Origin of the sequence: Roseivirga spongicola (genome assembly GCF_001592965.1) — a bacterium.
In the GTDB taxonomy this organism is placed as follows: domain Bacteria; phylum Bacteroidota; class Bacteroidia; order Cytophagales; family Cyclobacteriaceae; genus Roseivirga; species Roseivirga spongicola.
In genome coordinates, this window is the sequence record NZ_LRPC01000012.1 from 632,785 (window position 1) to 675,902 (window position 43,118).

Sequence of the window (43,118 nt, forward strand, 5' to 3'; positions counted from 1 at the left end):
ATTCCACCTCATGGCTCGTTAGATCGTTGGGCAAAACAAGGGGTGCTTCTGTTGAATGCAACACTTACTGTTAGAGCACATCAAGCAGGTTCTCACCAGAAGAAAGGCTGGGAGACATTCACGGATGCAGTGGTGCAGGCCTTGGCTTCTCAGAAGAAGAATTTGGTCTATATGCTTTGGGGGAGCTATGCCCAAAAGAAAGCTGCCATAGTTGACCCTAAGGAGAATTTAGTGCTCAAATCACCACACCCGAGTCCGCTTTCTGCACATAGAGGCTTCTTTGGTAATGGTCATTTCAGCAAAGCCAACCAGTATTTGGCTGAGAAGGGGGTGGGAGAAATTGTTTGGTAGACTATCTAAGCGATTCTTTGAATTTGATTTTGAGCAAGACAGGGTTTTCAGAGTACAGTATTTCTCTAAGTTTAAAGCCGCCTCTTACTGTCCACTGGTCTTCATCTAAGTTTTCTATAAACTCTTCAAAGTCGTAGGCGGCCAGTGAAGCCGCCAAACGTTCTCCGTCCCGCTTAAGAAATTCTAATTCGAAGTTAGACTTGTCTTTTTTTCGCAAATCGAAACGAAAGAACTCGCTTGATTTTCTGTTGATGTATCCCTTTGAAAATTTTCCAATTCTATCTTCGTAGTGGATGTAGGTGAGAAATATATATTGTTCACTTATTGTTGAAAGAACCTCAATTACCTTTTCTGTATCGAGCATCAATTTGATTCCCTTGTTCAGGTTTTCAGTGCTATTAGGTTCGTTCCATACCCATTTATCTCCAAAATCAAATTTGAAGCGAGGGTAAAGCTTTTGACCAATAATTTGGTAGACTGTGTCTCTTAATGGTTTCCTGTAGAATATTTCTTCTCCCAAAGAGCTAAAGTTCCAGCCAAGATTAAAAGGGTTGGGGTTGATTTTTGACCTGGGTGCAGCCCATTTTTTGACTCCTAGATTTTTATCCATAAATGCCAATTCATGATAGAATGATTCTTTGCCTAATTGAGCAGAATTTCTTTGATGGAACAGATAACCATTTTGATATGGAGTCATTGATTTGCCAAAAACCTTTTCTTTGAACCGTTTTGTTTCTATGTATTGGCCTTGAGGAGTATATCTCTGAAGATTCCGAGAAAAACTGCTATAAAGCTCTATGACACCCTCATGAAACCATGCGTCAGTGATGTTTTTATATTCTTCCGGTCCTGGGCCTTCCTTTTCAATCACACCCAGATAGTTGCCTTTAGGATCAAATAGTGGGATGGAATTCGGTTTATTGATTTCTGCAATTGGAACAGCAATACCCAGAGGTGTTTCAAAGTACCACTCTATTTTTGGTAAAAGTGAGTGGTCGGTTTCTTCAAACCGAATAATTTCAACATGCTCAATGGCATCAAAAAAGCTGATTCTTGGAGCGTCAACATCAATTTTAAAGTGCTCAAATTTGGGTGGAGTTTGTCCTTTGAGACTAACTGAGAGAAGAAGGAATAAGAGTGTGTGTGCTAGCCTCATGTTATTTAAATTTGATTTTAAGTAAGACAGGGTTTTCAGAGTATTTAAAGTCACTCGGGGTCAGATTACCTCTAATGATGTATTGATTAGGATTGAGGTTAGATAATATGTTTTCAAGCTCCGATGTATGCATAGAGGCAACCAGACGATGGTTCTCCCATTTAATGAAATTCATCTCTAAAACTGACCTGTCACTCTTTCGTACCCTTAAATTGAAATATTCTTTTGTACTTCTGTCGAGAATTCCTTTGGTGGTAGTCCGGTTAGAGTGATAAAAAGTAAAGGTTATGAATGATTCTGAAAAGTTAGGAATTACTTCGAAAAACCCCTTCTCACCGAAAATGGCTTTTGATGCAACTTTAATAGAGCTAGTGTTCTTTGGGTTTTTCCAAATCCAGTCGTTTCCATAATCGAAATTAAGGTAGGGGGTTAAGTGGTTTAGGTCAACTAAGAATGCCCCTTCTGATAATACGCGCCTATAAATTAACTCACCGGTATTAAGTAAGGTGAAGCGTTTGCCCAAATTAAGAGGAAAGGGGTGTGGTGGTGATTTTAGACCTATATCGCCTATTTGATTTAGCTCTAAATCTGTGAACACGAGGGACAGCTCTGCTTTATTATTTGGGGATGGATCTAGTGGTTGAAATACATATCCATTTTCAAACGGATGCATCGAGCCGCCAATAATATTTTTTGAATATTTAGCTGTTATAGTTTCTTTCAATTCTCCATTTAGTGTGTATTTCTGGAGTTTTCGAGATAAGCCACTGAATAATTCAATATGACCATCTTTATACCAAGATGAACTTATGTTGGCGTATTCATTTGGACCATTGCCAGAATTATCAATTACCCGATGAAATTCGCCATTTTCATGAAACAGAAATATCTTTTTTGTTTGAGGAATAGCAAACCCAAGAGGGGTTTTAAAGTAGTTGTCCGCTAACTTAAGTAAAGAGTTTTCAGTTTCTTCTAGTGGAATGATTTCCACATGTTCAATAATATCGAACAAGTTGGTTCTTTCACCATGAATGTCTATTTGGTAGTGCTCAAAATCAGGGTCAGTTTGAGGCCAAAGTTGATGGCAGAACAGAAGAGCGAATAGAAAAAGGGAGACTTTCAAAGTGTGTCGTTTACCCTATACTACTCAGAAAATATTATATAATTAAATTAATTTTTCTTAAGGTAAAACTAAGAAAGGGAGAGGGTTGGTTAAGTAACTCCGTTGAGCTTAAAACCTACTCTCCAAAAAATCATCCATGGTTTTTACGCCTTTTTGGTTTTTGAGCCATTCGGCTACAGCGATGGCACCTTTGGCGAAGCCTTCACGGGAGTGCGCTGTGTGACAGATTTCAATAGTGTCGACAGGAGAGGAGTAAGTGATTTCGTGTGTTCCTGGTGCAGGATCAATTCTTTCGGAGATAATCTCTAGTTCTTCAGCATTGTCGGTTTTCTGATTTACCCAACTCTTTTTAGAGGTAACATGCTTTAAAATGCCTTCGGCTAAAGTGATGGAAGTGCCGCTTGGGGCATCCTTTTTAGATGTATGGTGAATTTCTTTGGTGGTTATAGAGTAGTCCTGATCGGCCATCATTTGAGCCAAATATTCATTCAGCTTAAAGAAGATGTTTACCCCAATACTAAAATTGGAGGCAAAAAGGTAGGTGCCGTTGTTCGCTTTACAGAAACTGTTGATTTCGGCTCTTTTGTCTAACCAACCTGTGGTGCCTACTGCAACCGGAATTTGTCTTTCCAAGCACCATTTAATATTCTCCACCGCAGCTTCTGGTTGAGAGAATTCAATGGCAGCATCTACATTAGATGAGTTGAATTGGTCAAGTTCATTTCGGTTGTCGATATTGATTTTACCAACAATCTCATGTCCTTTTGCTGTGGCCAGTTTATCAATAAGCTGGCCCATTTTGCCGTAGCCTAGTAGTAATATTTTCATTGCCCTATGGGTAAGGTTAGTTTGAAGCCAATAAATGGCGTTCCGTTAGAAATGACACCAAACTTGGGTTTTAGGTTCAATGCCAAATCTTCATCTACATTAAATCCTTTAAGGTGTGCATCTACTGTGGCATCAATAATCTGGAGACCGTAAATGCCAACCATGGTAAGTACCACCAAGTCTCTGTTATTTCGCCAGGTATCAGCTTTTCTGCTATAAGTCCTAATTAGATTTTCATTCCTGTCCTGCGGAGCTTTACTATTTTCTTGTGCCAGTAGAGTTTTGAACTCATGGAAGTACTGATCGTTCAGGAATACAAAGTAAACTGCCACACCAAAACCTCCATAGAGCACTGGTACTTTCCACCAACTGTCATTATAAATTTGTCCCCAACCAGGAATTATGGCAGATCTTCTGGCTGCTTTTCTAGGGTCGTAATACTTGCCAGTGTTTCTTTTTATTTTAACAGTATCGCCAAGAATTACATCGTCTTGAACTGCGATTACTCTGTTCTGAGCGTTAGCAGAAAAAACTAAAACAAGAAATAAAAAAGCAAAGAGCGCAGAACGCATTATAGGTCTATGATTTCTAAAATTCTATTCAGGTCTTCGGTAGAAACAAAAGGTATTTTTATTTCTCCTCTGAACTGGTTGTCAGCCTTTAGACTCACCCTTGTGCCAAAGTGCGAAGAAAGTTTTGTTTGAACCTGCTGCACTTCATAATTCTTATGTTGTGAGCTGCCTTTCTTCTCTGGTTTCGGATCGTCAACGCTTTTCGACATCAAATCACGTACCAGCTGTTCTACTTTTCTAACAGAAAGTCCTTCTTCTACAATCTTTTTAAACAGATAAAGCTGCTTAGCAACATCTTCTATGTTAATCAGCGCTCTGGCATGACCCATAGAAATTTGCTGGTCTCTAATTCCTGCTTGAATATCTGGCGGCAGGCGAAGCAAACGCAAGTAGTTGTTGACTGTAGTTCTGTTTTTGCCAACACGCTCTCCGAGCTGGTCTTGTTTAAGATCACACTCTTCTAATAGTCTTTGGTAGCTGAGGGCAATCTCTATGGCATTCAGGTTTTCGCGCTGAATATTTTCTATTAGGGCCATTTCCAGCATTTGCTGGTCATCAGCAGTTCTTACATAAGCTGGAACAGACTCTAGGCCGGCAATCTTAGAGGCCTGAAAACGCCTTTCACCCGAAATGAGCTGGTATTCATTTTCACTCAGTTTACGAACAGTAATAGGCTGAATGATTCCCTGAACCTTTATACTTTCAGCTAGCTCTTCAAGTGCTTCTCTATCAAAATGCGTTCTAGGCTGGTATGGGTTTACCTGAATTTGACTCAAAAGAATCTCATTCATATTGCCACCTGTGCTCTGAACATCTGATGAAATGTTATCTGAAGAATCCTCCAAAAGTGCTCCAAGCCCTCTTCCTAATGCATTCTTCCTTTTTGGAGATTTAGCTGCTGCCATTCTTATTTATTATATCTGTCTGCTATTTCCTTTGCTAGGCTTAAATAAGCCAAAGAGCCCTTACTTTCGGCATCGTGCACAATGGCAGGAACACCAAAGCTAGGCGACTCACTCAATTTTACATTTCTTGGAATGATGGTATCAAAAACCATATTCTTAAAATGTGTCTGAACTTCTTCTACTACCTGATTAGACAGCCTTAGCCTTACATCGTACATGGTGAGTAGAATACCTTCAATTTCTAATTTAGAATTCAAACGCTTTTGAATAATGGTAATTGTATTCAAGAGCTTACCAAGCCCTTCTAAGGCAAAGTATTCGCATTGAACCGGAATTACTATAGAGTTAGAAGCGGTTAGGGCATTTACGGTAATTAAACCTAGAGAAGGGGCGCAGTCTATCAGTATAAAATCATACTCATCTTGCACCTCCTTGAGTACCTCACGCATTTTTTCTTCGCGGTTACTCAAGTTTACCATCTCTACTTCTGCACCTACTAGGTTAATATGAGAGGGTACCAAGTGTAGAAATGATACTTCGCTTTCTATAATGCACTCACGAATGTCGGCTTTGCCCACCATGCATTCATAAATACTTTTTTCTATTTCTCTTGGATTATGCCCTAAACCCGATGTTGTGTTTGCCTGTGGATCGGCATCGATCACTAGCGTTTTATACTCCAACACAGCCATACTGGCTGCTAGGTTCATGGCTGTTGTAGTTTTGCCTACACCACCTTTTTGGTTTGCTATGGCTATAATCTTGCCCATGTAAAAATTTAGAGTGAAAGGATTTCTTCTATTTCGGGTAACGTTAAGTCAACGCCATTTTCTTTGGCTATTGCATATGCCTCTTCATGGTTAATGGCAACATATGGGAAAGTGTCGAAATGTACGCCTATTAGCTTATTACATTGCACCATTTTGCAGGCTTTCATGGCGTCTGCTACTCCCATAGTAAAGTTGTCTCCAACGGGCATAATTGAAAAATCGAGATCAAATTCTTCACCAATCAGTTCCATGTCTTTGGTTAAGGCCGTGTCGCCAGCAAAATAGAAGCAACCTTCTTCATTTTTAATGACAATTCCTGCTGGGTTACCGCCATAACTGCCATCGGGCATTGAGCTAGAGTGAACAGCATTGACCAGTTTTAATGTGCCAAAGTCGAAAGTATTGGCGCCTCCATGGTTCATAGGATGGTTTCTTTCTAAGCCCTTATTACCAAACCAGCCAACTACTTCAAAAGTAGAAATAAGCGTAGCGTTAGACTGATTATATATGGTTTCAACATCGGCTACATGGTCTCCATGGCCATGACTCAGAATAATGTAGTCTGGTTTAATTTTGCTGATATTCACTCCTTTAGCTAGCTCATTCGGAGAAATAAAAGGATCGAAAAGCAATTGCTTGCCCATGGTTTCGATCATAAATGCCGAGTGTCCGTAATAAGTAAATTTCATATTTCGCCTGACTTTTGATCTTCTAATTAGAGGCTACAAATATATAAGAATAGGTGAAAGATTAATCCAAAGGTTATTAACACAAAAAGAACCTTAATCGTTGATAACTTTATAAGGTATTGATAACCTTCAACTTAATGAGCTATAATAAAAAAGCCCTCGGTTGAGGGCTTTAATATTTACTTTTTCTTCTTGTTCTGTTTTTGTCGTTGAGCCTCTTGGCTGGCCTTCATGGCGTCTTCCAATCGTTGCTGGAATTTAGACTTGCCTTTAGTGCCAGCTTTCTTTTTGTTTTCCATCAGTTGCTCTCTGATTTTATCTTCATCAACAAACCTTCTAATCAATGTTTGCTGACCGAAAGTCACTAGGTTGGAAACAAAGTAGTAGAAACTTAAACCTGCTGAGTAGCTGTTCAACACAAACATGAAGATAACTGGCATGAAATAACCAATATTCTTCATTGGGCCTTGAACTGAGCTTACTTGGTTGTTAGACCAGGTAATAGCCAAAGTTGAAAGCGTCATCAATAGAGTGAAACCACTCACGTGAGAGCCATAGAATGGAATGGTGAATGGAAGGTTAATCAATACATCATAAGTTGATAGATCGTGAGCCCATAAGAAAGATTCTCCTCTTAACTCAATGCTATTCGGGAAGAAGAAGAACATGGCAAAAAGGAAAGGCATCTGAAGTAGGAGAGGTACACAACCACTGATAGGGTTAACGCCCATCTCTCTGTATAGCTTCATTTGCTCTTGTTGCTGAGCTTGCATGTCTCCACCAGTCTTTTCTTTTAAGGCATCTAACTCAGGCTTTAAAACCTTCATTTTCGCCATAGAGAGGTAAGACTTTCTAGAAAGCGGGAATAGCGCTAGCTTAATGATCAACACAATAATGATGATGATTACACCATAGTTGGCAATGTGCTGCTCCAAGAAGCTAAACAATGGAACAATAATGAGCTTATTTACCCAGCTCACTAGCTTGTAGCCCATGTATACGTTGTCCTCGTATCCGTCAGTAACTTTCTTAAGTACCTTGTAGCTGTTCGGTCCGAAGTAATAAGTAAAATCAGCGCCAGAATATAGGTCGCTCATCGGAACTATCAGTTCCATTTTACCAATTTCTACATGGCTGCTATCTGCAACAGGAATGGTGGCGAAAGTAGCACTGCTAAAGCCTTTATCAGCTATAATACCTGCGTTGAAGAACTTTTGAGAAAACGATGCCCATTTAACGCCTTCACCAACGGTTTCAGATTGCGGATCGTTGGCAATTTCCTTTAGGTTATCAGAGTCTTCTTCTAAAGTATAGTAACGAACAGTGGTCTTGTTTCTAGCATCTTCTAGGTTGTGCTCAAAGCGCTTCATATTGTCTTCCCATACAATAGTCATGTCATTGGTTAGCACCTTATTCTCTAGTCCGTTTAGCTTAATGCTGTAGTCTAGATCATACTTATCGTTAAAGATGGTGTAAGACTGTTCAACACTAGAGCCATCGGCTAATGTGGCCACAAAAGCTATGGTAGTAGAATCTCCTTCGCTAATGCTAAGGGTCCCTTTATTAGCTTTGTAGTTTAGTGAAGCTAAATCTACAATGCCATTGGTAGTACCAATCTGTAATTGTTGACTGTTGCTAGATTCATCGAAGAGAATTAGAGGCTCCTTTAAATGAGTTTTGTATTCCTTTAATTCTACTGATTTAATAGCTCCACCCTTAGTGCTGAAGTTATACTTAGCTTTCTCGGTTTCTACAGTAAAGGTCTCTTCGTTTCCAGACATTGCTGAAGCAAAAGCACCATACTTAGAGTTTAAAAGAGAGTCTTGATTGGCTGGTTGAGTGGTTTCTGCCTGAGTGTTATCAACCAATTGCTGATTCTCTTCAGGGGTAACTACAGCCGTAGTGTCAGCTCCTGAAACAATTGCTTCTTCAGGGCTTGGTGGCCTGAATACCAATGAATATACTATCAGTATTCCGGCAATTAAGACAAGGCCAATGGCCTGATTTCTGTCCATATTTCTAATTCAATTTATTTTTCTTCGATTTAACTACCGCATCTATAAAGCTTATGAATAGAGGATGCGGGGTCATAACTGTACTTTTTAACTCTGGGTGGAACTGAACACCTACAAAATAAGGGTGTTTCGGAATTTCCATTATTTCTACAAGTCCGGAGTCAGGGTTTGTACCAGCAGCCTTCATACCAGCAGCTTCGTAATCTTTCAGGTACTTGTTGTTGAACTCGTATCTATGGCGGTGTCTTTCTTTAATTTCTGTATCACCATAAGCCGAATAACTTCTAGAGTTCTTTTTCAACTTACAGTCATAAGCACCAAGTCGCATAGTACCGCCATAATCTTGAATGTTCTTCTGCTCTTCCATGAGGTCTATAACCGGATGAGCAGTTTCTTTATCCATCTCAGAAGAGGTGGCGCCTTCAAGACCCAATACATTTCTAGCAAACTCTACCACAGCACACTGCATTCCCAAACAAATGCCAAAGAAAGGTATATCGTTCTCTCTTACATAGCGAATGGCCTCAATTTTTCCTTCAAAGCCTCTTTCTCCAAAGCCTGGAGCCACTAAAACACCATCCATGTCTTTCAGTGTTCTATTTACGGTTTTAGAGGTGATAGTTTCTGAAGATATCCAGTGAACGTTCACTCTACATTCTAAATGGGCACCTGCATGGATGAAAGCCTCTGCAATTGATTTATAAGCATCTGGTAGCTCCACGTATTTACCCACAAGGCCAATATTTACCTCATTGGTTGGGTTTTTTACCTTGCTTAAGAATCTTCTCCACTCATCTATTTGAGGTTGTTCTTTGTGTGGAAGCCTGAACTTCGCTAGTACACGCTCATCGAGTTTTTCTTTTCTCATAAGCATTGGCACATCATAAATGGTGTCTGCGTCTAATGCTTCAATAACAGAATTGAGCTGCACGTTGCAGAAGAGTGCCAATTTCTTTCTAATGTCATTAGGAAGAGACTTCTCAGATCTACACACCAATATATCTGGCTGAATACCTGCTTCAAGGAGTTGCTTTACAGAGTGCTGTGTTGGCTTAGTTTTAAGCTCTTTGGCTGCACTTAGGTAAGGAATTAGAGTAAGGTGAATTACCATGCAGTTAGATTCGCCAACATCCCATCGGGCCTGTCTAACAGCCTCAATAAATGGAAGCGATTCAATGTCGCCTACACAACCACCAATTTCAGTAATAACAATATCGTAGTCGCCAGTTTCTCCAAGCTTGAAGAAGTTGCGCTTTATTTCGTCAGTAATATGAGGAATTACCTGAACAGTTTTCCCGAGGTAATCGCCTCTTCTTTCTTTGGTAATTACATTATAGTAGATTCTACCTGTAGTTACATTGTTGGCCTGAGAGGTCGGGGTATTCAAAAATCTCTCATAATGACCAAGGTCAAGGTCGGTCTCGGCACCATCATCCGTTACGTAGCACTCACCGTGCTCATAAGGGTTTAAGGTTCCAGGATCTACATTGAGATACGGGTCGAATTTTTGGATGGTCACACGGTAACCTCTGGCTTGCAATAAATTAGCCAGCGATGCCGCAATGATGCCTTTTCCTAAGGAAGATGTTACCCCACCGGTAACAAAGATGTATTTAGCTGATGCCATAAGTTTGGATAAACAGAAATTAACTTATGGGATACAAAGGTAAGACTTTTGTGCTTAAACCTGCCCGACAAATATATTCTTTCTAGGCATGCCCTAAATTACTTTTTGAATAGGCCTGAAGAAAGCCCTAACTTTGCAGCCTTTTGGCAGAAAGTACCATGAATTTATCTAAGCATTTAACGGAACCCGTATTTAAAACCGTAGGAAAGGTAGCCGACCAGCTTGACCTCGAAACCTATGTTGTTGGAGGTTTCGTGCGCGACATTCTGTTGGAAAGATCTAGCAAGGATATTGACTTTGTCTGTGTAGGCAGTGGAGTTGAGTTGGCTAAGGCGGTGCACAAAGAATTGGGAGGTAATTTACCTTTTAACGTCTTTAAGAACTTCGGTACTGCCAACATTAAGCAAGATGACTGGGAACTAGAATTTGTTGGCGCCAGAAAAGAGTCGTACCAAAGAAATTCAAGGAAGCCCATTGTAGAAGATGGCAGCCTTCAAGACGATCAGAATAGAAGGGACTTCACCATCAACGCTTTTGCTATTTGTTTGAATAAAGATCGCTTCGGGGAGTTGGTAGATCCATTCAATGGAATGGAAGACCTAAAGGAGAAAATCATTAAAACTCCATTGGCTCCTGAAGCTACTTTTTCGGACGATCCTCTTAGAATGATGCGTGCTATTCGTTTCGCCTCTCAGCTGAATTTTGATATTGATGGGGATACCTTTGAAGGTATTCAGCAGATGAAAGATCGAATTTCTATAGTTTCTGCCGAACGTATTATAGTAGAGCTGAATAAGATCATCATGTCTGAAAAACCCTCTTATGGGTTTAAGCTCCTTTACTATACAGGTCTTTTGAAGGAAATTTTCCCAGAAATGGTTGAGCTTCAAGGGGTGCAAACTATAGAAGATAAGTCACATAAGGATAACTTCTACCATACGCTTCAGGTGCTAGATAATATCAGTGAAAATACGGATGATTTATACCTGAGATGGGCTGCAATATTGCACGATATTGCCAAACCTGCCACTAAGCGTTTTAACAAAAAGGTAGGCTGGACATTCCATGGCCATGAAGACAAAGGAGCCAGAATGGTTCCGGGTATTTTCAGGAGAATGAAGCTACCAATGGGCGAGCCAATGCGCTATGTGAAAAAGCTAGTGCGACTTCATTTAAGACCAATAGCATTGGTTAAAGATGAAATTACTGATTCAGCTATTCGCAGACTGCTTTATGAGGCAGGCGATGATATTGATGATTTAATGATGCTTTGCAGGGCAGATATTACTTCCAAAAACAATCAAAAGGTTCAGCGTTTTTTGAACAACTTTGATAAGGTTGAAGAAAAAATGCGTGAAGTAGAGGAGAAGGATAAAATTCGTAACTTCCAGCCAGTTATCACCGGAGAAATCATCATGCAGACTTTCGGCTTGAAGCCAGGAAAAGAAGTTGGTGAATTAAAAGAGGCGTTGAAAGAGGCGGTATTAGAAGGTGAAATTCAAAACGAATATGAGAATGCCTTTAAATTCTTACTTAAGCTAGGTGAGGAGCGGGGCTTAATTGTTGAAGATACTAAGAATTAATAACCATAAAATGAAAAAGATAAAACTGTTGTTTCTGGCTTTGTTTCTAGGTTTTGTAGGTCAGGAAGCTATGGCTCAGGATAGTGCTTATGTAAATAATGAATATGCTAAGGCTATGGCCTTGTATAACCGAGCCCAACGTTACAACGATTTGACCGTTAGTAAGCAGGCCTTGTTAGAAATGACTTTGCTTAACCCTGGCGATACCTCTGTTTTAAAGTCTTTGGCTGAGATTTACTTCGGAAATGGTCAGTTCGTTTCTAGTGCCATGGTAGCCATGGATATGATCAACCTACATCCAAATAATCTATTTGCTTTAGAGGTTGCTGCGGTTAGTTATGAAAATTTAAGGCTTTACGATAAGGCCATTGAACAGTATGAGGCCATGTGGTTAGCTACTGATAATTCAACCATTTTATATCAGGTTTCTTACTTACAGTATTTACTAGATAGGTATGACCAGGCAAATTCTAACCTAGGTATTCTTACTGGAAAGGTGGCAGCAGATGAGGTTATCGGTTTGGCTAAAGAAGATGGTTCAACTCAGGAAGTAAAGTTTTCAGCAGCTGTAGAGAACCTTAAGGGCCTTATTGCTTTAGATCAAGGAAATAAAGAAAAGGCTAGGGGACACTTTACCAAAGCTTTGGAAATAAGCCCTGAATTTGAAGCTGCGCAAAATAGCCTTAACGGCCTCAAGTAGGCTTCAATAAGATTCTAAGTGAAAGCACCTGAAATGGTGCTTTTTTTATGCCTTTTAGTTGAGTGTTCTCGCTTTGGTTTTTAATAATTATCTTTCTACATGCAACCCACTTAAAAGAGTGTTGTCTTTAGCATGATCTTATAAGATTTGAATACTAGTTACCATAATATTCATCAACCCATAATTGACCGTTGTCTACAAGGAGATCGTACGGCTCATTATGAAATCTACAAGCTTTATTCTAAAGCAATGTATAACACGTGCCTTAGAATTACCGGTAATGAAATGGATGCTGAAGATGTGCTTCAAGAGTCTTTTGTAAGTGCATTTAAGAACCTCTCTAGTTTTAAGGGCTCGGCCTCATTTGGAAGTTGGTTAAAGAGAATTGTGGTTAATAATGCTATCAATGCGGTCAAAAAAAGGAGAATGAATTTTGAGTCTGTAGATGGTAAAGAAGATGAGAGTGCAATAGCAGAACCTGTAGAAGAAGCCAACCTCTCTTATGATGTAGGCTTGGTGAAGGAAGGCATAAGTAAGCTGCCAGAGGGGTATCGATTGGTACTGACACTTTATCTAATAGAGGGATATGACCATAAAGAGATTGGGCAGATACTAGATATTACTGAATCTACTTCTAAATCTCAGTTCAATAGATCGAAAAAGAAGTTGAGGGAAATACTGAAGGAGGAATTGAAATATGCAGGGTAAGGATAAACTAGAGAAATTTATAATAGAGAACAGGGAGGCTTTTGATGCTTCAGAACCAAAAGAAGACAATTGGACTCGCATTGAGTCTCAGTTGAATTTTGAAGCTCAGCCTGTTTCTAAACCTAATGTAGGTTGGTATTGGAAAGCAGCCGTGTTTTTGCTGTTAGGGGCAGTAGGCTATTTGCTTGTCGACAGATATGAAGTTCAGCCTACGAATGACCTAGAAGCTTCTAATGTTGAGAAGTTTCAGGAGTTAGAGACTTTCTATACCTCACTTATTGCCAATAAAAAGGAGAGGTTGGAGTCAGAGTTAGATTCTGAAGTGGCCACGGTAAACCTGAAAGTAGAGATGCAGGAGCTCGATGATATTTATGCAGACCTTAAAGAATTATTCTTAGAAAGCCAGCCTTCTGAGCAAGTCATGGAAAGGTTAATTCACCTATTACGACAGAAATTGCGAGTGATGGATGGGCAGTTAGAGATATTAGAAAGAGAGAAGCTTCCTGAAAGCATGCAAGAAGAGCTAATGGATTCTTCTATATAGTAGGCTCTACTTTTTGTGCTGCAGAATCTATTACCTTTCCGTTTTCACAGCGTAAAGTTCTCTTTGGGTAATTCTCGATCAGCTTGAAGTCGTGAGTGGCCATTAATACAGCTGTTCCACTTTTATTGATCTCTAAGAAAGTTTTAAAGATTCCATCAGATACCTCGGGGTCTAAGTTTCCCGTAGGTTCGTCAGCAATTAAAAGGCTTGGTTCGTTTATGAGTGCTCTGGCAATTACAACTCTTTGTTGTTCTCCGCCAGATAGCTGATGCGGCATTTTGTTAGATACTGCGCCTAAACCCACTCGCATCAATACTTCAGCTAAACGACTTTTCATTTTTGCTTTGTCTTTCCAGCCAGTAGCACGCATAACAAAATAAATGTTCTCTGCTACGTTTCGATCGGGTAGAAGCTGAAAATCCTGAAATATGATGCCTAGCTTTCTCCTTAATAGAGGGATTTGATTTCGCTTAATGCTCTCAATGTCGAAACCTGCAATTCTAATGCTTCCCATATAAAGGGGAAGGTCGCAATATAAAGTTTTTAACAGCGAACTTTTGCCACTTCCGGTTCTGCCCACCAAATAAACGAATTCACCTTTTTCAATTTTAAGGTCAATATTATTTAGTACGGTAGTGTCTTCTTGAAAAATACTGGCTTCAACAATGCGTACAATGGGTTCTCCGGAAAAAGTCATTTAGATTTCTAGTTTTTGAAGTTTACCAAAAGGTAAATCGGTAATTAACTGCTTTAACGCAGATTCTTTGCCATCAAGTCCATATTTATCCAGATTTTTTAATGGACGATCTGCTCTAAAGTAGGCAATGAGCACAAAGTTCTCATCGCGCAGTTGTATGTAATCTGGAATTTTGGCCTTGCCTTTAACCTTGATGATATACATTTTTGAAGTTAGCTCCGGGATATTTGAATAACCCGGAGCAGTAGTTAATGTTTTATCCATTGGCTTTCTTGTGGTCTGCCAAGAATTGAGCTAATCCTTTGTCTGTTAATGGGTGATTCAAAAGACTGGTAATTACATTCAGAGGACAAGTAACTACATCGGCACCAATTTCTGCACATTGAATAAGGTGCATGGTGTGTCTAACAGATGCAGCTAATACTTCTGTGATGTAGCCGTAGTTGTCATAAATGTCTACAATGTCTTGAATTAATTGAAGGCCATCTGCTCCAACGTCATCTAGTCTTCCAATAAATGGAGATACGTAAGATGCTCCTGCTTTTGCAGCTAGCAAAGCTTGGCCAGAAGAGAATACCAAAGTACAGTTAGTTCTAATTCCTTCAGAAGTAAAATACTTAATTGCTTTCACTCCATCTTTGATCATAGGAACTTTAACAACAATCTTGTCGTCAATTTTCGCTAACTCCTTACCTTCTTTAATTATCCCGTCAAAATCGGTAGCAATTACCTCTGCACTTACATTGTCATCAACAATGTCGCATATTGCCTTATAGTGTGCCATTACTTTGTCGTGTCCGGCAATTCCTTCCTTAGCCATAAGTGAAGGATTGGTAGTTACCCCATCCAAAACGCCAAGGTCGTAAGCCTCTTGAATGTCACTTAAATTCGCAGTATCAATAAAGAACTTCATTTTCGATTTTTTTGGGTTTATGATTGTCTACAAAGCTAGTGTTTTTTGAGAAGCGTTAAATAGCAATTGAAAGTTTCTGATAGTCCATCCGGCCTTCAGTGTTAATGAAGCTTTTCGTTCCAGAAGAAGATATGGTTGAAGCTCAATTCTCGTACTCTTTTTTCTTAACCAAAACCATCATATCACCTTCAATGGGTAAGTATCCGTACTCATAACAAAATAAATATGTCGCTCCTGCTTTGGTAGTGTACATGCTGGTGTGGTAATCAAAGTCAAAGCCTTTCTCTACCAGTTTCGAGCGGTGGGCTTTTGTGGTTCCTTCTGGGTTGAGTTCTTCCAGAATCCGCCTGTTTTTTCGGAGCACATAATGCACATTGCGAACGTAATTGTTGGCATCTGAATTCTGCCGATTGTTATAGGAATTGCGGCAGGCATCGTCACAAAACTTCTTGTCTGCTCTGCCTTTTAGTGGCTCACCACATTCTAAACAAGTTCTTTCTTCCATAATGTGTGTTTTAACAATCCTCTCAAAATAGCGAAAAACAGGGATTATCCGTTTGTAAGCGACTACAAATGATTACAACTGTTTAACAACCGACTCTCTTTTTGAGCTTGCTTTTACTTTGGCATTGTCAATTCGATAACCGAACGACAGCAAAGAATTTTCAACATATAAATTTTATAGTCATGCAAAATTTAAGAAACCGCGTACAGTTAATTGGAAGATTGGGTCAGGATCCTGAAGTAAAAACATTAACAAGTGGAAAGAAACTAACTACCTTTTCTATTGCCACTTCAGACTCTTATAGAAACTCTAGTGGAGATAAAGTTGAGGAAACGCAGTGGCATAATATTGTGGCTTGGGGTAAAGTAGGGGAGATTGCCGGAGAGTATCTTACTAAAGGACAGGAGGTGGCCTTAGAAGGGAAGTTAACGCATAGAAGCTATGAAACTAATTCAGGTGAGAGAAGATTCATTACCGAAATAAACTTGAATGAGTTGCTCATGATTGGTGGCAAAAAGGAATAGTTGTTTCAATGAGGAAGAGACATCTATACAATGAATAGATTGGTAATGGTTTGGTAGCTCATGAATAAGGCCATCATACCAAAGACAAGTATGAATGTTTTATTGGCGCTGGTCATTTTCTTATAAGTTTTCATCAAATCAGTGTTTTGCCTATTTCTTAGGCAAAACACCTACCATATCGAAATTTGTCCAAAAACAGCGATTTTAAGGAATGGGTAGTCCCGTTATGGGAATAACTATAGTATTTGGGAATACTCGAAGTGGCTTTCGAGAGATTTGTTGGTGCTATGCTGTTGTTTTATCAGCTTTCAGTTCAACGGCTACAGCATAAGCAATTGCCAAAAGTGTTCCAGCTATGGCGATCCAACCGAGAATGTTTGTGCCATCTTTAAATATTAAGTAGTAAAGGGCTGCTCCTGAGCCTCCTCCAATGATTGGGCCTAAGATTGGAATCCACGAATAACTCCAGTTTGAACTACCTTTCCCACTGATTGGTAACAAGAAATGCGCAATCCTAGGGCCAAAATCTCTAGCTGGATTGATGGCGTAGCCTGTTGTTCCTCCCTGAGCCATTCCTATTAAAGTAATCAATCCGCCAACTACGAGAGGGTTGAGGCCCTCAGTAAACTCGTTGGCACCTATCATTAATAGGCCCATCATAAGGATCATAGTGCCCATTATTTCACTCACTAGGTTAGCGCTTTTTTGGTCTACTGCTCCCGCAGTACAGAAAACACCTAGCTTCGCTGCCTTATCTTCTGTTTTTCTCCAGTGGGGTAAATATTGAAGCCAAGTAAGTGTGGCGCCAAAAATGCCACCTAAAACTTGAGCTATAATATATCCTGGTACTAAGGTCCACTCTAATTCACCGGCTATTGCTAAAGATGTGGTAACCGCTGGGTTTATGTGCGCGCCACTAATACTGCCCACAGCGTAAATTCCAAAAGTAACAGAGAGGCCCCAGCCAATAGCGGTTACAATCCAGCCCGAACCTTTTGCATAAGAGAAATTAAGGGTGGTGGCTGCATTTACACTATTGCCAAAATAAAGGAGAATTGCGGTGCCGATAAACTCAGCTAGGTAAACAGACATAAGAAAAAGTTTACCTTGATATTACAATAAAGAGGGGAATAAAAAAAGGCATCAGGATGTCGCACCGCTACAACCGCCTACCCTTGCTCTGTTCCCAGCCTGGGGGAGTTCAGCAGGAGCTGGTCGCATCCCTCTGCCATTGGGGGGCAAAGGTATTAAGAATTTATTAATGAGAAAACGGTTATTGAAAAAAGAATAAAATACCGAGAATTAGGTATTTTCATGAATCGGAAATAAAGGTTTTTTTGTCTTAAACCTCACACGATACTCAACCAAAGAGCATGGACGGTACTTTTGGATTGGCAACCTCCTTTGAAGGATTTCTTTAACTAAAACAACAGTCCGATGTTAAAACAACTCAACACTTCAGAAAGAGTGCTTTTTAAGAGTCTTAATTTCAATTTTGTAAGTAGAATGCCAAATCCAGATGATCCTGTTGATCCAGACGACCCGGGAAATCCTGATCCTGATGAAGATGGAGCAGTAGAAACAAATACCCCTCCTCCTGGCAGTGGTACTTAGTTCTGTTATTTTTGAGCCATGAATTCAAGAAACTATTTCCTCTTCTTAGTGCTGCTTTTGTTTTCTGTTGATGCACATGCTTGGCAGGATGATGAACGTACTGCACAAGAAGAGGAATGGCTGAGGCTTATAAGGAAAGCGGATGAATACAGTACCGCAGCTAAGTACGATTCGGCACTTATTATTTCCCAAAATATCGCTCTAGCAGCAGAAAGAGAATCGAATTATGAGTTTATTACTCGCGCCTATTTTACCATGGCTGGTGTTCATTATAGAATTAATAAAATGGATTTGGCCTCTGAGGTATATCAAAAGGCAAGAAGAACAGCAGAACTATGGGGGAATAAGAGTTTTGTGGCTCGTGCAGATTTAGCAAAAGGGATTGTTTATGACAACCTTGCTGGATCAGCCTTAGATAGAAATAGTGAAAATTATGACAGCATTAAGGCCTTTGCTTTTCTAGATTCGGCTCTCATTTTTTACGATAAATCAAGAAAATATTATCAAGAAAACACACCAGATAACTACTTGATGTTGGCTACAGTAGCTAATAATTACGCTGCCAATTATGATTTTAGGAAGGAGTATTTAAAGTCTATTGAAGAGCGAAGACAAACGATTAAATTATACAGACAAGCAGGCTATGCCACTTATGAAATAGATAATATTAAGGCCTTAGGGGAAACCTATCTGTTTCAGTATGAAGCAAACCTGAGTTATCTAGATAGTGCTCAAAAATATCTAACGGAAGCGCTTGTTCTCGGTACAGAAAAGGAAATGACCGAGGTTGCTTTGGCGGCAAGTGAGAAGTTAGCGAGAATCAATCAGTATGTTGGTGATGAGAAGAATTCTAACCTTTATAGGATAAATGTTGATTCTCTATTAGAAGAAATTTACTCCCGAAACTATGACGATAAGGTGTTAGAGCTAAGGGCGCAGTATCAAACAGCTTCGGCAGAGCTAGAAGCAGAACAAGCGAAAAGTAGAGCGTTATCTTTAGAGAGGGATAGAAGAGTCACGTTTATTGTGGCGGCTGCAATTTTGGTTATTCTTTTTATTTGGCTTTACCTGCTAGATCAGAAGAGGAAGAACATTAAAGCTATTGCAGCTAAAAACGATGAGCTTAATAAACAGCGCATAGATGAATTGCTCCAAGAACAAGAGATCGCTTCACTTCAGGGTGTTTTAGAAGGACAGGAACAGGAAAGAAAGCGTGTGGCTATAGACTTGCACGATAGATTAGGGGGAATTCTTTCTATGGTAAAACTCCATTTCAGTGCTGTAGAAGAGAAGCTACCAGAAGATAATCCTGAAAAGAAGAAATTTCTTACCGCTAGTGAACTTCTCGATTTAGCGGCAGGGGAAGTTAGAAACATCTCTCACAACCTACTTTCTGGAGTGTTGGCCAAATTTGGACTTTTACCAGCTTTAAAGGATTTAACTGATCGAATTAATGAGTCTGGTGAGATTAAACTCAACCTAATTCACCATAATGTGGAGAATGCACTAGACGGTGAGCAAGAGTTACAGCTGTACCGCATAGTTCAAGAGTTGATCAGCAATATTCTAAAACACGCTGATGCTAAAGAGGCTACTATTCAATTGATCCGAAATAAAGATGAGAAGATAGTTAATTTAATTGTAGAGGATGATGGCAAAGGCTTCGATCCTTCAACGCCTTCACCCTCTAGTGGAATTGGGCTTAGCAACCTAAAGGTTAGAGTAAATAAACTCCAGGGAAGCTTTCATATAGACTCAGGAAAAGGCGTGGGAACATCGGTTTCAGTAAACATACCAGTAGAAAATGATTAGGATTTTTATAGTTGACGATCATCAAGTTGTGATTGATGGTATTTCTTCTATTCTCTCAGAGGTTGAAGAAATAAAGATTATTGGCAGTGCTCTGAATGGTTTGGAGGCGCTTAGAAAGTTGGAAACAGAGTCTCCAGATGTACTTCTTTTAGATATCAATATGCCAGAAATGGACGGTATTCAGTTGGTTCGAGCGCTTAAGGAAAAAGGGAGGACGCTAAACACGCTAGTTCTCACTATGCACAACAACCCTCAGTTTACTAAAGAACTAATTGCCGAAGGAGTTCAGGGTTGTGTGTTAAAAAATGCAGGTAAGAAGGATCTTATCTTGGCGATTACTGAAGTGAACAATGGAGGGTCCTTCTATTCAGAAGCCGTAACAGATTCACTAAAAGAGAGCCTGGATAAAACTCAAGAGGCAATTGATGAGGTGCAATTAACTAAACGAGAAGTAGAAATAGTAAAGCTCATAGCCCTTGAAAACACTACCAATGAAATAGCGGAGAAACTTTCGATTAGTGCTTATACGGTAGATACACACCGAAAGAATATCATCAATAAGTTGGGGGTAAAGAACCTAGCTGGCCTAGTGCGTTTCGCTTTTGAAAAGAATCTTTTATAACCGTCTGACCACTAGCTGTGGTCAGATAGTTAGCAATAGAAGTAGCGCTAATCTTCTCTAGTGAAGAAGTCTTTTTTCATGTAAAGCTGAAACTCCAACGGGCTGCTTTCTTTGAACTCATCTACTTCTAGATCTTCATAGATGTCTTCGTCAAACTGGATGTCAGTTTTTTCAATTCTTCCGTCAGGGTGAATGATTAATTCTGTCCCTGAAAAGTCAATAGGGTTAACAGAAACAAGTACCTGATAATCGTCAAATACGCGTTTAAAATATTTAAATACAATAGCGTCTTTCTTTCCCATTAGTTTTTAATTAGTGTGGCCTTTTGAACAACCCGCACTGGTTGAGTAACTACTGATGGAGTGTTTTCGTTCGAACCCCCGCTTTCTAGTAGTTTATTATTCTGTGAGCTAATAGCCGAAAATTGAATTTGGTTATCATTAAGCTCATACCTCAGTAGTAGCTCCGAATTGTTCAGTCCAAACCAGCTATATAACCCTTCATTTATGTAGCTCAAGTAAAGTCTAATACCGTTAAGCTCATCTAAAATTAGTTGATTTCGATCTTCAGGGTTGCTAAGAACTCTGTAATCTCTTATGTCTGCATTGGCTCCTTCACCGTAGGTAATCTACCATTGATAGGTGCTGTCAGAAAGTGGTTTTATTTCTAACCGCATATGCACTTTTTGAGATAGACCTTTTTCGTTGTAAATACTCACTTCTCCAGAAAAATTGCCGTGCCAATCCTCAGATAATTGAGCAAGCGCTGAGTTAGTGCTTATAATACATAGTATGGCAGTAAAGACTAGTGGTTTTATAAACCTCATGACTTCAGTCTTTTTAGCACAAAATGAACAACATAGCCACTGAAGATGCCAATCAATGCTCCAGTCAAAATGTCTCCAGGAAAATGCACGCCTAAATAGACCCGAGAGTAAGCAACTAAAGAAGCCCAAACAAAAAGCAACCAGACATGCTTCAGGCTATCTCTTAATAATAGCCAGCCAAACATGGCAACTGCAAAAGAGTTGCTAGCGTGGCTCGATGCAAATCCGAATCTGCCACCGCACCCTTTGAGAAGATGAACTGTGCCTTCCAATTCGGGGTCGTAACAAGGTCTAAGCCTTTCCACCCATGGTTTTAATAAACCAGAGGCTATTTGGTCGCTAATAAGAATCAGAATTACTATACCAATTATAATTTGCCACCATCTGAATCCAGACTTTTTAATCATCCGGTATAATAGCAATGCATAGAAAGGTATCCATACATATTTATCGCTGATCCATGGCATGAGCCAATCAAAAAAACTGTTATGCTGACCGTTAAGGAATTGAAAAAGCGCCTTGTCCCAAATTTCAAGTTGTTCTATCATTCCACCCAGTTAATACCTTTTTTTAGCATGCTTAAAGTTTTGGCTTCTAGGGAGTTTGCTGTTGGTTGGTAGTTGTACTCCCAGCCAGCCATTGGAGGTAAGCTCATAAGAATGGATTCAGTTCGGCCATCTGTTTCTAAGCCAAACTTAGTTCCTCTGTCTAGCACTAGGTTAAATTCCACATACCTTCCACGCCTGTTCATTTGCCAATCTTTTTCGCGTTTACCGTATGTCTTCACTGAGTTCTTGGTCATGAAATGAGTGTATATAGGTGCGAATATTAACCCCACATCTTTCACAAAATTGAAAATGTCTTCTTTGCTTTTGTTCTTGTCTTCCGAAAGGTGGTCGAAGAATATGCCGCCAATACCTCGAGTTTCTTTTCTATGCTTAATGTAGAAGTAATTGTCTGCCCACGGTTTGAACTCCTTATAGTAGTCGGTATCATGCTTGTCGCAAACCGCTTTTAGTTTTTGGTGGAAGGTTCTAGCATCATCAGTATCTACATAATGCGGTGTCAGGTCAATTCCACCACCAAACCAATAGGTTCCATTAGACATTTCGAAGTATCTGATGTTCATATGTATAATAGGTACCCAGGGGTTTTCTGGGTGAAGTACTATAGATACACCAGTGGCAAAGAAGTCGCCTTCAGTCAATCCGAAAGAACTCAATATTTTCTCCGGAGTTTTGCCGTGTACTTCCGAGAAGTTTACTCCACCTTTTTCTATGATATTACCAGCCCGAATAACTCTGCTTCGTCCACCGCCACCGCCAGGTCTTTGCCATTTATCTTCGATAAATTTTCCCTGACCATCTACTCTTTCGAGCTCTTTACAAATGTGGTCTTGAATGTTTTTAAAAACTGCAGATATGTCTTCTTTGTTGACTTGTGGCATGCTGCAAAATTAGCTTTTTAACTCTAAGTATAAAGCAACAATAGGGATTGTATGATGTAACCACGCGAGCAAAATACCAGTTAAACTAAAAAAACTAATGGTTGTTAGTTTTTTCTGATTTGGTTTGAATTATTGACTAACTTTGAATAGAAATAAAGACTAATGGATTTGACGCGAGAAGAGATTAAGAAAGAACAACAGTCCAAAAACATACAAGTCCCAAAAAATATTCTTGAAAAGGCTTACCGCCTCATGCAAACAGCTTATAATATGGCTGTTTTGTATGATGAAAACCGTGCGGTATGTAGTAAATATGTTCACAGTACATCTCGTGGACATGAAGCTATTCAGCTAGCCGCGGCCTTTCAACTTCAAGAGTTCGATTTTGCTGCACCATACTATCGCGATGAATCTATTTTGCTCGGTATAGGCATGAAGCCTTACGAGTTAATGCTGCAGTTAATGGGTAAAAAGGACGATCCTTTCTCTGGGGGGAGAACCTATTACGGACACCCTTCTCTTAAGCGTGAGGGTTTCCCGACTATACCTCATCAAAGTTCGGCCACAGGAATGCAAGCCATTCCTGCCACAGGTATGGCACATGGAATTCACTACCTAGAGGGGCAAGGTCTTTTAGGTGGAAATAATAACCCCGTTGTCTTGTGTTCACTAGGTGACGGTTCTGTTACCGAGGGTGAAGTATCTGAAGCCATGCAAATGGCCGTGTTGCATAAATTGCCAATTGTATACCTAATTCAGGATAACGATTGGGGAATTAGTGCCACAGGGAAAGAGATGAGGGCTATGGATGCGTATGAATTTGTAGCTGGATTTAAAGGAATGGAACGTATGCGAGTTGATGGTTCTGATTTTGTAGATTCTTACAAAGGAATGAGCCAAGCTTTTGAATACGTAAGAAAAAATAGAGGGCCAATTTTGGTTCATGCTAAAACGCCATTGCTTGGACACCACACATCAGGTGTAAGAAAAGAATGGTATCGAGGAAATCATGATTTAGATGAGCATCAGGTCAATGATCCGATACCGAAATTGAGAAAAGCATTGAAGTCGGCTAAGTTCAAAGAGGCCGATTTAGTTAAGCTTGAAGACGAAGCGAAGGCATTTGTACAGTCTGAATATGCCAGAGCATTGAATGCTGATGATCCAGACCCTTCAACTGTATTAAATCACGAATTCGCTCCAACTCCTATAACTGAAGAAAAAGGTGAGAGAAAGCCTAGGGGTGCGGAAAAAGTGGTAATGGTTGATGCAGCTCTTCATGCAGTAGACGATATTTTAAAGAACTATCCAGAAGCTCTATTCTATGGTCAAGATGTAGGAGGTACGCTTGGAGGTGTTTTCCGAGAAGCGGCCACACTTGCGCAGAAATATGGTGATGGTAGGGTATTTAACACACCTATTCAGGAAGCATATATTGTTGGGTCAACAGCAGGAATGTCGGCAGTTGGTGCTAAGGCAATTGTTGAAATTCAGTTTGCAGATTATATCTGGCCTGGTATCAATCAGCTGGTAGAAGAGCTTTCCAAAAGCTGTTATTTGAGTGAAGGTAAGTTTCCAATTCAATCGCTAATTAGAGTGCCAATTGGTGCTTATGGCGGAGGAGGTCCTTATCACTCAGGTAGTGTGGAATCCACTTTGTTAAATATCAGAGGTATTAAAGTGGTATACCCTTCAAATGCTGCTGATATGAAAGGCCTGATTAAGGCAGCCTTTCACGACCCTAATCCGGTAGTGATGTTAGAGCATAAGGGGCTCTATTGGTCGAAAGTGCCTGGTACTGAATTGGCAAAAACGTTTGAGCCAGATTCTGAATACATTGTGCCTTTGGGTAAGGCTAGGGTAGATCAGGAGGCTAATGAGGAAGCTATCGAAAATGGAGAATCTTGCTTGGTGATTACTTATGGTATGGGAGTTTACTGGGCGAAAGCAGCTAGTAAGAAGTTTGAAGGTAGAGTAGAAATACTAGATCTGAGGACATTGAACCCTATAGATTGGGATGCTATAAAAGAGGCAGTCTCAAGACATAACAAAGCGCTAGTTCTAACCGAAGAACCATTGTTGAATTCATTTGCAGAGTCATTGGCCGGTAGAATATCTCAACACTGTTTCGAAATATTAGATGCCCCCGTAATGGCTTATGGAGCAGAGAACCTTCCTGCAATTGCACTCAATGTAGATTTGGAAAAGGCAATGCTTCCAACTCCTGAGAAGGTGGAGCAGCAGATAGAGACTTTATTGAATTACTAGAAAGGCAAGCCAACAGCAATATTCCAAACGGTTTGTGAGCTCTTGAAAAAAGGTCTTCTCCAACGTTGACCTTCAGGATATCTTGGGTCTTTTATTTTATGGCCTACATCGAATCGGAATACTAAGAAACTGAAGTCGAAGCGCAAGCCAAGGCCTGCGCCAACGGCAATTTCTTTGTAGAAGTCATTGAATTCGAATGCTCCACCACTAGATAACCTTAAGCGTGTGCTAGAAGATGGTGAGGAATCATCTATAAATTCTTTAAACCTCCAGACATTGCCAGCATCAATAAAAAAGGCCCAGTCTAAAAAGCCAGTAATGTTAGCTCGGTATTCCAAACTCAATTCTAGCAAAATCTCTCCTGGTTGTTCGAACCTATAGCTATCTGCTCCGGCAATAAGCGATACATATTCGCCATTTTCAATTATGTTGAACCCGTCTTCATCTAAGGCTAGAGGGTGCGCAGAACCGGGGCCTAATCTTCGAGGTAACCAAGCACGATTGCTGCTACTACCACCGCTGAAGAAATATCTTTCGTAAGGAAGTGCTTCATTGTCACCATAAGGCCTGGCATAGCCTACGTTTGCCCGCATAGATAAAGACTTTTCTTCCGACAGAGGGATGTGTCTTCTGAAGTCTAACTGTGCCTTTGCGTATTTATAAAAAGTTAGGTCATTGTTTTCCAGCAAACCTGTGCCCACAAAGTTGTATATGTTTCCACCAGCTTCTAGATAGACCCTAAAGTAGTTAGAAGGCTCTACTAGCGTTCCATAATTGGAGTTGAATACAGCATTGAACGAGGTGTTAGACACAAAAGACCTATCGAAAGCCAGGGCTAGAGTGTTTCCCTGAAGGGCTAAGTCTTGCAGTTGGCGGTTAAATGCAGAATCTATTTTAGTAGTGTTGATCAGGTTTATTTCTGATACTGTAAGCCTGTAAGAGTTGGTTCCTTGTTCGTTTTGCCAAGAGTAAGCATAAGATCCGTTGAGGTTACTCCTTGAATACTCTCTTCTAGAAGTAAAAGAATATCCCATAGTGAGCGCACTCTTTGCGTTAAAAGACTGTCTACTGAGTTCTCTAGAGTTGAAAGGAGTTACAAAGCGAGGAAAGGTTAGGCTCACTGAGCCACCATATTGAAGGTTACTCAATGCTCCACTCTGGTCTGTTGCAGCAGAGACACCATCAGAACCGACAAAGCCTGTAAATTGCATTATTTCAGCTCCTTTAAATGTGTTTCTATTTCTAAGCGAAAGGTTGTAAAAAGGGCCTGGTCTACCTTCGGTAAAGTTTATTCCTAGCTCTTGTGTGAGCTGAAACTTCTGTAGGGGAGCAGTGTAAACATTGGCGATGAATTTTCCCTCTACTAAGGTTGTGTCGAAGTTAATATTGGCGAACCTAAACATATCCATGTTCAGAAGCTGTCTTTGAGTGTTTACTACGTCAGAGTATCTGTAGTTTTCGTAAGGCTCTAATTTTAAGCGAGTGTCTAACACTAATGGTTTGTAATAAGTGCTTCCATAGTTGTATGTAACGTCTAAGAATTGTTCTTGTGTAGCAACGGGCTCGGAACCATTGGCGCTTACAATAATGGAGTCTAGTTCAAACTGTTCATGAAAATCTCTTTCTGCAGGTTTATTTACAATGGTGGTTAACCACATATCTTCAGAGTCTGGAGCATATTCTACCACAAATTCCACATAGCGTTTGCTAAAGGCGAAGTAGCCATTATTTCTTAAGAGTAAGTCTATTCGGTTTTGTTCGGCAGCTAAGTTCTCCCTGTCATAGTATTCTCCTTTTTTGAGGAAGGATTCACTTCTAGATTCATTGATTATTCTGGTGATGGTGGTATCACCTGTCCTTAGATTTAAGCTATCTAGAAAACTTCTTTCCCCTTCAGTGATGATAAAGGTTTGGATTACTTTGCGTCCTTTCTCCTCCTTTTCTATTTCTACTTCGGCTTTTCTGAAGCCTTTACTGAGTAAGTAGTTTTTAATTCTTGTAGTTGACTGGGCAATCAGTGTGCTATCATAAATGGCTAGAGGGTCTCCAGTGCGCATTCTGCCATTACCTAACCTTAATTGCTTATCGTAGCGTTCTAGACGCCTTTGTTTGCGCCATTCTAATCGGTCAATGCGTTTTCCTTCAGCTTCTTTCTCTTCGATTTTTGCATCTATTCTTTCAATGAACTCAGCTCGGCTTTTAGCTACTTTGGCAGAATCGAATGCTCGTTCACCAGTTTCGTAGATGTGGGCACCAACGGGACCAAGAATAGGGAATCTTGTATTTGGTTCTAAAAGAATCTGATCTGCGATGTCATTTTTATTTGCTTTTTTTACACCTTCAATACGCTGTTTATATAGCAACTTTTCACCGGGTTGTAGGTATTTAACTCCGGTGCAATTTGCAAGAAAAAGGGTAATGAAAAACAGTAAGAATAATCGGATTCCTAGCTTCACGAACAACAATCAATATGCTCTCTAAACGACAATCAAAGTACTTTAAATCTCTGCAATTAAAAAAATATCGTCAGCTAGAAGGTAAGTTTTTAGTTGAAGGAGCCAAAGGAGTGGAAGAAGTGCTTCGATCTAGCTACCAAGTTGAGAGCTTATTGGGTACTGCCGAGTTTCTACACAGTTTGTCTGAAAGCGTAAAATCCAGAGCTAATGAGGTGATAGAAGCAAAGGAGGCCGATTTATTACAAGTTGGTACCTTCAAGACGAACAAAGCTGGTTTGGCTGTGGTGAAAATCCCTGTTCAGTCTCAACTAAGTGCTGATAAAAATGAATTGATTTTAGCCTTAGATGGCATCAACGACCCTGGAAACTTAGGAACAATCATCAGAATTGCAGATTGGTATGGTATCAATAATATTATTTGCAGTGAAGATACAGCAGACGTTTATAACCCTAAAGTGATCAATTCTACCATGGGGTCATTTACAAGAGTAAAGGTATCATATGGGAAATTAAAGGAGTTTATAGCTAAGTCAGATTGTAGGGTTTATGGTGCTTTGCTAGAGGGACAATCTATCTATAAAAGTGATTTGAAACCTGGGATAGTACTGATGGGTAGTGAGTCTCATGGCATATCAGAAGAATTAAGGAAATTAATTACTGATCCTATTAAAATACCTGGGAGAGGTGGGGCTGAGTCTCTAAATGTAGGAGTTGCTACTGCTGTTGTTCTAGATAACTTCTTTCGAAATTAGGTGTCTTGTGAGCTTGCTTCGGCCATCATAGCTTCTGCTGTTTCTTTACCCAAGTAATTATCAATTAGGTAATGAGCTACATAAAGAATTGGCGTAAGCAAAATGGCAATAAGAAACTTATAAATGTAATTAGTAAGGCCAACGGCTAATACCTGAGTAATACTCCAAGGCCCAAGAAAGTAAAATGCCACAAAAAGCACTACGAAACTATCTATCAGCTGAGAGATGAGCGTAGAACCCGTTGCACGTAGCCAGATTCTTTTAGGTCCTGTCATTTTTCTTAATCGATGAAAAACAGATACATCTACCAGTTGACCAATAACAAATGCTACAAGCGATGCAAAAATGATGTTGAGCCCTTGGGATAACACCTTTTCAAAGGCATAATTAATATCGAAAGCTTGCCCTTGCTCATTGGTAGCATTTACAGATAACCAGAAGTCGGCTGGAGCTAATTTCATTGCTAAGTAAATCACCAAAAAGGCGTAGGTAATGAGGCCAACCGTAATAAAGGTTATTCTCTGGACTCCTTTTTTGCCGAAATATTCATTGATAATATCTGTGGTAATAAAAACTACTGGCCAAAGCACTACTCCAGCAGTGAGGTTGAACTGTAGCAAGAAATCTCCAAATAAGGGAATGTCTAAAGGTTGGAAGCCTAATGACTTTTCGGCTGAAAATATTTTTCCGCCTATAAGTTCAGCAATAAGGGCATTGGTAATAAATATGCCGCTTAGGATAATGAATAAACTGTTCTTTTTGTCCTTAAGAATAGAGGTGACCATAACGCCTAGCTATCTAAGATATACTCTTCGCCCTCTATAGCCAAATGAGATTCTGGGAACACAAGCCTTGCCTCTTCTTGAATAGGTTCTAGCTCTTTGTACCTAGCAGAAAAATGTCCGAGTAACAGTTTACCAACCTTTGCTTTTTCAGCAATAGTTGCAGCTTCTTTGGCTGTGCTGTGGAAGGTGTTATGTGCTCTATCTCTGTGCTCTTCCAGAAAAGTTGATTCGTGGTAAAGCATGTCTGAGTCTTCTATAATCGGGATTATAGACTCGTTATATTTAGTGTCGGAGCAATAGGCATATTTGAAAGATTGCCTTGGCGGAAGAGTCATGTCCTCATTTTTGAAGAGGAGCTTGCCTTCTTCATCAAATATATCTTCTCCTTTTTTGAGCCTAATGATATTCCTTACAGATAAGTCTTCCGGAATAGTTTCTCTAATTAGGCGTCTATTCTTAGGCTTTTCTTCAAATAGAAAACCACAACAAGGTATTCTATGGTCTAGAGGAATGGAATGAACAGAAATTAACTCGTCTTCATGAATCAATTGAAACTTTTGTGTGTCGACTTCATGAAAAGCTACATCATAATTAAAAGCAGTATCTGAATACTTAAGTTGTAGCGTAATTATTTCTGAAAGACCTCTTGGGCCATATAGGTTGAGAGGCTTGTTTCTGCCCATTAAGTGCATAGAAGAAAGAAGCCCCATCAGACCTAGATAATGGTCACCATGAAGGTGAGAAATGAAAATATTATTAATTCTTTGAGCTCTAAGTTTGTAGCGTTTCAGCTGCAATTGGGTAGCCTCACCACAGTCAATCATGTAGTATTTGCCTTCTACATTTACTAATTGAGAGGTATGATGTCTCCTATGTGCAGGAGTGGCTGAATTGGAGCCTAATATTTTTACTCTGATGCTCAAAATTGGAGAATTACTCTTCTTCCTCTTCTGGGCTGTTAGCCAAAATTAAGTCTTTGGCTGCTTCGTCAGTAGCTAATACTGTCAGCACGTTGTTAAGCTGAGATATAGTCAATAGCTTATCTACAAATGCAGTAACCTCGCTAAGAATAAATGCACCACCGTTCTCGGTGTAAGCTCTGTTACCTACCAAAAGTGCGCTTAGGCCAGAAGAGTCTGCGTACTTAGTTGCAGAAAGGTTTAAAATAAGGTTGTTAACTCCTTGTGCCTGCAGGGCCACCAATTCAGATTTTAGTTCAGGAGAAAGGGTTGAATCAAGCTTTTCTTCTTCTAGTTTGAAGACGGTGTAAAGAGATTCTTTTTCTATAGAAAACTTCATATTAATGCTTTGCTAAATAGTTCTTAATATTTTTTTGGATGCGTTCTGCAACGTTCGTTCCACTTTGTTTTTCGAAAGGTTCGCCTGTCACTTTTTCATACAATTCAATGTATCTGTCAGATATTGACTGCACCACTTCGTCTGTCATGGTCGGAATTTGTTGGCCTTCTTTTCCTTGAAATCCATTTTCAATAAGCCATTGTCTTACAAACTCTTTCGATAGTTGCTTTTGTTTTTCTCCGGCAGCTTGTCTGTCTTCGTAGCCTTCTTTGTAGAAGTATCTAGATGAGTCTGGCGTATGAATTTCATCGATAAGATAGACTTCATTGTTGAAGCGACCAAACTCATACTTGGTATCTACTAAAATGAGGCCTTGTTCTGCGGCTATTTCAGTCCCTCTTTGAAAGAGAGCTCTTGTATATTTTTCAAGCTGAATGTATTCAGACTCTGGAACTATACCTTGGGCAAGAATTTCTTCTCTGGAAATGTCTTCATCGTGCCCCTCCATAGCTTTAGTAGTAGGAGTGATAATAGGTTCTGGAAGCTTATCGTTTTCTTTCAGTCCTTCTGGTAGCGCTACTCCGCAGAGCACTCTTTTTCCTTCTTTATATTCTCTCCAAGCATGACCAGCCAAATAGCCTCTTATTACCATTTCAACCGCATAAGTATCACACTTAAGCCCTATACTCACATTTGGGTCTGGAGCATCGCTTATCCAGTTCGGTACTATATCGCTTGTTGCTTTCAGAAATTTCTGTGCAATTTGGTTAAGTACCTGACCTTTGTAAGGAATAGGGCGTGGGAGAATGACATCGAATGCCGAAATTCTATCTGTGGCCACCATGGCCAGCTTGTCTTCAAAAAAGTAAATGTCTCTTACTTTTCCGCTGTAAAAACCAGTTTGATTAGGAAAATGAAAATTCGTTTCCTTGATACCTTCGATCATCGGGTAAAAATAGTCAAAAATCGATTCTCGATATAAGGCTTGTTAATTTTCTGTTGAGCTAATTAGTTTGCCTCTGTTGTAAACCTCTCCTTTGATCGCTTTTTGTGCCTTATTGTAATAAGTCCAGTTACCTTGCTTTACATCATAGAGGTGGTTGCCTTTCACTTTTACCTCTCCAGATTCAAAATATTCATAGTAGACTCCAGATTTTTGACCATTCAAATAGGTAGTGGTTGTATGCTTTTTACCGTTAGGAAAATATGCCGTCTCTACACCTGTGTTTCTCCCGAATTTGTAAGGAATAGTCTTGGTGAGTTTTCCTTCTTCAGTATATAGCTCAATAAACCCATTGATTGCTCCGGATTCATAAGGAGTTTTAGACTCTACTTGGCCGTTAGGGTAAAAGGTACGCCAGACTTTACTCTTTCTTCCTTCTACATAGATTTCTTCAGATTTAAGCTGACCAGATTTATAGTACTCTCTGATGGTGCCATCTTTGGTTACTTTGGTGTAGTTTTCTACCCACATTTCTTCGCCTGTCTCAAAATAGGTGATGTTTTTACCAATTTTGGCTCCTCTCTGATAGTTGTGAACCTCTTTAGGTTTTCCGCTGTCGTAATAGGTTTTTCTTAGTCCATCGAAAATTCCATCTAGGTAAGTTCCTTCATCAATGAGTTTGCCTTCTGGGTTGTACTTTTTGTAAGGTCCATTTTTATATCCTCCTACATAGTTATAGACCCATTCTTTTTCGCCATTACTATAATAGGTGAGGTATGCTCCTTCAATAATTCCATTGTTATAAGTGAATTCTGAAGAGAGTTCTCCATTGTTGTAATAGGTTTTTGCAACGCCATGTTGCTTGCCGTTGAGGTAAGTGAATTCTTGCTTCTTTATTTCTCCTGGAAAGTATTCTACAGCTTTTCCATTGGGCACACCTGCATCAAAGTTGATGTTGTTTTTAAGGTCACCATTTTCGTAGTAAGTCTTTACTTGTCCATTAAGCTCGCCATCTACATACTCACCTTTTTGAATTGGTTTTCCGCTTTTCGAGAATACCTCAAAAGGGCCGGTTTTTTTTCCGTTTTCGTATGTGGTTTTGGAGAGTACTTTTCCATCTTCGTAATACTCCACAAAAAGGCCATCTGGTTTACCAGAAACGAACTTGCCCTTCATTGCAACTTCTCCTTCTTCAAAATACTTGGTGTATTCACCATGAATCATGGTAGAGTCGCCATCTAAAATGGTATACCTCTCTTTTACAGTTTTGAATTCTGGTGGGTAGAACTTAGTAACCGTGTCTTGAGCAAGTGTGTTGAATGCTAAAACACCTAGTGATGCAATGGTGTAGATTGTTCTTTTCATAAAAAAAGCCTTACGTAAAATTACGTAAGGCTCTCACAATTAGTATAATAATCTTACATTTTCTCAATGACCAAGGCAGAAGCACCACCGCCACCATTACAGATGCCAGCAACACCAATTTTGCCATTATTTTGCTCTAGTACATTGCAAAGTGTAGTAACGATTCTGTTTCCTGAAGCCCCAAGAGGGTGACCAAGAGCAACAGCACCACCATTAACATTTACTTTTTCAGGGTCTAGGCCTAGTTCTTTATTATTAGCTAAAGCTACTACAGAAAAAGCTTCGTTGATTTCGTAGAAGTCTACATCTTCTTTGCTAATTCCTGCTACGCTCATAGCCTTAGGAATAGCCTTTGATGGAGCTGTAGTAAACCAAAGTGGTTCTTGAGCAGCATCGGCAAAGCCTAGAATTTTAGCAATTGGCTTAACGCCTAGTTCTTCTGCCTTTTCCTTACTCATTAATACCATGGCAGAAGCACCATCATTAATAGTAGAGGCGTTAGCCGCTGTAACTGTTCCTTCTTTGCTGAAAACTGGTCTCAGTGCAGGAATTTTATCGAAGAAGACGTTCTTGTACTCTTCGTCTTCATCCATAATAATTGGGTCGCCTTTTCTTTGAGGAATAGCCACCGGAATTATCTCACTTTTGAACTTGCCTGCTTCAGTAGCTGCGGCTGCTCTTTTGTAAGAGTTAATAGCATATTCATCTTGCTCTTCTCTAGAGATGTTCATCTCTTTGGCGGTATTGTCGGCACAGTTACCCATTGGGAACTCATGATAAGCTTCCCAAAGACCGTCTTTAAGTAGTCCGTCTACTAGTTCGCCATTACCATATTTGTAACCATATCTGGCTTTTGGAATGTAGTAAGGAATATTAGACATGCTTTCCATTCCACCTGCAACCACAACATCTTGAAGTCCCAACATAATAGATTGGGCACCTAGCATTACGGACTTCATACCTGAGGCACAAACCTTGTTAATAGTTGTACAAGGAGTTTCATTGCTAATACCTGCGGCTAATGCTGCCTGACGAGCAGGGGCTTGACCTAAACCAGCAGAAACTACATTGCCCATAAATACCTCTTGAACTTCTGAAGCGCTAACTCCAGCTTTTTCTAAGGCTCCTTTGATAGCAAAAGTACCTAATTGAACAGCAGAGAAACCTGCTAATTTACCTCCGAAACTACCGATTGGGGTTCGCCCAGCCGATACTATATATACTTCCTTCATAATCAAATTATAGTTTTCCTAACGATCGTTAGCAAATATAAGAAATGAGGTGGAGAATGAAAGGGGAGAGTTGCAATAGTAGATGTCAGACCTCAGCCAATAGACTCAAGAGAGATTTTTGCTTTCTTGTCTTGAGTTTCCGTATCCATCTTCCAACCTTTTGCTAATAAATCACCAATCTGGTTTGCTAGAATCTTTCTTCTGTGATGCCTTGCGCTTTTTCTGCTGAACGTACTGCACCTCATTATTTTTCATAGCCTCAAGAATCATTTGCGCTTTCTCAAGCGGTATGTTCATTTCTTTGAGCTTCTCCATCAGCTTTTCCATAGGGTCTTCCTTTTGTTCGCCCTCTTGCTGTTCTTGTTCCTGCTGTTGCTGCTCGTTTTTTTGCTCTTGATCTTGCTGCTGTTCTTGATCGTTTTGTTGTTGCTGCTCCTGATCTTGTTGTTGTTCTTGATCTTTTTGCTGCTGCTGTTGATCTTGCTGTTGCTGGTCTTCGTTCTGTTGATCTTGTTGTTGCTGCTGATCTTGATTCTGTTCCTGATTTTGCTGCTCTTGCTCTTGTTGCTGCTGAATCAGTTTTTTTAGCAATTCATAATTATATCTGGCTTGTTCGTTGGTAGGGTTTTTCAAGAGCGCCTTTTTAAAGTTGCCCAGTGCACCCTGCATAAACGATTCCTTTTCATCTGGCGATTGCTCACTCATTTTATAGGAGATAATTCCTAACTGATTATGTGCTGAAGAAGCCAGACTGTTGTCGTTTGAAGCACTTACCGCTTTGTAGTTCTTCTCGGCAAGGTCAAAATATCGAAGATCATCACTGATGGCATTTAGCTGAGAGCTATCCTGAACTTTAGTCTTTCCGCTGCTAATGTCGCTTAGTAAGCCCATGTTTTCACCACCGTACGAAATAATGTAGGCAGCATTCGCTAAGTTGAGTCTTGCTTTGTCATCCTCAACCTGCATAGAGTCTAACAAGAGCTGGTAAGCCTGAACAGCGTCTGCATAGTTTTCTGCCTCATACGCAGATTCTGCGGTTCTCTTTAGCTTGTTGGACTTGGCAATTTTAGTTACCGGGTCTGTGATACTCGCTATTAAGATTAATACACCAATTAGGTACTTCATATTCTTAAAGTCTTTCTTCTTATTAAAGCATCTAACGCTAGTAGCACAATGGCACCTAGCAGAAAGAAGTAAAATTTATTGGCTGAAGCGTCTATTGTTCTGGCGTCTCTTACTTCGCCCTCTACTTCGTTTATGGCTCTTATTAGGCGCTCAACATCATTTTGGTTTTCATTAATCTCAAAGTATTTACCGCCTGTATCTACTGCCAGTTTCCTTAACGATTTGCTATTGAGCTTTGTTACTACCTCCTGACCTTCTCTGTCTCTTTTAAACCCATTAGCTTGTCTTATTTTAGAACCTGTTTCGGTACCGACACCTAAAGCAAACAACTGAATACCACTTTTTACAATTTGTTCTGCGGCCTCTTGAGTTTCATCTCCAAAATCTTCACCATCACTAATCATTAATACAATTTTGGCTTTTTGCTGAGTAATGGGAGATTCAGTTTCATCTAGTTTATCGAAAGCCATGCTTAGCGGAGCACCAAAGTCGGTTCCAGCATTCGGTACAAGGCTTGTGTTAAGTGTGCTTATAAAAAGGCTCAGGGCGCTTTGGTCGTAGGTAAGAGGGCACTGAACGAATGCCTCTGAGCTAAAAATGATGAGTCCGATACGGTCTGAGCTAAAAGCTTCGACAATGTTCTTTAGTTCAAACTTGATCTTTTCTAATCGAGTAGGTTGAATGTCGAAGGCATTCATAGATTGCGAAAGGTCTACTGCTATGTAAATGTCCTTGCCCTCAGATTTAACCTCTTTGGTGGTTTCTCCGAATGATGGGCCAAGAAGTGCTACAATTAGAAAGGCAAGAGCTAAGCTTCTTATTAGTATTTTAAAAATTAAAGGCCTAAAAGTGGTGTTCATTCTTTTGGCCACTACCAATAAACGTGAAATGTAAATGGCGTAGGCCACCAAAAACACTCCTATAATAACTAACTCTGTTGTACCTATACTTTTAAACCAAGTCATTTTCTATCGCAAAGTTCAAATATAATTAAGTAATGGAAGTATGTAATGCCATTCATCAACTGCTACGGAAAATCAAGCGTTAAAGATTGTTAAGCTCCATGAAAGTATTCGTCTAAGAGAATTACCTATTTCTATCGGTGCAGAGAATTACCAATAGTCAGACAGTATTGAAGTCACATCTTTGAAATGTAAATCAAGAACGATGAAAACTCTCAAGTCACTATTCGCTTTTATTCTTTCGGTACCATTGCTCTATATGCCTATTGAGCTGGCACTATCTAATAAGAGTTCGAATGCTGATGTATTGGCAGAAGAAGCTGAATTTACTACAGCTACTTTTGGGACTGCCGAGTGGATGACTAGCAACTTAGCTAATGTTACAGAGCTTACTGCCGATGAGTTGTTGACTTATGAAGAAGTTGAATCGCTAAAGCCAGAAGGCTGGAATTTACCAACAAGCTCAGATATGAAAGCATTGCTTTCAAATATGGGTTTTGAAGCTGCACCAGGAGTAATACCTTCTAGTTACTATGATTTTAACTGGGAATATGATGGGTATGTAGATCCGATTATTGGAGAATCTTCAATGGGAGAGAAAATGTTCCTCTGGTTGAAAGATGACGGTGCTCACAATTATGTAGTAATAGACAAAGATCAGCTGAGTTATAGAATGGGTAAAACATTGGCCAGTTCACAATTATCAGCAAGACTTATAAGAAAGTAGTATACACATCTAGTGTTTAGGTCAAAAAAGGCTTTCCAGACGGGAAAGCCTTTTTGTTTGCCTCTCATTTAGATGGGCATTTTGAAATTCTTATATTGGTAATAGCAGTATTATCAATATGAAGAACCAAAAAGGAATAGATAACTTCCTTTTAGGCATAGCCGAAGCAACCAACGCACTAATCTCCCTTAATTTGGAAGAGGGTACTGCTATTGCCTTAAAAACTCTCTGCGATAATTTGGAGGTTACCTCTACTTGCTTATATCGGACTCACAAAGCAGATAATGGAGAGTTGTTGATGTCGCTCAATGCTTTTAGTTCAAATGCCCCCCAAAAGCATAGAATTCCCAATAATCAAGATGTCGCTTTTCAATACTATGGTAATTTATATGAGACCCTGCTTTCGGGTCTTCCATTCTTAACCACATACACTCAAGCTCCTGTTTTGCTTAAAAACCATATGGCCGTAGATGGTACAAAGGCCGTTGGTTTATTCCCCATTTTAGTAGAGAATGAACTATGGGGAGCGCTTTCTCTTTCTAATATGGAGAAAGAAAATATTTGGACCGAATCAGAAACCAAGCTACTTCTTTCGTTAGCAAATTCTATTGGTGCTGCAGTAGAGAGAGAAAATTTGGAGATGGGGTTAGAAGAAAAGGTGAAGCAGCGAACTGCCGAACTAGAGGATAGCAAGCTACGGTTTCAATTGGCGGTTGAGGGTACTCAGAATGGAATATGGGATTGGGAGCCTCAAAGCGATAAAATTTTCTGGTCGGAAAAAATGTATGCCAATTTAGGCTACGAGCAGGGTGAGCTCTCTGACTTGATTGACGGATTTTATGATCTCATTCATCCTGATGAGCGAGAAGAGGCTAGGAGAAGGTTCGATGATTACCTAAATAATCGAGTGCCATACATTATGGAGTTTAGACTCCTGAAAAAGAATGGAGATTATCATTGGTTCAAAGCTACTTGCAAAGCTGTTTGGGATGAGCACGGAAGGCCACTTAGAGTGGTTGGGAGCCATGCAGATATTCATGAAAGAAAAATTTACTCCCAGCAATTGGCTGAGCAAGAAGAGCGGTTTAGGGCGGTGGTCAGGGACGATCCAAATGCTCTATTTCTGATCAACCAGCAAGATGAAATACTGCTGCACAGCAATAAGTCTATAGAAGTGTTTGGGTATTCTCACACTGAGTTGAAGGGTATGAAGCTGGAAGAGTTGCTCCCCTTGGATAAGCGTAAGGAGTACACTGACTTTATGCAGTCATTTTTTGAGAAACCTTATACATATTCTCCAGAAAGAGACTTGAACTTAAAGGGGAGGCGAAAAGATGGTCATTTGTTTTTTATAGATGTAGGTCTGAGTCCTGTGAGTCTAGAGGGGGAAACACTTGTAATGGCTATTGTTACAGACATTACGGAGCAAAAGGAGGCGGAAGTAAAGCTTCAGCAGAGTTATAGGCAAATCAATAATCTGATTAGCAATATGCCCGGAATTGTTTATCAGTGCCGCAATGACCTACATTGGACAATGGATTATATAAGCCCGGCCTGTGAGCAAATTACTGGGTTTAAACAGGCCGAGTTTTATGGTTCTCCGAGTGATGTTAGGTATGGAGAGCTGATAGTGCCAGAAGAGCGAGACGAGGTTTGGAATCAGGTACAAGAGAGTGTTTCAAGAAAGGCGCCATTCAGGGTTACCTATAGAATAAAAGCTAAGGATGGTACTCAAAAATGGATGTGGGAGCAAGGTGTTGGGGTTTTTGATGCCAAAGGAGAAAATATAGGCTTAGAAGGCTGTGTTTTTGATATCAGTCCGATTATACGAAACCAAGAAAGGCTCAGTCAGGCTATTTATGCTGCAGAAAACAGAGAGAGGGCACGTATTGCTTCAGATTTACACGATAGTGTTCAGCAAATACTTGGGGCTAGTTCTCTCAATCTCAAGAATATAGAAGAAGAGGTAAAGAAGTTGTCTAAGTCGGCACAAGAACATTATCGAAAGAGTTTGCAATATTTGCAGCAAGGTATTCAAGAGAGTAGAAATATTGCACATCAAATAATGCCTTATGAAGTAGACCAACTAGGCCTTAACCAAGCCATTCAACAGTTGCTAGATGAGTTAAAAGAAAATTTAGGAATTGAGATCAGTTATTATGACAACCTCAAAGAAAAGCCAAGTAAGGAGATAGAGCTGAGTTTCTACAGAATTATTCAAGAAGCATTCAATAACATTTCAAAATACTCAAAAGCCACTAAGGTGAGTGTGCAATTAATCTCTAACGAAAATGAATTTCAAATGATGATTGAAGACAATGGAGTTGGCTTTGACAAGAATAAAATTGATCTTTATAGACAAGGTTTTGGACTTACTGTCATGAAAAATAGAATTGTTGCGTTATCTGGTCAATTAACAGTCGACTCACGTCCGGGTCGAGGAACATGTTTAGTGGTTTGGTTGCCAAGGGAGGCAGGTGCACATGAATAAGCCAGTAAGCCTATTTATTGTAGATGACCACCCGCTGATTGTAGATGGGTTGAATGCCTACATCAATAAGTCATCTGATTTTGAAGTTGTTGGTACTGCTTCTTCGGGCAAAGAGGCATTAACCAAACTTAAAGAGGTATCTGCCGATATTGTGATGACCGACATTCAAATGCCAGGAATTTCCGGTATAGAGCTTACGGAGCAGCTCAAGAAGCAAAGGTCAGATCAGAAGATTATTGTGTTGACAATGTTTGGCGATGCGCCTTATATTAAGAAACTGTTGCAGCTCGGGGTAGATGGTTACGTGCTTAAAGATATAGATAGGACAGAGCTATATAATGCCCTAAATACCGTTGCCAATGGAGGGCATTTTTACTCAAAAGAGATTACCGAGGTAATGATGAATAAGCTGCGCGGAGTAGACCAAAAGTTGCCTGTTGGTGCAGCAGACCTTACCGATAGGGAAAAAGAAATACTCGCTTTAATTCTAGCTCAAAAAAGCAATCAAGAGATTGCAGAAGAGCTGTTCATTAGTGGCCGAACTGTCGAAGCCCATAAGAGGAATATGCTTTCCAAGACTGGAAGTAAGAATGTTGCCGGCCTGGTAATATTTGCATTAGAGAATCAGATTTTTACCCATTTGTAAGAATATAGGTGTAACACCTAATTTTTAGATTACGTGTTTCTCGAATGTTTACTGAAATCCACTCTGCTAATTTTGCTGCGTGATTGAGGAGGGGGAACGCGTGAAGTTGAATCATAATGATGATCGGGCTGAAGGTGATGATGCTCTACCAGAGATTACAAAGTTAACAGAGCAACTCCTTTTCACCTGGGGGCAATTAAAAGAGCAAGCTCAAGCTATGGGCTCAGCTCCTTTTAAAATTGCAAAGCATCAGGACGTGTTAGACGAAATGATGAGCGATGCTAAAAAGATGGATTTGGTTTTACTAGATCTTAAAAAAGCAATTGAAGCACTTTAATAAGCGTGATGTTGTGTGTTGAATGAGAAGTTGGTTGAGGAGTTTTAAAAGTGCGTAAGGCTGTCCGAAAGGGCGGCCTTTTTGTTGTTTTAGAGTTAGTGTCTTATTTAAATACTTCTGAAAAATCTTTATTGCTTAGTATTCTGCAAAGCCGTAGTTTCAAATCTTTTCAAAACTACCCATGTCAGAAGACCAGAAAAAACAGATACAACAACAGCTTTGGAACAGTACCAATGAACTAAGAGGCAAGATGGATGCCGAGGATTTTCGGTAAAAGAACAAGTTGCCAAAGAACAAATGAAGCTAATGATTGAGAGTGATTTAAAATCTTTAGAGCAATTCCTTAAAAAGCCACTTCCTGAAATTCCTGAAGAGGTTTGGACCTTCTTAGATATCGCAGGATTCCCACATTATGAAAATGTCATTTCAAACATTTACGCCTATTACTTTGATAAAGAACGCTCTCATGGATTCAAAGATTTATACTTGAGAGCACTTTTTTCTGCAATCGAAAAGAAGGCAAGAAATACCAGTTTTAAACCTAAGTTGAAGTATCTCGCAGATTGGAATGAATGGGAGGTTTATCGAGAAGAGCCAGTCAAGAAACAGCGCATTGACATATTATTAAAAGAGATCGGTGGTAATGAAGAGTCTTATGTGATTGTAGAAAACAAGATGTTTCATTACTTGAATAATGATTTAGATACATACTGGTCAATAGATAAGACAAATAGAAAAGTTGGTGTCGTTTTAAGTCTATTTGAAGAAAAGCCAAAGCACAACGGTTTTATAAATATCACGCATTCTGAGTTTTTCGAAGAAGTAAAGAACCTTCAGGGTCAATATTTAGAATTTTCACAGAGCAGAGATGTTTTCATTTTAAAAGACTTGCTCCTCAATATAAACTATCAAATTATGAATCAACGTCATGAACCTGGGTTACTGAAGTTTTACGCTGAGCATAAGGAAAAGATAAATGAAGTTGTCGAGCTTCATTTTAGGGTAAAAGAAGCCTTTATGAACGAGGTCAATAATATAGGTGAATCTAGAGGCTTTGAGATACTCTCAAAAAGGTCAAAAGATTATAGAGAGTATAGCATTGGTACATCAAAAAGGTCGAAAATTAAAAATATAGGTCTTCAAATCTATTTCAATGAAGAATTAGAAAATGAGCATTTTTCAATTTACATCTTCTTATATGGTAAATTAAAGACTGAGTACAAATCAATTCTTTCGAAAAGAAAAACCGCAAAATTGAAGTCTTTTGAATCGTTTTTGAGTAAGAAAAAAATATCACTGTATTCTGAGGAAGGGAGAAATTGGATTGGAGTCGCAACTAAAAATTATGACTTGAACCATATTGACTTTGACCTTGATAAACTAGATGGTCTAGTAGAACAATGGCTTGAAGTTATTGAAGAACTAAAAGAGCTTTTGTCTTCCTAGAAACGAATGTTGATTTCAAGTAATCATTAAAGAAGTACTAGTTATACCATAAATATTAACCTGTCATCACAAATGTCAGAAGACCAGAAAAAACAGATACAACAACATCTTTGGAATATTGCCAATGAACTACGAGGCAAGATGGATGCCGATGAGTTCAAAGACTATATGTTGGGCTTTATCTTCTATAAGTACCTCTCTGAAAAGATGTACCTCTTTGCCAATGAGCAACTCAAAGAAGATGGGCTCCAATATGAGCAACTCATTGAAGGAACAACAGATGGCGATGAAATGCTTGAGTTCCTGCAAGAGGAGGCTTTGGAAGGCATTGGTTACTTCCTCAAGCCTTCACAGTTGTTCAGCACCATTGCCAATAAAGGAGCAAGCAAAGCCGAGGAGGGCGATAGCAGCTTTATCCTCGAAGAGCTCACACAGATCCTCAACTACATTGAGCAGAGTACCATGGGTACAGAGTCTGAGGACGACTTTAATAAGCTTTTTGAAGACCTCGACTTGACCTCCACCAAATTAGGTAGAACAGAGAAAGCCAAGAACGACTTGATCGTAAAGGTACTTGGCCATTTAGATAGAATAGACTTTAAGTTGGAAGACAGCGAGTCTGACGTATTGGGTGATGCCTATGAATACCTCATTGGGCAGTTTGCTTCTGGAGCAGGGAAGAAGGCAGGGGAGTTCTATACCCCTCAAGAGGTTTCTACCATCTTGGCCCGACTGGTGACTACCGGAAAGAAAAGACTCAAATCTGTATATGATCCTACTTGTGGTAGCGGTTCGCTTCTATTGCGTGTAGCCAAAGAGGTGGAGGAAGTAGGCCACTTCTATGGTCAGGAGATGAACCGCACCACTTATAATTTGGCGAGGATGAACATGATCCTCCACGATGTACACTTTGCGCATTTTGATATCAGGCAAGAAGACACTTTAGAACATCCGCAACACACCGACCTTCAGTTTGAGGCGGTAGTGGCTAATCCGCCCTTCTCTGCTAAGTGGTCTGCGAGTAGCTTGCACATGACGGACGACCGCTTTAGTCAATATGGTAAGCTAGCACCGAGCTCTAAGGCCGATTTTGCCTTTGTACAGCACATGCTCTATCAACTGCATGAAAATGGCACCATGGCCTGTGTATTGCCTCATGGTGTATTGTTTAGAGGGGCGGCCGAAGGACATATCAGAAAGTATTTGATAGAAGACCGCAATTGGTTGGATGCCGTGATCGGCTTACCCGCCAATATCTTTTATGGTACCTCTATCCCCACGAGTATTCTGGTGTTTAAGAAGTGCAAGGAACATCCTGAGCAGGTCTTGTTTATAGATGCTAGCCAACACTTTGAAAAGGCCAAGAACCAGAACTACCTCCGCCCGCAAGACATCGATAAGATCATTAATACCTACCGCAATTATAACGCTGGCACCTACTCTCCCCCTGATTCAGGGGGAGTGGCCGAAGGCCGAGGGGGTCAAGGGGGTCAAGGTTACGTAGTTGAAGACAAGTATGCTTACATCGCCACACTAGACGAGATCAAAGAGAATGACTACAACCTCAATATCCCACGCTATGTGGACACCTTTGAAGAGGAAGAACCCATTGACTTACAAGCCGTAAGCAAAGAGTTAAGCGACTTAGAAGAGCAGATGGGTGCTCTTGACCAAAAAATAGCGAACTACTGTGCTGAATTAGGAATTGACTCGCCAGTATCGTCAGAATCATGATTCACAAGATGTTAGGATG

The 43,118-nt window shown here is 39.9% G+C and carries 44 protein-coding genes and 1 other RNA gene (1 of these 45 running past the window's edge); 17 read left to right on the plus strand and 28 right to left on the minus strand.

Going from position 1 to position 43,118, the window contains the following annotated elements; genetic code table 11:
* On the plus strand, positions 1-351 hold the 3' portion of the coding sequence (gene ung / locus AWW68_RS10685) for a uracil-DNA glycosylase (protein ID WP_068220612.1). The gene continues 312 nt to the left of window position 1, outside the view; 351 of the gene's 663 nt are visible here — the last part of the coding sequence; its start codon lies beyond the left edge, outside the window; it ends in the stop codon at positions 349-351.
* Between the two features lies 1 nt (position 352).
* On the opposite strand, the gene AWW68_RS10690 is transcribed toward ung, so the two are convergent.
* From AWW68_RS10690 to AWW68_RS10730, 9 genes are all read right to left on the minus strand, one after another.
* On the minus strand, positions 353-1,507 hold the full coding sequence (locus AWW68_RS10690; RefSeq protein ID WP_068220616.1) for a 6-bladed beta-propeller: 1,155 nt from the start codon (positions 1,505-1,507) through the stop codon (positions 353-355).
* 1 nt (position 1,508) lies between these two features.
* Positions 1,509-2,630, minus strand: coding sequence for a 6-bladed beta-propeller (locus AWW68_RS10695; protein WP_068220625.1), 1,122 nt, complete (start codon positions 2,628-2,630; stop codon positions 1,509-1,511).
* 108 nt (positions 2,631-2,738) lie between these two features.
* On the minus strand, positions 2,739-3,458 hold the full coding sequence (gene dapB / locus AWW68_RS10700; RefSeq protein ID WP_068220628.1) for a 4-hydroxy-tetrahydrodipicolinate reductase: 720 nt from the start codon (positions 3,456-3,458) through the stop codon (positions 2,739-2,741).
* Positions 3,455-4,030 carry a DUF5683 domain-containing protein gene (locus AWW68_RS10705; RefSeq protein ID WP_068220632.1) on the minus strand — a complete coding sequence of 192 codons (576 nt, stop codon included), beginning with the start codon at positions 4,028-4,030 and terminating at the stop codon, positions 3,455-3,457. The genes dapB and AWW68_RS10705 overlap by 4 nt, the downstream gene beginning before the upstream one ends.
* Complete coding sequence (locus tag AWW68_RS10710) at positions 4,030-4,935, minus strand: ParB/RepB/Spo0J family partition protein (protein WP_068220635.1); 906 nt, start codon at positions 4,933-4,935, stop codon at positions 4,030-4,032. Before AWW68_RS10710 ends, AWW68_RS10705 begins: the two co-directional genes overlap by 1 nt.
* Positions 4,936-4,937: 2 nt before the next feature.
* Entirely contained in the window at positions 4,938-5,705 is a 768-nt protein-coding gene (locus AWW68_RS10715) for a ParA family protein (protein ID WP_068220641.1), read from the minus strand.
* Positions 5,706-5,713: 8 nt separating this feature from the next.
* Positions 5,714-6,394 (minus strand): metal-dependent hydrolase, encoded by a 681-nt coding sequence (locus AWW68_RS10720; protein WP_068220644.1) that lies wholly within the window; start codon positions 6,392-6,394, stop codon positions 5,714-5,716.
* Between the two features lie 179 nt (positions 6,395-6,573).
* A complete protein-coding gene (gene yidC, locus AWW68_RS10725) occupies positions 6,574-8,409 on the minus strand; it encodes a membrane protein insertase YidC (RefSeq protein WP_068220646.1) in 1,836 nt (611 codons plus the stop codon).
* Between the two features lie 4 nt (positions 8,410-8,413).
* A complete protein-coding gene (locus AWW68_RS10730; RefSeq protein WP_068220649.1) occupies positions 8,414-10,036 on the minus strand; it encodes a CTP synthase in 1,623 nt (540 codons plus the stop codon).
* Between the two features lie 158 nt (positions 10,037-10,194).
* Between AWW68_RS10730 and AWW68_RS10735 the strand changes: the two genes are divergently transcribed.
* From AWW68_RS10735 to AWW68_RS10750, 4 genes are all read left to right on the plus strand, one after another.
* The gene (locus AWW68_RS10735) at positions 10,195-11,619 is read left to right on the plus strand and encodes a CCA tRNA nucleotidyltransferase (RefSeq protein ID WP_068220652.1); all 1,425 of its coding nucleotides are present in this window, start codon (positions 10,195-10,197) and stop codon (positions 11,617-11,619) included.
* Between the two features lie 10 nt (positions 11,620-11,629).
* A complete protein-coding gene (locus AWW68_RS10740; RefSeq protein WP_068220654.1) occupies positions 11,630-12,319 on the plus strand; it encodes a tetratricopeptide repeat protein in 690 nt (229 codons plus the stop codon).
* A gap of 249 nt (positions 12,320-12,568) precedes the next feature.
* Entirely contained in the window at positions 12,569-13,027 is a 459-nt protein-coding gene (locus AWW68_RS10745; RefSeq protein ID WP_245660228.1) for an RNA polymerase sigma factor, read from the plus strand.
* The gene (locus tag AWW68_RS10750) at positions 13,017-13,571 is read left to right on the plus strand and encodes a hypothetical protein (protein WP_068220661.1); all 555 of its coding nucleotides are present in this window, start codon (positions 13,017-13,019) and stop codon (positions 13,569-13,571) included. Before AWW68_RS10745 ends, AWW68_RS10750 begins: the two co-directional genes overlap by 11 nt.
* On the opposite strand, the gene AWW68_RS10755 is transcribed toward AWW68_RS10750, so the two are convergent.
* The 4 genes from AWW68_RS10755 to AWW68_RS10770 form a co-directional block, all read right to left on the minus strand.
* Positions 13,564-14,268, minus strand: a complete 705-nt coding sequence (locus AWW68_RS10755; protein WP_068220663.1) for a cell division ATP-binding protein FtsE — start codon at positions 14,266-14,268, stop codon at positions 13,564-13,566. The two genes, AWW68_RS10750 and AWW68_RS10755, sit on opposite strands and share 8 nt — an antisense overlap.
* Positions 14,269-14,472, minus strand: coding sequence for a fructose-6-phosphate aldolase (locus AWW68_RS10760; protein WP_068220854.1), 204 nt, complete (start codon positions 14,470-14,472; stop codon positions 14,269-14,271). It abuts the gene before it with no gap.
* 52 nt (positions 14,473-14,524) lie between these two features.
* Complete coding sequence (fsa, locus tag AWW68_RS10765; protein ID WP_068220666.1) at positions 14,525-15,181, minus strand: fructose-6-phosphate aldolase; 657 nt, start codon at positions 15,179-15,181, stop codon at positions 14,525-14,527.
* Positions 15,182-15,323: 142 nt separating this feature from the next.
* Positions 15,324-15,686: a hypothetical protein gene (locus AWW68_RS10770; protein WP_068220669.1), complete on the minus strand. Its 363-nt coding sequence runs from the start codon at positions 15,684-15,686 to the stop codon at positions 15,324-15,326.
* 182 nt (positions 15,687-15,868) lie between these two features.
* On the opposite strand from AWW68_RS10770, the gene AWW68_RS10775 reads away from it, so the two are divergent.
* A complete protein-coding gene (locus AWW68_RS10775) occupies positions 15,869-16,210 on the plus strand; it encodes a single-stranded DNA-binding protein (RefSeq protein ID WP_068220671.1) in 342 nt (113 codons plus the stop codon).
* A gap of 285 nt (positions 16,211-16,495) precedes the next feature.
* Here AWW68_RS10775 and AWW68_RS10780 read toward each other — a convergent pair whose 3' ends face one another.
* Complete coding sequence (locus AWW68_RS10780; protein WP_068220674.1) at positions 16,496-17,302, minus strand: MIP/aquaporin family protein; 807 nt, start codon at positions 17,300-17,302, stop codon at positions 16,496-16,498.
* Positions 17,303-17,349: 47 nt separating this feature from the next.
* Positions 17,350-17,437, minus strand: an RNA gene (gene ffs / locus AWW68_RS10785) — signal recognition particle sRNA small type.
* Positions 17,438-17,647: 210 nt separating this feature from the next.
* Between ffs and AWW68_RS20085 the strand changes: the two genes are divergently transcribed.
* Genes AWW68_RS20085 through AWW68_RS10795 form a run of 3 tightly spaced genes read left to right on the plus strand, consistent with a single transcriptional unit; the run spans position 17,648 to position 20,258 of the window.
* A complete protein-coding gene (locus AWW68_RS20085; RefSeq protein WP_157717613.1) occupies positions 17,648-17,824 on the plus strand; it encodes a hypothetical protein in 177 nt (58 codons plus the stop codon).
* Positions 17,825-17,842: 18 nt separating this feature from the next.
* Complete coding sequence (locus AWW68_RS10790) at positions 17,843-19,636, plus strand: sensor histidine kinase (protein WP_068220677.1); 1,794 nt, start codon at positions 17,843-17,845, stop codon at positions 19,634-19,636.
* On the plus strand, positions 19,629-20,258 hold the full coding sequence (locus tag AWW68_RS10795) for a response regulator (RefSeq protein WP_068220680.1): 630 nt from the start codon (positions 19,629-19,631) through the stop codon (positions 20,256-20,258). Before AWW68_RS10790 ends, AWW68_RS10795 begins: the two co-directional genes overlap by 8 nt.
* A 47-nt stretch (positions 20,259-20,305) precedes the next feature.
* On the opposite strand, the gene AWW68_RS10800 is transcribed toward AWW68_RS10795, so the two are convergent.
* The 4 genes from AWW68_RS10800 to hemF all read right to left on the minus strand — a co-directional run bounded on the left by AWW68_RS10800 (position 20,306) and on the right by hemF (position 22,531).
* Positions 20,306-20,560, minus strand: a complete 255-nt coding sequence (locus AWW68_RS10800) for a hypothetical protein (RefSeq protein ID WP_068220685.1) — start codon at positions 20,558-20,560, stop codon at positions 20,306-20,308.
* Positions 20,561-20,886: 326 nt separating this feature from the next.
* A complete protein-coding gene (locus AWW68_RS10810; protein ID WP_068220690.1) occupies positions 20,887-21,084 on the minus strand; it encodes a hypothetical protein in 198 nt (65 codons plus the stop codon).
* Positions 21,081-21,632 (minus strand): phosphatase PAP2 family protein, encoded by a 552-nt coding sequence (locus AWW68_RS10815; protein ID WP_068220693.1) that lies wholly within the window; start codon positions 21,630-21,632, stop codon positions 21,081-21,083. Before AWW68_RS10815 ends, AWW68_RS10810 begins: the two co-directional genes overlap by 4 nt.
* Positions 21,629-22,531 carry an oxygen-dependent coproporphyrinogen oxidase gene (gene hemF / locus AWW68_RS10820; RefSeq protein ID WP_068220695.1) on the minus strand — a complete coding sequence of 301 codons (903 nt, stop codon included), beginning with the start codon at positions 22,529-22,531 and terminating at the stop codon, positions 21,629-21,631. The genes AWW68_RS10815 and hemF overlap by 4 nt, the downstream gene beginning before the upstream one ends.
* A 162-nt stretch (positions 22,532-22,693) precedes the next feature.
* Between hemF and AWW68_RS10825 the strand changes: the two genes are divergently transcribed.
* Entirely contained in the window at positions 22,694-24,799 is a 2,106-nt protein-coding gene (locus AWW68_RS10825) for an alpha-ketoacid dehydrogenase subunit alpha/beta (protein ID WP_068220700.1), read from the plus strand.
* Here the strand turns inward: AWW68_RS10825 and tamL are convergent.
* Positions 24,796-27,255 (minus strand): translocation and assembly module lipoprotein TamL, encoded by a 2,460-nt coding sequence (tamL, locus tag AWW68_RS10830; protein ID WP_455430848.1) that lies wholly within the window; start codon positions 27,253-27,255, stop codon positions 24,796-24,798. The two genes, AWW68_RS10825 and tamL, sit on opposite strands and share 4 nt — an antisense overlap.
* A 14-nt stretch (positions 27,256-27,269) precedes the next feature.
* Here tamL and AWW68_RS10835 point away from each other — a divergent pair, with 14 nt between their 5' ends.
* Positions 27,270-28,007, plus strand: coding sequence for a TrmH family RNA methyltransferase (locus tag AWW68_RS10835; protein ID WP_068220706.1), 738 nt, complete (start codon positions 27,270-27,272; stop codon positions 28,005-28,007).
* On the opposite strand, the gene AWW68_RS10840 is transcribed toward AWW68_RS10835, so the two are convergent.
* The 8 genes from AWW68_RS10840 to AWW68_RS10875 form a co-directional block, all read right to left on the minus strand.
* Positions 28,004-28,792 carry a queuosine precursor transporter gene (locus AWW68_RS10840; protein WP_068220709.1) on the minus strand — a complete coding sequence of 263 codons (789 nt, stop codon included), beginning with the start codon at positions 28,790-28,792 and terminating at the stop codon, positions 28,004-28,006. The two genes, AWW68_RS10835 and AWW68_RS10840, sit on opposite strands and share 4 nt — an antisense overlap.
* Positions 28,793-28,797: 5 nt before the next feature.
* On the minus strand, positions 28,798-29,715 hold the full coding sequence (locus AWW68_RS10845; protein ID WP_068220712.1) for a ribonuclease Z: 918 nt from the start codon (positions 29,713-29,715) through the stop codon (positions 28,798-28,800).
* Between the two features lie 10 nt (positions 29,716-29,725).
* Positions 29,726-30,091 (minus strand): STAS domain-containing protein, encoded by a 366-nt coding sequence (locus AWW68_RS10850; protein WP_068220715.1) that lies wholly within the window; start codon positions 30,089-30,091, stop codon positions 29,726-29,728.
* Between the two features lies 1 nt (position 30,092).
* The gene (locus tag AWW68_RS10855) at positions 30,093-31,034 is read right to left on the minus strand and encodes a phosphoribosylaminoimidazolesuccinocarboxamide synthase (protein ID WP_089082290.1); all 942 of its coding nucleotides are present in this window, start codon (positions 31,032-31,034) and stop codon (positions 30,093-30,095) included.
* A gap of 45 nt (positions 31,035-31,079) precedes the next feature.
* Positions 31,080-32,399 carry a toxin-antitoxin system YwqK family antitoxin gene (locus tag AWW68_RS10860; RefSeq protein WP_068220721.1) on the minus strand — a complete coding sequence of 440 codons (1,320 nt, stop codon included), beginning with the start codon at positions 32,397-32,399 and terminating at the stop codon, positions 31,080-31,082.
* Positions 32,400-32,452: 53 nt separating this feature from the next.
* On the minus strand, positions 32,453-33,631 hold the full coding sequence (locus AWW68_RS10865) for an acetyl-CoA C-acyltransferase (RefSeq protein WP_068220724.1): 1,179 nt from the start codon (positions 33,629-33,631) through the stop codon (positions 32,453-32,455).
* A 171-nt stretch (positions 33,632-33,802) separates the two neighbouring features.
* On the minus strand, positions 33,803-34,756 hold the full coding sequence (locus AWW68_RS20090) for a tetratricopeptide repeat protein (protein ID WP_068220727.1): 954 nt from the start codon (positions 34,754-34,756) through the stop codon (positions 33,803-33,805).
* Complete coding sequence (locus tag AWW68_RS10875; protein WP_068220730.1) at positions 34,753-35,721, minus strand: vWA domain-containing protein; 969 nt, start codon at positions 35,719-35,721, stop codon at positions 34,753-34,755. The genes AWW68_RS20090 and AWW68_RS10875 overlap by 4 nt, the downstream gene beginning before the upstream one ends.
* 202 nt (positions 35,722-35,923) lie before the next feature.
* Between AWW68_RS10875 and AWW68_RS10880 the strand changes: the two genes are divergently transcribed.
* The 6 genes from AWW68_RS10880 (at position 35,924) to AWW68_RS10905 (ending at position 43,099) form a co-directional block, all read left to right on the plus strand.
* Entirely contained in the window at positions 35,924-36,445 is a 522-nt protein-coding gene (locus AWW68_RS10880; RefSeq protein WP_068220731.1) for a fibrobacter succinogenes major paralogous domain-containing protein, read from the plus strand.
* Positions 36,446-36,563: 118 nt separating this feature from the next.
* Positions 36,564-38,936, plus strand: a complete 2,373-nt coding sequence (locus tag AWW68_RS10885; RefSeq protein ID WP_068220734.1) for a PAS domain S-box protein — start codon at positions 36,564-36,566, stop codon at positions 38,934-38,936.
* The gene (locus tag AWW68_RS10890; protein WP_068220739.1) at positions 38,929-39,582 is read left to right on the plus strand and encodes a response regulator; all 654 of its coding nucleotides are present in this window, start codon (positions 38,929-38,931) and stop codon (positions 39,580-39,582) included. The genes AWW68_RS10885 and AWW68_RS10890 overlap by 8 nt, the downstream gene beginning before the upstream one ends.
* A 79-nt stretch (positions 39,583-39,661) precedes the next feature.
* Positions 39,662-39,919, plus strand: coding sequence for a hypothetical protein (locus AWW68_RS10895; RefSeq protein ID WP_068220742.1), 258 nt, complete (start codon positions 39,662-39,664; stop codon positions 39,917-39,919).
* Between the two features lie 306 nt (positions 39,920-40,225).
* Entirely contained in the window at positions 40,226-41,365 is a 1,140-nt protein-coding gene (locus AWW68_RS10900) for a PD-(D/E)XK nuclease family protein (RefSeq protein WP_157717615.1), read from the plus strand.
* 72 nt (positions 41,366-41,437) lie between these two features.
* A complete protein-coding gene (locus AWW68_RS10905; protein WP_068220749.1) occupies positions 41,438-43,099 on the plus strand; it encodes a type I restriction-modification system subunit M in 1,662 nt (553 codons plus the stop codon).
* The last annotated feature ends 19 nt before the right edge of the window (positions 43,100-43,118 follow it).

What these genes read in the sequence shown, in the direction of transcription:
- AWW68_RS10690 (WP_068220616.1), bottom strand. Translation starts at nt 1,507, where the DNA reads ATGAGGCTAGCACACACACTCTTATTCCTTCTTCTCTCAGTTAGTCTC.
- dapB (WP_068220628.1), bottom strand. Translation starts at nt 3,458, where the DNA reads ATGAAAATATTACTACTAGGCTACGGCAAAATGGGCCAGCTTATTGAT.
- AWW68_RS10705 (WP_068220632.1), bottom strand. Translation starts at nt 4,030, where the DNA reads ATGCGTTCTGCGCTCTTTGCTTTTTTATTTCTTGTTTTAGTTTTTTCT.
- AWW68_RS10710 (WP_068220635.1), bottom strand. Translation starts at nt 4,935, where the DNA reads ATGGCAGCAGCTAAATCTCCAAAAAGGAAGAATGCATTAGGAAGAGGG.
- AWW68_RS10715 (WP_068220641.1), bottom strand. Translation starts at nt 5,705, where the DNA reads ATGGGCAAGATTATAGCCATAGCAAACCAAAAAGGTGGTGTAGGCAAA.
- AWW68_RS10720 (WP_068220644.1), bottom strand. Translation starts at nt 6,394, where the DNA reads ATGAAATTTACTTATTACGGACACTCGGCATTTATGATCGAAACCATG.
- yidC (WP_068220646.1), bottom strand. Translation starts at nt 8,409, where the DNA reads ATGGACAGAAATCAGGCCATTGGCCTTGTCTTAATTGCCGGAATACTG.
- AWW68_RS10730 (WP_068220649.1), bottom strand. Translation starts at nt 10,036, where the DNA reads ATGGCATCAGCTAAATACATCTTTGTTACCGGTGGGGTAACATCTTCC.
- AWW68_RS10735 (WP_068220652.1), top strand. Translation starts at nt 10,195, where the DNA reads ATGAATTTATCTAAGCATTTAACGGAACCCGTATTTAAAACCGTAGGA.
- AWW68_RS10740 (WP_068220654.1), top strand. Translation starts at nt 11,630, where the DNA reads ATGAAAAAGATAAAACTGTTGTTTCTGGCTTTGTTTCTAGGTTTTGTA.
- AWW68_RS10745 (WP_245660228.1), top strand. Translation starts at nt 12,569, where the DNA reads ATGTATAACACGTGCCTTAGAATTACCGGTAATGAAATGGATGCTGAA.
- AWW68_RS10750 (WP_068220661.1), top strand. Translation starts at nt 13,017, where the DNA reads ATGCAGGGTAAGGATAAACTAGAGAAATTTATAATAGAGAACAGGGAG.
- AWW68_RS10755 (WP_068220663.1), bottom strand. Translation starts at nt 14,268, where the DNA reads ATGACTTTTTCCGGAGAACCCATTGTACGCATTGTTGAAGCCAGTATT.
- AWW68_RS10760 (WP_068220854.1), bottom strand. Translation starts at nt 14,472, where the DNA reads ATGTATATCATCAAGGTTAAAGGCAAGGCCAAAATTCCAGATTACATA.
- fsa (WP_068220666.1), bottom strand. Translation starts at nt 15,181, where the DNA reads ATGAAGTTCTTTATTGATACTGCGAATTTAAGTGACATTCAAGAGGCT.
- AWW68_RS10770 (WP_068220669.1), bottom strand. Translation starts at nt 15,686, where the DNA reads ATGGAAGAAAGAACTTGTTTAGAATGTGGTGAGCCACTAAAAGGCAGA.
- AWW68_RS10775 (WP_068220671.1), top strand. Translation starts at nt 15,869, where the DNA reads ATGCAAAATTTAAGAAACCGCGTACAGTTAATTGGAAGATTGGGTCAG.
- AWW68_RS10780 (WP_068220674.1), bottom strand. Translation starts at nt 17,302, where the DNA reads ATGTCTGTTTACCTAGCTGAGTTTATCGGCACCGCAATTCTCCTTTAT.
- AWW68_RS20085 (WP_157717613.1), top strand. Translation starts at nt 17,648, where the DNA reads ATGTTAAAACAACTCAACACTTCAGAAAGAGTGCTTTTTAAGAGTCTT.
- AWW68_RS10790 (WP_068220677.1), top strand. Translation starts at nt 17,843, where the DNA reads ATGAATTCAAGAAACTATTTCCTCTTCTTAGTGCTGCTTTTGTTTTCT.
- AWW68_RS10795 (WP_068220680.1), top strand. Translation starts at nt 19,629, where the DNA reads ATGATTAGGATTTTTATAGTTGACGATCATCAAGTTGTGATTGATGGT.
- AWW68_RS10800 (WP_068220685.1), bottom strand. Translation starts at nt 20,560, where the DNA reads ATGGGAAAGAAAGACGCTATTGTATTTAAATATTTTAAACGCGTATTT.
- AWW68_RS10810 (WP_068220690.1), bottom strand. Translation starts at nt 21,084, where the DNA reads ATGAGGTTTATAAAACCACTAGTCTTTACTGCCATACTATGTATTATA.
- AWW68_RS10815 (WP_068220693.1), bottom strand. Translation starts at nt 21,632, where the DNA reads ATGATAGAACAACTTGAAATTTGGGACAAGGCGCTTTTTCAATTCCTT.
- hemF (WP_068220695.1), bottom strand. Translation starts at nt 22,531, where the DNA reads ATGCCACAAGTCAACAAAGAAGACATATCTGCAGTTTTTAAAAACATT.
- AWW68_RS10825 (WP_068220700.1), top strand. Translation starts at nt 22,694, where the DNA reads ATGGATTTGACGCGAGAAGAGATTAAGAAAGAACAACAGTCCAAAAAC.
- AWW68_RS10835 (WP_068220706.1), top strand. Translation starts at nt 27,270, where the DNA reads ATGCTCTCTAAACGACAATCAAAGTACTTTAAATCTCTGCAATTAAAA.
- AWW68_RS10840 (WP_068220709.1), bottom strand. Translation starts at nt 28,792, where the DNA reads ATGGTCACCTCTATTCTTAAGGACAAAAAGAACAGTTTATTCATTATC.
- AWW68_RS10850 (WP_068220715.1), bottom strand. Translation starts at nt 30,091, where the DNA reads ATGAAGTTTTCTATAGAAAAAGAATCTCTTTACACCGTCTTCAAACTA.
- AWW68_RS10860 (WP_068220721.1), bottom strand. Translation starts at nt 32,399, where the DNA reads ATGAAAAGAACAATCTACACCATTGCATCACTAGGTGTTTTAGCATTC.
- AWW68_RS10865 (WP_068220724.1), bottom strand. Translation starts at nt 33,631, where the DNA reads ATGAAGGAAGTATATATAGTATCGGCTGGGCGAACCCCAATCGGTAGT.
- AWW68_RS20090 (WP_068220727.1), bottom strand. Translation starts at nt 34,756, where the DNA reads ATGAAGTACCTAATTGGTGTATTAATCTTAATAGCGAGTATCACAGAC.
- AWW68_RS10875 (WP_068220730.1), bottom strand. Translation starts at nt 35,721, where the DNA reads ATGACTTGGTTTAAAAGTATAGGTACAACAGAGTTAGTTATTATAGGA.
- AWW68_RS10880 (WP_068220731.1), top strand. Translation starts at nt 35,924, where the DNA reads ATGAAAACTCTCAAGTCACTATTCGCTTTTATTCTTTCGGTACCATTG.
- AWW68_RS10885 (WP_068220734.1), top strand. Translation starts at nt 36,564, where the DNA reads ATGAAGAACCAAAAAGGAATAGATAACTTCCTTTTAGGCATAGCCGAA.
- AWW68_RS10890 (WP_068220739.1), top strand. Translation starts at nt 38,929, where the DNA reads ATGAATAAGCCAGTAAGCCTATTTATTGTAGATGACCACCCGCTGATT.
- AWW68_RS10900 (WP_157717615.1), top strand. Translation starts at nt 40,226, where the DNA reads ATGATTGAGAGTGATTTAAAATCTTTAGAGCAATTCCTTAAAAAGCCA.
- AWW68_RS10905 (WP_068220749.1), top strand. Translation starts at nt 41,438, where the DNA reads ATGTCAGAAGACCAGAAAAAACAGATACAACAACATCTTTGGAATATT.